The organism is Candidatus Litorirhabdus singularis (genome assembly GCF_026262625.1).
GTDB classification, from domain to species: Bacteria; Pseudomonadota; Gammaproteobacteria; order Pseudomonadales; family Halieaceae; genus Litorirhabdus; species Litorirhabdus singularis.
Window position 1 is genome coordinate 288,357 of sequence record NZ_SHNN01000002.1, and the last position, 56,144, is coordinate 344,500.

Here is a 56,144-nt window from a genome sequence, read left to right on the forward strand (position 1 = left end):
AGTCAAATCAGCCGGTAATACTCTGTCCAAAGCATCAATCTACCTGGGAAACATTTGCGTTTCCGACCATCATGCCGCATCCACTGGCCTTCGTTTTCAAAAAAGAATTGCTGCGGATACCCTTCTTTGGCTGGTGTATTGGCCGCCTTGATATGGTGCATATAGACCGCAGCAAGCGTGCCGAGGCCTGGAATAAAGTGGCCGAGCAGGGTGTACAGCTAATGGAGAAGGGAGTGTGGATTATTATGTTCCCTGAAGGTACGCGCTCTGAGCGCGGTGGCAAAGGCGGCTACAAAACCGGTGCTACAAGGCTTGCCGTGACGACTGGCGCGCAGATTGTCCCGATTGCCGTCAGCTCCGGCCAATGCTGGCCCCGGCGCAGCTTTGTGCTGCGACCAGGAGTCATAGACGTGTCTATAGGCAAGCCTATTGATCCAGCCGGCCGCGAACCCGACGAACTGATGCGCGAGATAGAGACGTGGATAGAGGCGGAAATGCGCCGCATTGACCCACAAGCCTATTCTTCGGCCTAGGTCTGGATTTATGAAAAAAACCTTCAAAATACTATTGGCTTTGGTGCTCGTGCTGATCGTTGCAGCAGTGATATTCAGCAGCGGTCGCCAGCCGCAGCCGTTTGCTGCCGGCACCCGCAGTGCTGCTTTGCTGCAACCCGGTCCCTTTGGCGCGATTAGCTATACTGAAGACTATGTCGATGAATCCCGCCCGACCATGGCGAATGGAGACTACAGCGGTTCACCCCGGCGCGAGCTGGAAGGTTCCGTATGGCTGCCAGATGATGTGTCCGGTGGCCCTTATCCGTTGCTCGTTTATAGCCACGGTTTTTCTTCAACGCGAGAGGGCGGTGAGTATCTGGGGCGCCATTTGGCCAGTCTGGGCTATGTCACCGTGGCTGTGGATTACCCGCTAACCAATTTGAGCGCGCCCGGTTCGCCTAATGTAAAGGATGTGGTTAACCAGCCTGCCGACGTAAGCTTTATACTGGATACGCTGATTGCCCAATCGAAGCAGAACGACCACAGACTATATGGGATGATCGATCCCCACCGAATCGGGTCTATGGGTATTTCGCTGGGCGGTATGACTACCACGCTGGCGGCCTTTCACCCGACTATGGCCGACTCCCGCATAAAGGCAGCATTATCGATAGCCGGGCCCACGGCACAGCTCACCCCCGTGTTTTTCAGCTTTCGACAGCTGCCTTTTCTGATGCTGGCGGCCGATATTGATGCTCTAGTACCGTATGCAAGCAATGCTGAGCGCGTGCCAGAAGTTGTGCCAGGCTCTCAGTTGGTCACGATTGCGGGTGGGTCACATACGGGCTTTTCTGGTCTGGCTACAGCGCTGCGCTGGATGCATAACCCGGATAGATTGGGCTGCTACACAGTGGCAAAAAATCTGGAGACGTCCATGACCGAACCCTGGTTTGATCTGTTGGGGACCCCTGAACAGGGTATCAACTACAATGCTAAATTTGACCTGTGCCAATTGAACCCGTTGCCAGTAGCTATGAATCCATTGCGTCAGCAGATGATCAGCAAGCTGGTTGTCGCCGCATTTTTCCAAAGCCAGTTCGCCGACGATGTCAGTGAGCGCGCTGCCGCCGCCCTGTTTCTTGGACAGACACTGTCCAGCGAGCTGGATGAGGTGACTTTCCGCAGCAGTCAGCTTTAGCAGGCATAGCCTGGGAGTGGGTGTATGGACAAGGTGGGATGGTTAAAACTGGGCATCTGTGCACTCTATAGTTTGCTGATATGGGTGTGTCTGGCGCTGCCCCTGACCTGGCAGGCTAATGTTAGCCTCGGCTTGCTCGTAGCCATTGCCGCTACCCATGCCTACGAGTGCATTATGTATCGTGATATGGTGGAAGAGGCTCCAGGGGCTAATGCTTGGAATTACCTGAACGTTTTTTTGTTCGGGGTGATACATAAACTAGTAATGAAGCACGCTATCAGGGACGCGAGACGATGATTACAAGAATTTTTCTGGGCCTGCAGGCCATGATGTTTATGGGTTACGGCATTTACTGTCTGGTAGAGCCGGAGGCACTGGCTGGAGCTGCAGGTGTGGCGGCTACTTCGCAGACCGGAACCATCGAACTGCAAGCCATGTACGGGGGCTTGCAAACAGCGGTGGGGGCGCTGTGTGCACTGGGCGCGGCGGTGGCGATGTACCGACGTTACGCGTTAGTCACCCTAATATTTGTGATTGGCGGACTGGCGGTGGTGCGGGTAACTCTAGGGCTGATGAACGCTGAGTTCTCTGGTTACAATGTGTTTGCAATGACTTATGAAACGCTAACGGTATTGGCCGTTTTCTGGCTGCTGCGACGTGAACCGCAACTGGTGCCCGCTATTTAGGAAGGTATGCCCGAATGAGTCTTGCACGGCGCCCTGCTGTGGGAAGCGACGCATAAGCTTAATTTCAAGCTGGTCGGAGACTACAGCAATGATGAGTCCAAGCCTGGTGCTCCCAACCGTGTAGCGATCGAAGAAGCCGGTACTAATACGTCAGCTCAGTCGGCTTTATCAAACTGGCCGCTAAGCCAGACTAGATTTTTAGCACAGTTTGGCGACCAGGGTTGGAACTGCGGTTTCAACCCGCAGTATGCGCGGACCCAGGCTTATCGGTGCGAAGCCGGCCGCTTGCAGCATATCGATTTCATAGGGAATGAATCCGCCTTCCGGGCCTATTGCCAGCACGGTGTGCTGCAGTGGCGCAGCTGGACCAGGGCAGGGCGGATAATCTCCTGGATGCGCTACCAGCGCTCTTTTCCCTGACACCAGATCAGGTAAATCATCTTCTACGAAAGGCTTGAAGCGGCGTTGCAGGTTCACGCTGGGCAAACAGGTGTCTCTGGCCTGCTCCAGTCCTTGCATGAAGTAGTTTTCGATACTGGCGTCTTCCAGTATCGGGGTTTGCCAATAGCTCTTTTGCACCCGGTAGCTATTGATGAGGTGAAGTTCGCCTACGCCTAACTCGGCAACCATGCGCAGGATGCGACGCAGCATTTTGGGACGTGGCAGGGCCAGCAGTAATGTCAGCGCTAGTTTTGGAGGAGGTGATTGGTCCAGTGTTACATCGATTACAGCGCGCCGCTCGTCAATCTCGATAACACGTCCTGTGCCCATTGATCCATTAACCTTGCCGACGCGAATCGTATCTCCAATGCTGGAGCGAAGAACATTTCGAAGGTGTTGAAGCTGAACTCCGCTGACCTGCAGTATGCCCTCAGTCGAGAGCGCCTGCTCTGGAAACAGCAGCAGATTCATTCGGGCTTGGCAGGCTCTGGGCCGGGGCCGGCCCACAGATCATACTCATCGGCGCTTTCTACCACAGCTTCCACGAAGTCACCGGGCTGCAGATCTACAACGCCGTCCAGATAAACCTTGCCGTCAATCTCGGGGGCATCGGCAGTGGAGCGTCCAACAGCGCCTTCTTCATCAACGGTGTCGATAAGTATCTCAATGGTTTTACCAATCTTGGCCTGCAATTTGGCCGTACTGATCTGCTGCTGTAGAGCCATGAAACGATCCCAGCGCTCCTGCTTTAATGCCTCTGGCACATGATTGGGCAGATCATTTGCGCGGGCACCATCTACGGGTGAATACTGAAAACAACCCACCCGGTCAAGCTGTGCCTCATCCAGAAAGTCCAACAGTACCTCAAAATCATCGTCGGTTTCGCCAGGAAAGCCAACAATGAAGGTGGAGCGCAGCGTGATATCGGGACAAATTGCGCGCCAGGCGGCTATTCGTTCCAGTGACTTTTCTGCAGCCGCCGGACGTTTCATAGCTTTAAGAATACTGGGGCTGCCATGCTGAAACGGAATGTCCAGATAGGGCAGCAGTTTGCCTTCCGCCATCAGCGGTATCACGTTGTCTACGTGTGGGTAGGGGTAAACGTAATGTAATCTGACCCAGATACCGAACTCTGCCAGAGTCTCGCAGAGCTCCTGCATACGTGCCTTCACTGGCCGACCATTCCAAAAGCCAGTGCGGTACTTGGTATCGACACCGTAGGCGCTGGTATCCTGAGAAATGACCAGTAATTCGCGAACACCTGCTTTGACCAGCCGCTCGGCCTCTTCAAGTACATCGCCAATCGGTCGGCTTACCAGCTTGCCGCGCAGGTCGGGAATGATGCAGAAGCTGCAGGAGTGATTGCAGCCCTCTGAAATCTTCAGGTAAGCATAATGGCGAGGCGTAAGCTTGACGCCCTGTGGCGGCACCAGGTCGATTAGGGGATTGTGGTTAGTGGGTGCGGGAACGAACTCGTGCACGGCACCGACAACTTCCTCGTAGGCCTGCGGACCGCTGACAGCTAGAACCCCAGGATGGATTTTGGTGATCTCCTCAGAGTCCTTGCCCATACAACCGGTTACGATGACCTTGCCGTTTTCGTTCAAGGCTTCACCTATGGCGTCTAGTGACTCCTGCTTGGCACTGTCGATGAAACCGCAGGTGTTGACCACAACCACGTCGGCATCCTCGTAAGAGGGCACGATGTCGTACCCATCTATTTTCAGCTGAGTGAGGATGCGCTCTGAATCTACCAGTGCTTTGGGGCAGCCGAGGCTGACAAAACCGACTTTATGGGTGGAGTTGCTCATTTTACTACACGATTATGTGGAAAGGGACGGAGTATACCCGAGCACGTCCGTGCTTTCAGTGCGAACTTCGTACTGAAGAAAAGATGGGAGCCGGAGAAGTTGGGTTTAGCGCTTGGAACAGGATGGCCCGCGCTCAAGGATAACGACACTGCAGTTCTCGGCAGCGCGGGTGGGCCCGCGACAAAGCCCAGTGGGATCGTCAGGGCCCGTTATAACTCGGTCAATGTGCAATTGGGACCGCCTTCTCATTGACCTGTCCGGAGAGTAAACTGGATTTTAAAGATACGATGAATCGGAACGGTAGAGCTTTGACGCGTTACCCAATATCCATTCACTTTTCGGGTAGCAACTGGACAACGAGACCATATGAACTCCCTCCTGAATGAACAGCAACTAATAGAACGCATTTTTAGTCATATTGACAACAAGACCACGGATCTTGGGGATACAGTCTGGCAAGAGCCCGTCGCGAGTTATCTGTCTGAGGAACGTTTCGAGTCTGAAATTGCACTATTGCGGCGCAAGCCCGTTGCCTTTTGCCCTTCTGCGATGCTGTTGGAGAACGGTAGTTATGTCGCGAGGAAGGCGGCGGGCACCCCGCTATTGGTAGTGAGAGGGGAAGATGGAGAAGTTCGTGCGTTTATCAATGGATGCCGACATCGAGGAATGCCTGTTGCCAGCGACAGTGGTTGTGCGCGCTCTTTCGTCTGCCCATACCACGCTTGGACTTATGGTCTTGATGGGCAGCTCAGGCATATACCTGGTCACTCTGGCTTCCCAGGAGTCGAACTGCAGAATAACGGCTTGGTGGAGGTCGGTGCGCTAGAAAAAGGCGGACTGGTCTATGTCAATCAGAGTGGGCCGATAGATCCGTCAATGCTTGAAAATACCCCAGACTTTTTTACTGGCGGACAACAGTTTTTCGATCAAAGCGAGTATAACGATGAGGCGAACTGGAAGTTGCTCGCCGAAACTACGATGGAGGGATACCACATTAAGTCTCTCCACAAGCAAAGCTTCTACCCGTATGGGCTCGACAACATTACCGTTGTAGAGAATTTCGGGTCCAATTCTCGAGTCATTTTTCCTTTTAGGCGCATTGATAAGCTTCGCGATGTTGAGCCTCAGTCGCGGCGTCTTGATGGAATGGTGACGTCGGTTTACCAGCTTTTTCCAAACGTCACTATTTCCGTTTTGTCCAAGCATTCAACCATGACCGTCTTCGAACCGCTGAGTCCATCGCTTACTCAAATGTTGATTTACAGAGTCACAAACAATACTTCTGATGGGTCTTCAATTGATGTGGAGGAAGCAAAGCGAGACGCTGTTTTTGTCAAAGCGGCTGGCTTTGATGAAGACCGTGAGGCTGCCTGCGGAATTCAGGGAACCCTGGGTACCAATGCTAATAGTCATCTTACGTTCGGGTATTTCGAAAAAGCGATTGTGCATTTTCATAAAAATCTCGCGGAGCACTTAGCGATTCAATAACGTTTTTTTCTGCGCCGCGCGAAGTTTGTGCGTTCGCCCCTTAAGGGCAGATGCAGTTCTGGACCTTTTAATAACGGCAGCTGCCTGTGCCTGTTCTTAGGACACTGGGCAGCAGGCTGCTGCAAGAGCGCAGCAACCGCTATTTGCTAAAGCTTCTAGTTGGCGTTTGGCACAATAAGAACCTTGCCATTGCGACCACGTTGCGCGGCACGGGTTACAGCTTGTTTGATCTCACTGACGGTAAAACGTGAATCGACATCGGCCTTGAGCGCTCCGCTAGCGATCATAGGAATTATTCCTCCAAAGGCGGCCTGTTTTTCTTCCATCGTCGACGTCTCAAACCACTTTGATAGCCAGAAGCCACGGATTCGAATGTCATTGAATATGGTCATTGCCGGGTTCAGCGTTACGGGCTGCCCCGACAGCACACCGTAAGATACCATCGTGCCACCATTAGCGAGACTTTGTGCCAGGCGAGTAAATGTTGCACCGCCAACCGCATCGATTCCCAGTGAGATTGGAGCATTGCCGGTCGCGTTGCCGATTTGCTGGGCAAGATCTGGACCATCGATCAAAACCACATCACCACCCTTGGCCATTAGGTCTTTAGCCAGGCCTTCACGACGAACAATATTGACCGTCTTTACACCACGTTGTTTTGCGAGCTGGATAATATATCCGCCGACGCTAGAATTTGCAGCACTGTGCACGATCCAGTCGCCTTCTTTCAGTTCAACGAAAGAAGTCAGCATGAGCAGCGCGGAAAGAGGGTTAACGGCAGTCATAGACAGTTGTTCAATGACCTCACTGCTCGGGTTGCCAAGGTCTGGTAGGGGAAGAAAGCCAGCCGCAGGTGCGACGATCTCGTCACGCCAGGTGCCACCACCGACGAGAAGTACCAGTTGACCCTTTTTCAGATGCGTCACTTCGGCGGATGTCTCGATCACTCGCCCAACTCCTTCGCTGCCTGGGGTAGACGGTAGTGTTGGGTCAACGCCATAGTTGCCAGAAATCTGTAGCAGATTTGAAGGGTGAATCGGCGTCGCCAATACCTTTACCCTGACCTCACCGCTTTGCAAAGAACGGGCACTTTCGGTTTTTACCTTTAGTACTTCCGCAGGGTTTCCAAGCTGGGAAAACTCTACGTAATGAAGCTTGGCATCATTGCTATTGCCGGCTAGAGACACCGTCGTCAGCCCTAGTAGCATTGTCAAAATTGAAACGAAAGAGAGTGTTTTCATTGTGATTCCCTGAGTAGTGTTAAAGAAATTTGAGGCTGAATGTGAAGGTTAGATTAGTCTGGTTTTGACAGTTGTTCATCGCGCTCAAACCAGCGGCCGAGGACGATCCCTACGACTGCCCACGCGGCTGCTATACACGCACCAACGATAGCTACTGCGGCTAAGCCTAGTCCCAGGCCCTGTGTGAGACCTGTGAATAACCAGGCCATGAGCGTGTCGCCGCCTCTGTAGGCAACGATATCAATCACAGGTTTGGCCTTAAAGCGGGTTTCGCGGTCAACTTTTGTAAAGAGCATTTCGCGCGCTGGCCTGGTAATGGCATAGTTTCCAGCGCGCCTTACTATCTGTAGGCCCACGACCACAGCCATAACAGGTGAGATCGCTATGACTAATAAGCCGACGCAAATCAATAGGGGAACCAGTGCAATAGTCATGGGCATTCCGAATTTGCTCATTATGCGGCCAGTTGCAAATAACCCGGTCGCTATCGACAGAACATTGACGGCCAGATCCATTTGCGCCCAGACGGCCGTTCGCTCCGCGCGAGTTAATTCAGCCAGTAGGTTCTTGAGTTCAAAGTAAATAAACGAACTGATGCCTGTATACAGAAAGATGAACAGGGCGATGCCCAGTAAATAGGGGTTTGAAAAGAACAACCTAAAGCCCGCAAAGGGGTTCCCGCCAATTTTGGCGGCGCTGCTATTTGAAACAAAATCTTCATTGTGTAAATCAGAAGACTTCAGCGATTGTAAATGAAAGATGATCGGTATCGGGAGCAATAGCATGCCGCTGGCGATGAGCATCAAATTATCGGTACCTAGGGATTCCGAGAAGAAGGAAGGTATAGAAGGACCAATCAAACCGCCAACACTCGCACCCGCAGCAATAATGCTAAAGAGCCTTCCAGCCTGCTCCTTGTTGAACAAGTCCGACATAAAACTCCAGAATATTGAAATATGAAACAGACTGAAGACGCTAACCCATACATAAAACGCCTTGTCTATAAGCGTCCGATCAACAACCCCTGACGAAGCTACATAAAAGGCCACAAAGGTGAGGGCGAAGAATGCGTACATAGCGGGCACTAGAAGTTGGAAGCGAAACCGCGAAACCGCTATGCCATATATGGCAACGACAGCGGTACTGATAAAGAAGTTGAGAGTCCATAACCAACTGACCTCTGCATCTGACCAATCACTCGCCATAGCGTCACGCACTGGACGCAGGATGTAGTAAGCAGACATCAAGATGACGACAAACAAAAATGAGCTCAGGGTAGCATTGAGCTCCCGCGGTTCTATCTTCGAGGTCATTTTTAGAAATTTGCTAATAGGGTTGTTGCTTATCTCAGGCACAGAGATCTCCACTAGTTAATTGGACGACGAGCCTGTGCACTATAGTTTCATGATTAGTTCGCCGCCCGTTGCGTAAGGCGTGAACGTGTCCAGCAGAGCGGGTGGCGTGATTGATGCCGAGATAGCTGCTCATGGTGTTCCCCTGAGAATAGTTTGGAGTGCGATGCGCATTATTCCTATATATTTCACGGCTATAAATAGGTGAAAATGGGGTACATTATTGTCTAAACGACAATAATGTACCGACAAGCTCAGGAGCCAGCAACGTCATGGATCAATTGAGAGCACTGCGCTACTTCTCTAAGGTGGTTGAAACCGGGAGCTTTACACGGGCGGCGGAGGCCTTTTCAGTGCCCCCGTCTTCTCTGTCCAGGCGTATTGCCGACCTTGAGAAGAGCCTGGGTGCCAATCTACTGAAGCGCAGCACCCGGGTGGTTCAGGTTACAGAGATCGGACAAGTCTATTACCGGCAGGTGCAGGGCATCTTGTTTCAACTGGAGCAAAGTGATGAGACTGTGCGCAGTTATCAGGCCAACCCAACGGGCCAATTGCGTATCAGTTCCCTGGCGGGCTTTGGAGAGCGTTTGTTACTTCCGCTACTGAATGAATTTAAGGTGCTGTACCCCGACATCATTCTAGACGTTAACCTCAGCGATGAGCTGTCGACGCTGGGGAGCGATGATGTAGACGTCGCGATACGCGGGGGATATGCGCCCAATGAGTGGGTGCAAGCGGTTCGCTTAATGAATAACGAATTTATTCCAGTAGCGGCACCTGAATACTTGAAGAAGATGGGCACCCCAAAAAATGCCTTCGAGCTGAGGCAACACAAGGGACTATATTTCCGAACCCCAGCGGGGCCGAATCCCTGGTTGTGTGAAATTGAAGGGGAGTGGCATGACGTATCCGCGCCAGCGGTGGCGGTATCAAATAGCAGCAAGTGGCTGGGCGAGCAAGCAGTTGCCGGACTCGGAATCATGATGGCTCCGCGCTGGTCGCTGGCCGATTACCTGGATAGTGGTGAGCTAGAGCAGCTATTCTTCGATCCCGCGCTGAGCGTGAGTCAGAATCCTGATATGGCGATTTATCTTTTATATCAGAAACAGCGCTACCTCGTTCCCAAGGTTAAGGCCGTGGTAGATTTTCTGGTAGCCCGTATTAAGAACGTTTAGATAGCGCACCTTCGGGTCGCTCAGGGCGATGGGGCATCAACAGACGTAGGCAGTACTATCTGGCAACTATCCGGATTGTTTTTAGCCGAGCGTTAGGCGCACGCTAGCTGCTGCGTCTTAATGTGAAACTGGGAAGCTCACCAAACAGACGATGGTAATCAAGAGCGAACTGACTCATATGCCAGTAGCCCCGCATCGCCGCTAGCTGGCTAACGCTAGACTTCTGCGGGACGGCAGCCCAGCATACGCATCGCTTTTAAATACTGCTTGGGCGAGACGCCCAGATGCTTTCTAAAAGACAGCTCGAGCGTTCGTTCTCCAGCGCCCAAAGCATCACAAAGAAGCTGCGTTGCCTGACCCGCTCTGGCTTCAGCAAGGCGCATATGGTCTGTCCCTGCTTTTGGAATTCAGCCATAATGTAACGAGTCTTCGCCGCTGAGTACATCGCTTATGTTGCAATCTATGTCCAACGGATACCGGGTTACGCTGGCTGTCATCCCAATGCCTGGTGTCTTGACGCTACTGGTATTGGTGTTGCTGTTGGGCAGCCCTAAGGGCTTAGCGGTGGAAGTCCTCTCGATTCATGAATTGGCGTCTCATTGTGAACGACTTGAAGCCGAGCCAATGAGCGCTGATGGTCAGTACTGTGTGCGCTATATTCAAGGCTTTATTGATGGCGCGGTCGCCACCGATGCGCGCGTGATGATGAATGTAGAGGGAGCGCAGGAGACCGAAGAGACGTTTTCAGATCGAGCCAAGCGTACCCGTGTTCCCAACAATGCGGATCGTTTCCGAGCCGCCCGGCTCGCCGGTTTCTGTTTGGGTGACCCCTTGCCCTTGCGTAACGTAGTAGGCGCAATAGTAGCGGATCTGGCGAAACTTGATCACGGTACGGCGGCAGATACTCCAGCGCGGGAAGCTGTATATAAGTCGCTGATGGAGCACTATCCTTGTCCAGCTTAAGTTCTGCACCGGTTGCAGCTGGCGCGGTTTGGTTGACGGTATAGAGCACTCATAAAAATAATACTATTGTAGCGGGAGTTACCATGACACAACTGAGTGATCAGCAGGCAAAAGCCTACTGGCGTCGTAATTTGGGGTTGGCCGCTCGTTTGCTGGTGATCTGGTTTATTGTCAGCTTTGGTTTTGGCATTCTACTGGTTGAGGAGTTGAATCAGTTTCGCCTTGGCGGCTATAAGTTAGGATTTTGGTTTGCCCAGCAAGGCTCGATCTACGTTTTTGTCGTATTGATTTTCTATTACTCTCACAAAATGACCAAGCTCGATCGTGAGTTTGGTATCGAAGAAGACTAGGCGTTCGTTATGGATTTACGGACCCTCAGCTATCTTGTAGTGGGAGCTACTTTTGCGCTTTACATAGCTATCGCTTTTTGGACCCGCGCCACTTCGACAAAGGATTTCTACGTGGCCGGTGGTGGGGTGCACCCCATCGCCAATGGCATGGCTACTGCTGCTGACTGGATGTCAGCAGCCTCGTTCATCTCTATGGCCGGAATGATCGCCTTTATGGGTTATGGCGGCTCTGTGTTCCTGATGGGCTGGACAGGAGGGTATGTGATTCTGGCCATGCTATTGGCGCCGTACCTGCGCAAATACGGCAAATTCACCGTCCCAGAGTTCATTGGCGATCGCTTTTACTCCAAGACTGCTCGTGGCGTTGCCGTGATCTGTTTGATCATTTGCTCTGTCACTTATGTGATAGGCCAGATGAAAGGTGTGGGCGTTGCGTTCTCCAGGTTCCTGGAGGTTGAGTATACAACCGGGCTGCTGGTGGGCATGTGTATCGTTTTCTTCTATGCCGTTATGGGAGGCATGAAGGGGATCACGTATACCCAGATTGCTCAGTACTGCGTGTTAATCATGGCCTACACAATTCCTGCGATCTTCATCAGCTTGCAACTGACCGGTAATCCGCTGCCGCAGTTGGGGTTGGGCAGTACCCTGACCGGTTCTGATGTTTACCTATTGGACCGGCTCGATCAGGTGGTCACCGATCTGGGGTTTCGTGAATACACTACGGATACCAGACTGAGCGGTCTGAACATGTTTGCTTTTACAGCTTCTCTGATGATTGGTACCGCCGGGTTGCCGCACGTCATTATTCGCTTCTTTACGGTTCCCAGAGTTCGTGACGCACGGTCTTCAGCAGGATGGGCGCTGGTTTTTATCGCGATCTTGTATACCACTGCACCTGCAGTAGCGGTTATGGCGCGCCTTAATTTGATCGAAACTATAGAACCCTCGCCGGGCGAGTATCTCGTTTATGAAGAGCGCCCTCAGTGGTTCAAGAACTGGGAGAAAACAGGCTTACTCGCGTTTGAGGATAAAAATAATGACGGCCTGATGTTGTACAACGCGAATCCAGCGGAGAATGAGCTGGTAAAAGTGGATAACGACATAATGGTGCTGGCGAACCCTGAAATCGCGCGCTTACCGAACTGGGTAATTGCTTTGATTGCTGCCGGAGGACTGGCCGCCGCACTGTCTACGGCGGCAGGACTACTTTTGGCCATAGCGTCGGCAATTTCCCATGATTTGCTCAAAGGCATGTTGATGCCCGACATTAGCGAAAAGCGCGAGCTACTAGCCAGTCGTTGCGCTATGGCGGTGGCTATATTGGGGGCGGGATATCTGGGGCTCAACCCACCCGGATTTGCCGCAGGCACAGTTGCGCTGGCCTTCGGACTGGCGGCCTCGTCGCTGTTCCCGGCGTTGATGATGGGAATTTTTTCGGACCGGGTCACTAAAGAGGGAGCCATTTACGGCATGCTCGCTGGCATTGGAGTGACGCTGGCCTATGTGTTTCAGCATAAAGGCATCATGTTCATAGCTGACACAGCATTTCTCGGCAGTCTGCCGCCGAACTGGTTTCTGGGTATTGAACCCAATGCCTTTGGTGTGGTGGGAGCTATGGTCAACTTTACTGTGGCGTTGACGGTGTCTCGCTTCACTGCTGCGCCGCCGCCGGAGGTACAAGACCTGGTCGCCAATATCCGAGTACCCACGGGCGAGCCGGCTCATCACGCTTTATCAAAACGGCGGTAGTCGAGGGTTCGACATCTGCCTGAAATTCACGCCGATAAGTTCATGCCAATAGCAACACGATCACTACGCTGGCAATGATGGTCAGCATGCCCAGCAGCTCGCGTGCTGTTATGCGCTCCTTAAACACAAAGACACTGATGGCCAATGTCAGCAGAAACTCTACCTGTCCCAGCGATTTTACTAGAGCCGGATTGTTGTACGTCATGGCGGTATACCAGCCCACTGAACCCATGGCGCTTGCGGCGCCTATGAATATAGCGATGGGCAGCCTATGCCTTAATTGCAAAAGTTCATCCGGCTGCCGGATTAAGGTATAAAGCAGGCAGATAACCGTTTGCAGGCTAACCATTGCTGCAAGTGTCAGCGCGGCATTTTGCACAAAGCTGTAGGGAAGACTGAGGCTGGCTTCTCGCAGCCATAGTGAGGTGACCGCGAAGCCTGTTCCGGCGAGGATACCGTAGGCGGCGCAGGGCAATTCTGCGGGCTTACCGGGCTGCGGTAGGCTGACGACGAGAGTGCCTGCCACGCCCAGCATTACCGCGATCCAGCCAAAAGGTGAGAGCGAAGCGGCAAAAAATACGGCACCAAACACCGCGGTTTGTAGCGCTTCGGTCTTGGCGAAGCTTGTGCCTACGGCAAAGTTGCGGTAACCGAGTGCCTTGATCAACCACACTGTCGCTAGTATCTGCGCTACGCTGCCCAACGTTGCATAGATTATAAAGGTCGAGTTTTCGCTTAGCTGCGAAACCGCCGCGGCAGTATCTGCTGGTCCTACCAGGCGGAGATAAGCCAGCACAAACGGCAAACCAAACAGGTAGCGAACCAGCGTAGCGGTCATCGGGCTGATATGTGCTGCCAGGGTCTTTTGGGCAGCGGTGCGCACCGCTTGCATGGTAGCAGCGAGCAGGGTGAACCAGATCCAGGCTTCCATCAGCTGTACTCCGAGTTTAAGTCGGTATTGTGCAGCAGTTAATCCTATAAAATAACTGAATAGTTTTTATAAAAACCTATTCCCCGTGGGAATGCAGATCTGCTCAGAGTAGATCGTTCATCGTAAAACCAATCCCGATACGATTCGTTTTAACGTTGTAGTCGATCAAGCTTTCGCCATAGCCGTGAAAATACTGAATATACCAGCGGAAGCGATTATTTAGCGGTAGGGTCCAATCGAGCTGGATGGCACCATTATTGTCGCCCTTGCCGCGCAAATTATTGCGCAACAAGGTGCTGAATTCCTGATCGTGCCATTTGTAGACCATGCGTAAATCGCCGTAACCGTAGTACTTATCCATATCCGGATTATCGTCGTCTTCTTCATCCTCAGGGACGCGGTACCAGGCACGGACGCGGGTAGAGAAATTCTCACGGTCAAAGGTGGCTGCGACAACTATCCGGTTCCAACTGCGCGATAGCAGATTACCGCGGCCGTTAGATTGATGGTTCAAACCCACGCCAAACTTGGTGTTGGTCAGACCCAATACCTGTTGGTCACGGTCCCACACCATCATGATCTGAGGTTCGTAATTGGTTTCACGAAACGGTGCCGAGGCCGAACTATTGTAGACTTGCCACCAGTTTTGCTGCGTATAGGCTGCCCAGAGATCGCCACCCAGCAGCAGGTCTTCCTTTAATCTCGATTTAAAGCTGATCTGGAATTTGGCTTCGATATCATCCATATTCAAGTTGGGTTCTATACTTCTCCAAGGTGTCTCGTTGATAGAGCTGTTGTAGGTTACGGGCAGAATATAGTTGCGATCATGAGGGATTATCACAAAAGGATTGTTGAGCATCGCTTCTTCCTTGGCCAGCCGTTTTGCCATGGCTGACTGGGTCGGTGGCGTTGCAGTGGTCGCAGCCGTATCCAAAGCGGCCGGGACTGTCTCCTCCATCAAGGCTTCTTCAATCTGTAATTCTTCCACTTCGACAGCGTCGTAGCAGGCGAGACGCGCGTTGTCGTCGAAGACATTCTTGCAGGCGGCATAGTGTGGGGCAATATTGTAGGGGTCGTTGTCCGCAGCTGCCGTGAGTGGCAACAGCGCAATAGCTAGCGCCAGCAATCGCGTCTGTAATAGCGATCTTTCAAGCGTAAATGACTTCATAGATTGTCCTGCTAACGGTATTGCTGGTAAATACATCCGGATTTGCCTTGACGCGTTTGTCGGCGTGGCGAGCTAGTGCTTTACACAGGCGACAATGTGAGGCTGGTCTGACTACAATAGTGCTCTATAAAACTTCAGCCAAAAAAGATGGGAATAGTACATGATTAGTCCACAGGATATGTCACTCTCAGGAAAAACAGCGCTGGTAACCGGAGCGGGCAGTGGTATTGGGTTCAGTATTGCTGAAACTCTGCTGCGGTTTGGTGCGCGGGTGATTGTTGTTGAGCGTGATGAAAAGCTGGCTGCAGGCGCCCAGCAGAGATTGGAGACACTGGGGGGAGACGTGCAGGTAGAGGTCGCAGATGTCACCGTGAAGGCACAGATGACGGCGCTAGCTGAACAGGTAGCGGCCACAGGGCGCCTGGATATCCTGATCAATAACGTGGGCGATCATCTGAACTTGATCAAGCCTTTTCTCGACAGTGACGAGGATGAGTGGGATGCGCTTTTTGACATTAATCTCAAACAGATACTCCGCATGGTTCACCTGTTTGCGCCGATTATGCGTGACGCAGGTAACGGCGGCAGCATCGTCAATATTTCATCCATCGAGGGCTTTCGTGCGATTCCGACTTGTGCGACTTATGGTGCAATGAAGACAGCCATCTCAGGTTTTGTGCGGAGTATGGCCATCGAACTGGCGCCCTACCACATTCGCATCAATGCAGTAGCACCGGAAACAACCCAGACGGCGCAGGTTGATCCGCGACAATTCACGAAACCCGAACACCTCGCCCAGTGGGATATCTGGAATCCGCTGGGGCGCTGGGGGCAGCCCGATGACACGGCTGGTGCCGTGTTGTTTCTAGCCAGTCCACTGTCTAGCTGGGTCACGGGCACTACGGTTCATGTCGATGGTGGGGCGCTGGCAGCCGGCGGCTGGTATCGTATGCCCGGTGAGCAGCAGCATTGGACGTTGGCCCCGGTTATTGCAGAGTCCGGCTTTATTTTTTGAGTGACACTGCCGCCAGTCGGCGTTATCGATTAGATCTGAAGGGAGTATGCGCTTGAGTAAGATAAGAGTGGAAAAAGCGGGCAGAGTGACGACGGTTATCATTGACCGACCAGAAGTGCGCAATGCGGTAGATGCGGAAACCGCTGCGTTGTTGTCCCGTGCGTTTCGCGATTTTGATGCCGACCCCAAGGCAGATGTTGCCGTACTCTATGGCGAGCATGGTTTTTTCTGCGCCGGCGCTGACTTAAAAGCGGTCGCCAGCCAGGACAGTGCCAACAAGCTCAGCCGCAGTGGCGATGGACCCATGGGCCCCAGTCGTATGCAACTCACTAAACCGGTTATTGCCGCGGTTGCTGGCCCCGCAGTCGCCGGCGGACTGGAACTAGCGCTGTGGTGCGACCTGAGGGTAGTGGAGACCACTGCCGTATTTGGTGTGTATTGTCGACGCTGGGGTGTGCCGTTGATTGATGGAGGCACTGTACGCTTGCCCCGGCTGATTGGTCATAGCCGCGCTATGGATATGATTCTTACGGGCCGCGCAGTAGCCGCAGAGGAGGCGCTGGTGATGGGGCTGGCGAATCGTGTGGTGGATCCCGGAACAGCTCGCGCAGAAGCTGAAAAACTCGCTCTGCAAATCAGCGCCTTCCCGCAGGCTTGCATGCGCAGTGACCGCAGAAGCGCTCATGAACAGTGGGACATGAGTTTCGATAAAGCCATCGTTAACGAATATGACTACGGTTATGAAGTGGTAAAGTCGGGTGAAACACTCAGTGGCGCCACTCGCTTTGCCGAGGGCGCGGGGAGGCATGGTTCCTTTGAAGAGTGATGGGGTGACCGGCCTGTGATTGCACGTTCACCGCTGATTGGGGCAGCGGAACTGTGCTCGAAGTTGGGGGAAGTGGTAGTTGTAGACTGCCGTTTCTCGTTGGCGGAGCCTGACCTGGGTGTGGCGCACTATACAACTGAGCACATAGTGGGCGCGCACTATTGTCATTTGGAGCATGATTTATCAGCACCTGTTGCCGGCGGCGCTGCCATTAATAGAGGCCGTCATCCGTTGCCTGAAGCTGCCACATTCTGCGGCGTTATGGCTGCGCTCGGCATAGGCAGAGATACACCGGTGGTGGCCTACGATGATTCTGGATTGGCCTTCGCCAGTCGACTCTGGTGGATGTTGAATGCACTGGGTTACACACAAGTCCAGGTGTTGGATGGCGGTTGGAGCGCCTGGCAGGAATTGGGCCTGGCAACAACCGCCGTCAAACCGGAGATTCGACCCGTAACGGCTCACAGCGCCGTGAAATATGCTGGTATCGTAGAGTTTCCTGAACTCAGCGACCTGCAAGCGGCAGGTGCGCGGTTGATTGATGCCCGTGAGCCTGCTCGTTACCGCGGTGAGTTGGAGCCGATAGATCCGGTCGCTGGGCATATACCCGGGGCGGTTAACTACCCCTGGCAAGAGGCAACCGATGCAACCGGAAGAGCGCTTCCTATTGCGGAGCAGCGCGAGCGCTGGCAGCAACTAGAAGCCAGTGAAAAACTGATTGTGTATTGCGGCTCTGGCGTTACCGCCTGCGTCAATATTCTGTCTCTTGTGCTGGCCGGACGTGATGATGCGTTACTCTATCCCGGCAGCTGGAGTGATTGGTGCGCGCGGTTGCCTAACGGCTAAATACCAGTCTAGTCAGGCCGGCAGTGCACTCAATGTCTGCCGCAATGGCGGTACTGAGGAAAGCACGCTGAACGCATCATGCCGCACGTGGTTCTGTGCCATCTCATGTTTAACCATTGCTTCACTGACTTCGCCTTTTTCCAGACACTCTTGCAACAGGCCGAAAAACAGGTTTTCCTGATTGCTGTCTGGGTGCGATTTGTACTTGCCCAGCAGTGCATAATCGCCAAACAGCTTGCGGCGCAGGTGCATTATCCAGCCCAAAGGCGGAAACCATTTTGATTTGTCAGCCGGTACAAAGTCTATTGGCAAACCCGCTTTCCAGGGTTGAGTCCAGCGCTTGGTGGTATGCAGCATCTTGGTTTGCTGATTGAGTACGTCGAGATCATTCCAGTTTTTTTCCAGTAGTCCGATGGTATCGCGGGCTTCATATTCCAGCGTGATCCACTTTTTGTAATCGCGCTTGCTCTCGAACATTTCGTTGAACTGCGTTTCGGCATCCCAGTGGCGCAGTTTGGCGCAATCCAACAGCATCACGCTGCTGGCCATGGGTCCATTGGTATCGTTGCTGATACGGCTGCGCGGGCGGCACAGAATTGCTTTGCCGCCCATGTCGCGATTCAGCAGTTCCCATACATCGCTTACCGCGAAAACGTCGGGGTCAATAATCAATGCGCGGCCTTCAAAACCCATTAACTTAGGTGGCATAAAGCGCAACGGGGTAAAGGATTGCAGGTCGTCAATCAGCCATTCACGCATAACGCCGTTACGCAGGAATTCCTGACCTTCCCGAGCCTCAAGGAAAGGGTGGTCGCGGGTATCGATAAAGCGGACGTCGAATTTGTCATTGTTAGCGGAAAAATGACGCAGTGCGCGCTCGCCCACATGGGCGCCAAGAATCTGCTTGTGATTCACGTGAATAAATACGCAAGGTTTATTGGCCATGTGTACTCCTCGAATAAATGCTATCTAAATCATAGGCTTATAATTTTAGCCTATGTCTGTTTCGGTTGCGGATAGTTTATATAGATTGTCGTAGCGCAGGTGAAGTGAATTAGTACCAAAGCGAAATATTGCCGCGCTAAAACTGCCTTGGATCATTGGGCCGGTTGGCTGTGCCCTGAGCGTCAGTTCAAAACTGTTGTGGACTCTCGCCTTCAAGCCAAACTCCGGTTGCAGGATGTTCAAACCCTAATGTGGCTGCATGGAGCATTAACCGCGGCGCCATGGCTAACGCATCAGCGTGAGCGTACATATCACAGCCAAGAATAGGGTGGTCAATTTCCGCCAGGTGAATACGCAGCTGATGTGAGCGCCCGGTCACCGGCTTTAGCAACAGCCGGGTGCAGTTGGCGGCGGTATCGCGCTCTATCACCTCGTAACGCGTCAGCGCGTTTTTACCCCGTTCAGCGCAGATTTTTTGCCGAGGTCGGTTGCTCCAGTCGGGTGCGATAGGCAAGGTGATTTCACCACTGTCTTGGGCTAACAGTCCGAAGACGATGGCCTGGTAGGTTTTTTCAACCCGGCGTTCCTGAAACTGGCGGCTGATATGACTGTGCACGGCTTTAGTTAGCGGCACTACCATAATACCGGAGGTGTCCAGATCAAGTCGGTGCACAACGCTGGCACTGGGGAAGTCAACGCGGATACGGCTGATCATGCAGTCCTGGTTGAGCGGGTGGCGCCCAGGAATGCTTAGTAGCAGGTCAGGTTTCTCAATGAGCAGCAGGTGTTCATCCTGATACAGAATGTTCACTGGCCGATCGCAGGGCGGTACTATATAGATCTCTTGCATAGGGCGGGAACTGTAACCACTTGGCTGAGAAAGTAAACCATCACGTACAACTACTGGAGGACCGGTTGGCAGCCCACATACCCGGCGCGAGGGTAGTGCCCACGGCTTTGCCGCAGTGTCCTGAACTCTCACTGTATCTGCTTAACGCTGACTACCCGCAGCATCAACTCGATGCCCAGGCCATGCAGGGGATATTGAATTATCCGGCCTACTGGGCGTTTTGCTGGGCCAGTGGTCAAGTACTGGCACGCTACCTACTTGACCATCCAGTGCTAGTGTCGGGTAAGACTGTGTTGGATTTTGGCTGCGGCTCCGGTGTCGCTGCATTGGCGGCGCGACTCGCCGGTGCTGCGCGTGTCATTGCGTGCGACATCGACCCGGATGCACGTTTAGCAACGCGCTGTAATGCGAGACTGAATCATCTGGAGGTTGAGGTGTGCGGAGATTTTTCCACCGTCACAGCGCGAGCTGACCTAATTCTGGCGGCAGACGTACTCTATGATCGTGAAAATCTAATTTGGCTCGAGCGTTTCTTACGGCGGTCGCCGCGGGTGCTGGTCGCTGACTCCCGGGTCCGCAACTTCGATTATGCGGGCTACCGGAGCGTGGCGCAGGTTAGCAGCGGCACGATACCAGATTTGGAGGAGTCGGCTGAATTTGCCAGGGTTTCTCTGTATGAGGGACAGGCGGACTAATTGCCAAGCGCCCGCTGGTAAGCAGCGATGGCGGCGGGCATGCCCATACGAATAGAATCAACCGTGAGTGCATGGCCAATCGAGACTTCGAGCAGGCCGGGTATGGTGGCGAAGCGCGGCAGGTTGTTCAAATCAAGGTCATGCCCGGCGTTAACGCCCAGCCCCAGTTCGGTAGCCTGCTGCGTGGCGTCATGATAGCTGTGCCAGCTGGCATCTACACCAGCACCAGCCTTACAGGCATCTGCGTAGGGTTCGGTATACAGCTCGATACGGTCGGTCCCTATCTGCGCCGCCAGTTCAATCTGGTGCGCAACAGGGTCCATGAATAGGCTGACCCGTACGCCCATAGCTTGTAGCTGCTGAATGATCGGCGCCAGAATGTCCCCATCACGGGTCAGATCAAAGCCATGGTCGGAGGTCAATTGTTCATCACCATCGGGTACCAGTGTGCACTGGGCTGGCCTGATCGTCTCAACCAGCTCTATAAATCCCGGATAGTCACTAACACCTGGCCTGGAGCTGACTCTGGCGTCGGCAAAGGGGTTGCCCTCTATGTTGAATTCTACATCTGCATAGTCCGAACCAGCCAACAGTGTGGCTAGGTCGAAGCAATCGCTAGCGCGAATGTGGCGCTGATCGGGCCGCGGATGCACAGTAATACCATCGGCTCCAGCTTCCAGTGCCATACGCGCGTGCTCCGGTAAGTCTGGGTTGCTGGTATCCCTGGAATTACGGATCAGGGCGATCTTATTGAGATTGACGCTGAGGGCTATCATTCGCTGGCAACAAGTTCCATCGAGAGAATTTTTATCGGCTGCAGCGGTACGTTTTGGTGACCCATGAAATTACCTGTGGGTTCGATGGCAATTGCATCTACCGTAGACATCCCATCAAGGACCTCGCCGAAGACGGTATAGCCCGCCTTGCCCGGCGTCCAATCAAGGCGCAGGTTGGTGCGTACATTGATGAAAAATTGGCTGGTCGCGCTATCGGGGTCATTCGTTCTGGCCATAGCCAAAGTGCCACGTTCATTATGCAAGCGGTTCTTGGCCTCGTTGACGATAGGGTCTAGCGTGGGTTTTTCCTGCATGCGCTCATTAAAGCCCCCCGTTTGAATCATGAAGCGGGGTATGACTCGATGAAAGATGGTGCCGACATAAAAGTCCTGCTCTACATAGGCCAGGAAATTAGCAACCGAAATAGGTGCCTTTTCTGCAAACAGGCGGATAGTGACGTCACCATGGGTGGTACGCATGATGACTTCAGGGTCTTTGGCCCAGACAGCGGGAGTCAGTGCGATTATCAGGCAAAGTGCTAGTAGTTTTTTCATTGAGCCTCCTCGGCTAGTTGTGGGCTCAGGCCCAGCTGGAGCTGGATTTTCGGCGTGGCCTCAGGCGTGGCACGACCAGCGTAATAATGACGCCTAGCAATACTGCCAGAGCGCCATTGATAAAGGCTTCGCCGTCGGCGCTGTCCAGCAACCGCTGGTTATCAGCCTCGAGTACTTGAATACGCGAGTTTAGTACTTCCGCTCCTTGAACCAGCTCCCGGTTCTGGCTATCAATGGCAATCGCATTGGCCGACAGGCGTTTGATCTCAGTCAGTTCACTGGTGGTTTGCGCCAGCGTCTCTTCGCGTTCGGCCAGCATGGCGCTAGTCTCGGCAAATTGTCGCTGCAATTCACCGCCGGTGCTTTCGATAGTCTCCACTTGCGCTTGCAGGCGGTCACGCGTGGCTTGCAACGCCTTAAGCTGCTGTCGTGCCGGGACTTCTTGCATCAGGTATTGAGTGCGAATCCAGCCCTCGGTACCGCGCTCTGTGGTGATACGACTGTATTCGTCTTGCACTTCTTCTACCACCAGTTTGGTACCACTGGGTATGCCGCGATGGACGATACGGTTCTGATTACTGGGACCGCTGCGCAGGGGCACAAATTGCTGGTCAGTGACATATTGCGTGTCCTGTGCCAGTGCTGATAGAGGTGTCATTCCGGCGATGGCTAGCAGCGCTAAAAGAGTGGTCTTGGGCATTAAATTCACGATAAATCCTTGCTGATAACAGGGCTCAGGGTAAAACTATTTTATAGGGTTTAACGACAACAGACGCATACACGCCGGCCGCTAGATAGGGGTCTGCATCGGCCCAGCTGCGGGCGTCATCGAGGCTCGCAAACTCGGCTATAACCAGGCTCCCGCTGAAACCCGCGGGCCCCGGGTCCTCGGCATCGATAGCCGGATTAGGTCCAGCCGCAAACAGCCGTCCTTGCTCCTTTAGATCGACCAGGCGCTCCAGGTGGGCAGGACGTGTCTGCTGGCGCAGCTCGCTACTGTCGGCCACGTCTTCACTGATAATTGCGTAATACATCGAGATATTCCAGATTACAGGGGTTTATCGGCTTCCGCGTCTACTGTTTCATTGCTCAGATGCGGTGCTACCATCAGTGCAGTGATTAGTGTCAGCAGCAAAGTGAAGCCTATCGCAGAGTACAGTTTATAGCTGACCCAGAATTCTTCGCCCATTTCATAGGCCACAATGATATTAAGGGTGCCGACCACCGTAAAGTTGGCTATCCAGAGCCATAGCAAGCGAGTCCAGATCGGTTTGGGCAGCTCAATCTGACCGCCCAGCGTGCGCTCCATCAAATTGCGTTCGCCGATGAAATGACTGCCAGCAAATACCAGCGCCAGCGCCCAGTTGAATACGGTGGGTTTCCAGAAGATAAACGTTTGGTCTCTGAAAATCAGAGTAGCGCCACCAAACACACTGACCGCGGCCAACATCCAGAGCAGGCGTTTTTCCAGTTTACGGGTAATGACCCAGGTCAACAGCACTTGCAAAAAAGTGGCGCAGATAAGGACAGCTGTGGCTGAAAAAATGCCGTCCAGCGTATGGTTCCAGGATCCCAGTACCAGTTCGGTGCCTTTCATCTGATACGTGATGAAAAACAGGACTAGAGGGACGAGTTCGGCGATCTGCTTCATAAATAATTGAAATCTCTTACTGGTACACAACGGGGACAGTCAGCATAATGCGGCCATGATAATTGATTTTCATTGCCATAGTAATGCCTCTGACGGCGCCCTCAGCCCGCTGGAGCTGTGGGAGGCTGCCGCTGACGCTGGTGTAGAGCAGTTTGCGGTCACGGATCACGATACTCTGGCAGGCTATTTACAGTTGCGGGAGCAGGCGCCAGCAAGCTCTATGCAGTTGCGCTCAGGTGCGGAGTTGTCCTGCGTTTGGAGTAAAACCACGGTGCATATAGTGGGGCTCGACTTTGACGCTGAGCACGCGGCCATGCAGGAGGCGATGCAGTTGTTACAGCAGGCGCGTGTGAGCCGGGCTGAGGCGATAGCAGAACGCTTGCAGAAATGCGGATTTAGCGGCGCCCTGGAAGGTGCTCAGCGACACGCGGGTTCCAGTCAACTGGGCCGGCCACACTTTGCTGCCTGGATGGTCGAGCAGGGTCACAGTAAGGATATGGGCAGTGCTTTTGACAAATATCTGGGTGCTGGCAAGGTCGGTGATGTGAAAGCGTTCTGGCCCAATCTGGAGCAAGCGGTGCAGTGGATAGTGGCGGCTGGAGGAGTGGCGATTTTGGCGCATCCACTCAAGTATCGGTTTACCAATATGAAGCTGCGGCGACTGCTGGAGGCATTCTGTGCCAGCGGAGGCAGTGCCATTGAGGTGTATAGCGGCCGACAAAGTGAAGACCGTACCCGTTATCTGGGTAAACTCGCGACAGATTTTGAACTACTGATGTCCGCTGGCAGTGACTTTCACCGGACGTTTGAGTATGGTCCGCGACTGGGCGTCGATGTGGAGCGCCTGCCCCCCGGCATTGGCCTCTGGAGTCAGGCATGAGTCAGTTTTTTCAGGTGCACCCCGATAATCCGCAGGCGCGGCTTATTCGCCAAGCGGCAGATATTGTGCGCTCCGGTGGTGTGGTGGTTTATCCGACAGATTCGGCCTATGCGCTGGGTTGCCAGATTGGTGACAAAAACGCTTTGGACCGTATTCGTGCCATCCGCAAATTGGATGCCAAACACAATTTCACCCTGGTCTGCCGCGATCTTTCCGAGCTGGCAGCTTACGCCAAGGTCGATAACAGCGCTTATCGACTGCTTAAACACCATACGCCGGATGCGTTTACGTTCATTTTGGAGGCGACGTCTGAGGTGCCGCGGCGCTTGAAGCACCCGAAACGCAAGACCATTGGCCTGCGCGTGCCGGACAACCGCATCTCACTGGCTCTGCTAGAAGACTTGAATGAACCGTTGATGAGCGTAACCCTGATTATGCCCGGCGATGAATATCCGATGATTGATCCCTACGAAATTCGCCAGACCCTCGAGCATGAGGTCGACCTGGTTATAGACGGAGGTTACTGTGGAATGGAGCCGACAACGGTGATTGACATGTCGCAGTCGACGCCTGAATTATTGCGTCAGGGCAAGGGTGATGCGACAGCCTTTCTTGCTGGCTAGCGGGTCGACTGCAGGGTTATAATGCGCATTCTATTGCCAGTCGGCCACAACATTGAATAATCAGGATTCCGCAAACGAAGGGCAGACCACAGCAAATGTGGGCGATGAGCCCGTCAGCAGCGCTGCTGCTGAGCTTAACGCTGTGGATGAAACTGCCAAGTTAATCGTATCGCCGCGTCTGGAGCAGTTACGCAAACAGCCCCAGCAGGGTGAAATGCCGTTTGCGGTAGTGCTGGGTAAGGCTGTCACGGAACTGCCGAAAGACCTCTATATCCCCCCGCGGGCGCTGGAAGTCTTTCTGGAGGCCTTTGAGGGTCCACTGGACTTGCTGTTGTATCTGATTCGACGGCAGAATCTTGATGTGCTGGCTATCGACGTGTCAGAGATTACTACTCAATACATGCATTACGTCGACTTGATGGATGCCATGCAGTTTGAACTGGCGGCAGAATATCTGGTCATGGCGGCGATGCTCGCAGAGATTAAGTCGCGTATGTTGTTGCCCCGTTCCAGTGAGATTGAAGACGACGAGGAAGATCCTCGTGCGCAGCTTATTCGTCGCCTGCAAGAGTATGAACGCTTTAAAAAGGCCGCTGAAGAAATCGAAGAGTTGCCGCGGATGGAACGTGAGAACTACCCGGTGCAGGCGGATCCACCGGACATCGACCGCTCACGACCGGACCCGGATGTTGATATGCGTGAGTTGCTGGTGGCGCTAGCCGAGGTCATGCGGCGAGCAGATATGTATGAGCACCATCAAATTCAACGCGAAGCACTCTCCACGCGTGAGCGTATGACTGATGTCCTTGATCGACTGCGCGGTCAGCAGTTTGTGCCGTTTGTCACGTTGTTCCGTTTGGACGAAGGCCGCTTGGGAGTGGTGGTGACGTTCCTGGCCATCATGGAATTAATTAAAGAGGCATTGGTAGAGATTGTGCAAACCGAGAATTTTGGCGCGATACACGTGAAGGCGAGAATAGAAGCCGCCGTGGAGGGCGATAGTGACTGACTTCGGATTGGTTCAGATTGTTGAAGGGGCGATTCTGGCCGCTGGCAAGCCGTTGACGGTGCAAAATCTTGCCGACTTGTTTGAAGAGCATGAGCGGCCGGATACTGCGGCAATTCGCGAGGCACTGGCAGAAGTGGCTGAGCGCTGTGAGGATCGCGGCTATATGTTGCAGGAAGTGGCCAGCGGGTTTCGCTTTCAGGTGCGTCAGGAGTTGAGTCAGTGGATTGGAAGACTGTGGCATGAGCGGCCGCAGAAGTATTCGCGAGCGTTGCTGGAAACACTTTCGCTCATAGCCTATCGGCAACCGATTACTCGCGGCGAGATTGAAGAAATACGCGGCGTGGCGGTGAGTAGTCAAATTATCAAGACCTTGCATGAACGTGAGTGGGTGCGGGTTGTTGGCCATCGAGACGTGCCTGGGCGCCCGGCTATGTATGCCACCACGCGGCAGTTTCTGGACTATTTTAATCTCAAGAGCCTTGATCAGCTGCCAGCATTGGCTGAGATCAGAGATTTCGAAACCTTGACGGCGGAACTTGGGTTCGAGAATCTGGTTGATGAAACGGCTTTAGACGCTGAAGCAGCCCCGTTAGATGACGCTGTGGCGACAGCGGATGCCGAGCAAGGCACCGATGCAGAAGCCGCTACTGCTGATGTTGATGTAGATGTAGAAACTTTGCCTGACGCAGCGGTTGGTGCTGAAGAAAACCCGCGTACTGAAGAAGAAATGACGGCCGAAGAAGAACCAGTTGCAAACATGGCCGCCGAGGTAGCAGAGATAGCTGTTGATGGTGAAGCTGTTTCTGAACCGGAAGCCGATGTGTCAGTTGACGCAGCCGCAGTTACCTCTGCGCTGCCTGTCGATGAGGACATCACGCCAGCAAGCACCACAGCGAATACAACAATCAATACAACAACCAATACAACAACGAATATACCAACGGAGAATAAATTGTCAGCAGATGTGGTTTCGATAGCGTCGGCCCGTGATGCCAACCGCGATGGATGAAGTCGACGAGAAACTGCAGAAGGTTCTGGCTCGGGCTGGTATTGGTTCGCGGCGCGAGATGGAGCGTTGGATAGAGCAGGGCCGGATTACGGTCAATGGCAAACCTGCCAAGCTAGGGGATCGCGTTGGCGCTGAAGCGCGTATTGGCGTCGATGGCAAGCAGCTCGAGCTGGCTGAAGAGACCGCCACTCGTGTCATTCTCTACCATAAGCCCCCTGGAGAGGTAACAACACGTAAGGATCCTGAGGGCCGGCCTACCGTTTTTGAACGCTTGCCCAAGGTCAAGGGCGGCCGTTGGATATCTATAGGCAGGCTCGATTTCAATACCAGTGGCTTGCTGCTGTTTAGCACTGATGGTGAGTTGGCGAACGGACTGATGCATCCTTCAGCTAACATAGAACGTGAGTACATGGTGCGGGTAAAGGGCGATGTTACTGATGAGGTCCTGCAGAATTTGCGCGATGGCGTCATGCTTGAAGACGGTATGGCGCGCTTCACCGATATTCAGGATGGTGGTGGCGAGGGTGTCAATCATTGGTACTACGTGGTCATCATGGAAGGACGAACACGTGAGGTACGTCGGCTATGGGAGTCTCAGGATTGCGTAGTATCGCGCCTGAAGCGCACCCGTTACGGCAATGTGTTTATTCCTTCAAAGGTTAAGCAGGCGCAGTGGGTTGAATTGGGGCCTAAAGAAATCAGCGGGCTTTATCGTATGGCGGGCCTCAAAGCCAAGCGTGTTACCAGTGCGTCACGCAACGACACTTCCAGCATGAAGCGACAGTTCAATAAGCGCTCGCGGTCACGTTAAACAATAGAAATCCCTAGCGCACACTGAGGGCTTGGCCATTAATGCCCTTGCTATCGTCACCCATGAGATACAAGTAGGCAGGCATAATAGATGCTGCCGTGGGCAGTGTTGCCGGGTCTTCTGCAGGATAAGCCGCAGCCCGCATTGCGGTTCTGGTGCCACCCGGATTCAATGAATTGACGCGTGTCGAGCTGGTGTTTTCAAGCTCATCGGCAAGTACTTGCATGAGCCCTTCTGTAGCGAATTTAGACACGGCGTAAGCGCCCCAGTAGGCTTTGCCCTTGCGGCCCACGCCGCTGGAGGTGAATACCACCGAAGCACTGTCAGCATTTTCCAACACCGGTAGCATGGCCCGAGTCAGTAACATTTGCGCGGTAACGTTCACCTGCATCACGCGCTGCCACTGAGCGGGGTCGCTATCGGCAATCGGTGTGCGCTGTCCTAGCAGGCTGGCGTTGTGCAGTAGACCATGCAGAGCACCTAGTTCGGTTTCTATCGAGTCTCGCAGCAGCTGGTAATGGGCTAGCTCAGCCAGCTCCAGATCGAGCGGGTAGAGTATGGGTACCGGGTGTCCGGCAGCGACAATGCCGTCATAGACCGCTTCAAGTTTTTCCTGAGTGCGTCCGAGTAAAATAACAGTCGCACCATGCGCGGCAAAAGACTGTGCTGCCACTTTTCCGATGCCATCGCCGGCTCCGGTAACCAAAATGTTGCGCCCGCTCAATAGCGTTGCAGATGGCTGGTAATGCGTTGGGATAGGGCTGGAATTCATGACTGGCTCCAGGTCAGAAACTAAATTGCTTGAGAAGCGGTGCGATCTGATCTGCGCTAGCGGCTATTACACTGGCGCCCCAAGCAGCTGCGTCGTCATCTGCCTCAATGTAGCCGTAGCTGGCAGCAATCGTCTGCATGCCTGCATTGCGACCGGCTTCAATATCGCGCACATGGTCACCTACAAAGACCACCTGCCGAGGCAGGCAGTTCAGGTGCTCGCAGTTCAGGTATAGCGCTTCAGGGTCGGGCTTGGCGCTGCTGACTTGATCTGCACAAACCAGACTGCCCATGGCTGGAAGGTTTATTGTCGCCATAAGCGGAATGGCAAAGGCGCTAGGTTTGTTGGTGCAGATACCCCATTGAATATTGTTTTCGCCAAGGTCTGCCAGTAATTCTGCAATGCCAGGATATGGCTTTGCGTAACTGCCCAGCACTTCACCATAGATATCCAGCAAGCGTAACCGCTGACTCTCGAATTCTGCGTTATCCGGTTGCAGGCCAAGCGCGAGCGTCACCAGCGCGCGGGCGCCGTTCGACACATTGGCGCTGATAATAGCTGCAGGAAGCGGTTCCAGCCCATGTTCAGCGCGTAATTGCTGCACGACCAGCACGAACTCAGGCGCGGTATCAATCAGCGTGCCATCCAGGTCAAACAAAACCGCTTTGAGCTCTGCGGGGTACTCATTACTCACGCAGGCTTTACCGCACTAACCATATAATTGACGCTGACATCTCGAGGATCCAGCCGATAATGTTTGGTTATTGGGTTGTACAGCAGCCCGGTCATGCTCTCGAGCTGCAGGCCTGCAGCGCGCACCCAGGCACCCAGCTCGGAAGGACGAATAAACTTGCCGTAGTCGTGCGTACCTTTGGGTAGCAGATTAAGGATATGCTCTGCACCTACAATAGCGAACAGGTAGGACTTGGGATTGCGGTTCAGGGTTGAGAAGTAAAGGTTACCGCCAGGTTTACAGAGTTCGCCACAGGCAGCGATCACGGCCGCCGGGTCGGGCACGTGTTCAAGCATTTCCAGGCAGCAGACAATATCGTAGCTGGCGGGCTCTTTTGCGGCCATTTGCTCCGCCGTAGCTTGTTGATAATTGACCTCGACGCCAGACTCCAGCTGGTGAATACGCGCCACTGAAAGCGGAGCTTCACCCATATCCACGCCGGTAACATCAGCGCCACGCAGTGCCATGGCTTCAGCGAGTATGCCGCCGCCGCAACCAATATCAATCAGGCGTTTGCCTGCCACGGGTGATCGCTCATCTATATAGTTGGCGCGCAGCGGGTTAATCTCATGCAACGGCTTGAATTCGCTCTGTTTGTCCCACCAGCGCGATGCCAGCTCTTCGAACTTGGCAATTTCCTGTGGATCTACGTTCAGTTCGGGACTAGTCATGATTTTCCGCGCCTGCTATGCGATGACGCCATTTCGCGGCGTTGCTCTTAATGGTGTTCAGGTTGAGTGTCTGCAGCTGACGTTCGCTCATCAGGCACTGGCCGTTGACCCAGCTGTGGGTGACCTGAGAGCTACTGACAGCATAGACCAGCTGTGAAATGACGTTGTGTACGGGCTGTGTTTCCGGCGTATTAAGGTCAATCGCAATAAGGTCGGCGTATTTGCCGATTTCCAGCGTGCCAAGTTCGTCCTGCTTGCCGAGCGCAGTGGCGCCGTCGAGTGTTGCCATACGCAGCGCCTTGGCAGCCGGCAACGCTGCGGCATCGCCGCTTTCTGTTTTGGCCAGTAATGCTGCGCTGCGCATTTCTGTCATCAGATCAAGCCGGTTGTTGGAGGCAGCACTGTCGGTGCCTAGCGCTACGTTGACCCCGGCCTCATGCAGAGCGGTGACCGGGCAGATGCCTGAGGCCAATTTCATATTGCTGCTGGGGCAATGCACCACATGTGCGCCGGCGGCGGCCAGCAAAGTAATGTCTTCTGTACTCAACTCGGTCATATGCACGCACTGAGTGCGCGGGCCAATAAGCCCCAGTTCATTCAGGTTGTGCAGCGGCCGCTGGCCAGTAACAGCCAGAGCATCGTTAACTTCCTGGCGAGTTTCGTGAAGATGTATATGTACTGGCAAATCTAACTCGGCAGAGAGGGTGGAAATCGATTGCAGTGCGGACTCTGCCACGGTGTAGGGAGCGTGCGGCCCGAACACCACGCTAATTAATTCGCTGTGTTTGTAGTCATCCCGCAGGGCCAGCCCTTTTGAAATATAGTCGTCGGCGTCCTTGCCCCAAGCACTGGGAAAATCAAACACGGGGAAACTGAGCTGGCTACGCATGCCTGCCTCGACACAGCAATTGGCCGTCACATCAGGGAAAAAGTACATGTCGCTGAAGCAGGTAGTGCCAGAGCGAAGCATTTCTGCCAGCGCGAGATTAACGCCATCGCGGACAAACTCAGGGCCCACATGTTCGCTTTCAGTCGGCCAGATGTGGTTTTCAAGCCAGGGCTGTAGTGGGAGATCGTCGGCAAACCCGCGCAGCAGGCTCATGGCAGCGTGACCGTGACAATTGATAAGTCCGGGCATTAGCGTGTGGTCGGGCAGCTCCACGGTTTCTGCAGCGGTTATTTTACGAGCTTCGGATGCAGGCAGCACGGCGCTAATGCGCCCGTTGCTGATAACCACGGCGTGATTTTCCAGCACCTGGCCCTCCGGCAGTACCGGTACTATCCAGCCCGCGAATATCAAGGTATCGGCGATTTCCATAATGGCGGGCAGTATAACCAGAAATACGGGTGAAGACGGCAAAAAAATAGCTAAAAATCCGCGACTTCCGTATAATTCGGGGTTTTATTCTTCCAAGCGAAAAACAGGGTTCAGATGGTCGATTCAACCCAAGAAATATTACCAGTCAGCATCGAAGACGAGCTAAAGCAGTCTTATCTGGATTACGCGATGAGCGTAATTGTCGGTAGGGCCTTGCCGGACGTTCGGGACGGACTCAAACCGGTGCATCGGCGTGTGCTGTTCGCCATGACCGAGCTCAATAACGACTGGAATAAGCCGTATAAGAAGTCAGCACGTATTGTTGGCGATGTCATCGGTAAGTATCACCCACACGGTGACTCGGCGGTGTATGACACCATCGTGCGCATGGCGCAGCCGTTTTCGCTGCGCTATATGTTGGTTGATGGGCAGGGTAATTTTGGCTCTATCGATGGTGATTCTGCCGCAGCCATGCGCTATACCGAAATTCGTATGCGCAAAATTGCTCATGACCTGCTGGCGGATCTGGATAAGGAAACCGTCGATTTTGTGCCTAACTACGACGGCACCGAAATGATTCCAGCGGTGCTGCCGACTCGAGTTCCTAATCTTCTGATCAATGGTTCCTCAGGTATTGCCGTGGGCATGGCCACCAATATCCCGCCGCACAATCTGACCGAAGTGGTTAGCGCCTGTTTGGCCTTGATTGATAACCCCGAGATGGACGTGGATGAGCTGATGCAGCATATCCCCGGCCCGGACTTTCCGACGGGAGCCATTATTAATGGTCGTGCTGGGATTGTGCAGGCCTACCGCACCGGTCGCGGGCGTATTTATGTGCGCGCCAAGACTGAAATTATCAGCAACGAGAAAACCGGCAAAGACACGATTCTGATTCATGAAGTGCCTTATCAGGTGAACAAGGCCAGAATGATCGAAAAGATCGCCGAGCTGGTCAAAGATAAGAAGATAGAAGGCATTACTGAACTGCGTGATGAGTCTGATAAAGATGGACTGCGCGTTGTTATAGAGCTGCGCCGTGGCGAGTTGGGTGAAGTAGTGCTCAATAATCTGTATGCGCAGACGCAGCTGCAGTCCGTGTTTGGTATCAATATGGTTGCTCTGGTTGATGGGCAGCCGAAAATTCTCAACCTCAAGCAGATTATTGAGGCCTTTGTTCGCCACCGCCGCGAGGTTGTCACTCGGCGCACGGTTTATTTGCTGCGTAAAGCCCGTGAGCGTGGTCATGTATTGGAAGGTCTGGCGATAGCGCTGGCAAATATTGACCCGGTTATTGAGCTCATTAAAGCTTCACCAAATTCGGCTGCGGCTCGTGAACAACTGGTTGCACGCTCCTGGGCTCCGGGCGAAGTCACCTCGATGCTGGAACGGGCCGGTAGCGATGCTTGCCGACCTGACGAGCTGGAAGAGGAGTATGGCCTGCGCGACGGTCAATACTACCTGTCACCGGTTCAGGCGCAGGCCATTCTGGAACTTCGCCTGCACCGATTAACCGGACTCGAGCATGAAAAGCTGATTCAGGAATATCAGGAAAAGCTGGTAGAAATAGCGGCCTATCTGGAGATTCTGTCGGATTCAGATCGTCTTAAGCAGGTTATTCGTGAAGAGCTACAATCCATCGTTGAAGAATATGGCGATGAGCGGCGTACCGAGATTACCGATTCTGCTCACGATCTTACGGTTGAGGATCTGATTACCGAAGAAGACCGCGTGGTGACTATATCCCACGGCGGCTATGCCAAAACCCAGCCTCTGTCCGACTACCAGGCGCAGCGGCGCGGTGGTATGGGCAAGTCGGCAACGGCAGTGAAAGATGAGGATTTTGTTGAGCATCTGTTGATTGCCAGCACCCACGACACCATTTTGTGCTTTACCAATGTTGGTAAGGTCTACTGGCTGAAGGTATTTCAGATTCCCGTTGCAGGGCGTGGGTCACGCGGCCGGCCGATGGTCAATTTGCTGCCGTTGGATGAGGGCGAACGTGTTACCTCGATCCTGCCGGTTGCGGAGTATACCGAAGGGCATTTCATCTTCATGGCGACAGCCAACGGCACCGTTAAGAAGACAGCCCTAACCGACTTCAAGCGCCAACGTAGCGTGGGTCTGCGGGCTCTGGAGCTTGACGAGGGCGATGTGTTGGTTGGTACGGCGACTACCGACGGTGAGCAGGATGTCATGTTATTTAGCAGCTCTGGTAAAGCGGTTCGTTTTAAGGAGTCTGATGTTCGGGCAATGGGGCGCACCGCGCGCGGCGTTCGCGGGATCCGCATGTCTGAGGAGCACAGCATGATTTCGCTGATTATCCCAGGCGCAGATGGCAAGGTGCTCACGGTCAGTGAAAATGGCTACGGCAAGCGCACGGAAGTCAGCGACTTTCCCACCAAAGGCCGCGGCAATCAGGGCGTTATTGCCATGCAAGCCAGCGACCGCAATGGAACATTAGTGGGCGCCGTACAGGTTTTCAGTGGTGATGAGCTAATGCTGATCTCAGATCAGGGCACAATGGTGCGTACCCGGGCTGAGGAAATTTCGATTCTCAGTAGGAACACTCAGGGCGTGCGTGTGATCAAACTCAAGACTGGCGAAAATCTGGTGGGGCTTGAACGTATTGAAGAGCCGGAAGATGAGCCTGACTTTGACGATGACGGATCAACTGCTGACGCCGAGTAGTAACTCGGCAAAACCCGAAATACAGTTATAAACACTTAAGAAAGGAGACGGTTACATGGCGCGTTGCTATAACTTCTGCGCGGGCCCAGCTGCATTGCCGGAAGCGGTACTGGAGCAAGCCCGGGACGAAATGCTCGATTGGGGTGGGAAGGGTCTTTCCGTGATGGAAATGAGCCACCGCTCGGCAGAGGTGGTTGGAATCACCGAGCGCGCAGAAGCGACTCTGCGTGAGCTATTGGGTATTAGCGATGACTATGCAGTACTGTTTGTGCAAGGTGGTGCCAGCACACAGTTTTCGGCGGTGCCGCTGAATCTTGGGTACGCCAATGCGACCGCAGATTACGTGAATACCGGTCAGTGGTCGAAGAAGGCAATTGCCGAAGCATCACGATTTCTTGACGTCAACGTCGTGGCCAGTTCTGCGGATAGCAACTTCTCGTCGATTCCGCCGCAGTCTGAATGGCAAACCAATGATGGCGCTGCCTATCTGCACTACACACCAAACGAGACTATCGGTGGAGTGGAGTTCTTCTGGACACCTGAAGGCTCAGTGCCGTTGGTGGCGGATATGTCCTCTACGATTTTGTCGCGTCCGACTGATGTCAGCCGCTTTGGTGTGATTTATGCTGGCGCGCAGAAAAACATCGGCCCTGCTGGTTTGACGCTGGTCATCGTGCGCCGTGATTTGTTGGGCAATGCCAATCCGCTGACTCCGTCCATGCTGGACTGGAAGCTCGCTGCCGATAATGAATCCATGTATAACACGCCGCCAACTTATTCTATCTACTTAGCGGGTCTGGTTTTTGAATGGTTGCGCAAGCAGGGTGGTTTGGACGCTATGGAACGCGTTAATAGGCGCAAGGCAGAGAAGCTGTATGCGGCTATCGACGACAGCGAGTTTTATAGCAGTCCGGTAGAAGTGCCCAGTCGTTCACTGATGAACGTAGCCTTTACTCTGGCCGATGCTGAACTGGATAAGCCTTTCCTGGTAGAGGCGGACGCTGCTGGCCTGCTCAACCTGAAGGGGCACCGCTCTGTGGGCGGCATGCGGGCAAGTATTTACAACGCGGTTACCGAAGCTGCAGTGGACGCCCTGATTGGCTTCATGCAGGACTTTGCGAAACGCAACGGCTAAGCCATGACTGATTCGAAAGACCTCGATCAGGTCCGCTCAGAAATCGACACCCTTGATCAGCAACTTCAAGAACTGATCAATCGCCGCGCTGGCTTGGCGCAGGAAGTAGCCGATATAAAGATGGCGGAAGCACAGCAGGCTCGTGCTGACGGCGCCGAGTCGGCTGAGGTTGTATTTTATCGCCCTGAGCGCGAGGCCCAGGTACTGGCCCGGATTATGGAGCGCAATCAGGGGCCGTTACCGGCGAAGAATGTAGCCGCCATATTCCGTGAAATTATGTCCGCCTGTCTGGCGCTCGAGCGGCCTATGCAGGTTGCCTATTTAGGTCCTGAGGGGACGTTCACGCAGGCCGCGGCTATTAAGCACTTTGGCCATGCCGTGCTGGATGTCTCGCAGGACACGATTGCCGGTGTGTTCAATCAGGTTGAATCGGGGCAATGTAATTACGGTGTCGTTCCGGTCGAGAATTCTACCGAGGGCATGGTCAACCATACGCTCGATAATTTTATGGATTCTGGCCTGCAGATATGTGGGGAAGTGGAACTGCGTATTCATCATCACTTGTTGGCGGCAGCGCACACTTCTGCGGCGGATATCGTAAAAATCTACACGCACCAACAAACGCTGGCGCAATGCCGAGACTGGCTTGAAGCGCACTGGCCGCAAGTAGAAAAGATTGCGGTCTCCAGTAATGCTATGGGCGCGCGGCTGGCGGCATCTGAACCAGGTGCGGCAGCCATAGGGGGCGATATGGCCGCCACACAGTATGAGTTACAAAGACTGGCTGAAAATATTGAGGACAATCCCGATAACACGACACGCTTCCTTATTATCGGGAGCGAGGAAGTTCTTCCAAGTGGTAATGACAAGACGTCGATTATAGTGGCCAGCCGTAATCGTCCTGGGGCCCTGTTCGCGCTGCTGGAGCCGTTCAGGCAAGCTGGCGTAAGTCTGACGCGGTTGGATACCAGACCTTCGCGCACAGAAAAATGGGCTTATGTGTTCTTTATCGAATTCGAGGGACATCTGCGCGACCCTAATGTGGCGGCGATTGTGGCACAACTGGAAGAACAGTCGATTTTACTAAAGCCTCTAGGTTCCTACCCCAAGGCGGTTATTTAGCAGTTATGGCTGCGGTACTGGGTAAAGTTGTGATTATGGGGCTGGGTCTGATGGGCGGCTCACTGGCCCGTTCGCTGAAACAGACGGGTTTTTGTGATCATATAACCGGCCACGGTCATCGCGATGTTTCCCTAAAAAAGGGCGTGTCGCTTGGCATTATTGATAGCTACAGTCTGGATATTGATGAAGCCTTGGCTGGTGCTGATATGGTCGTGATTGCCACTCCCGTGTTGCGAGCTATTGAAGCGGTGGCAGAGGTGTTACCGAAGGTCTCCAGGTCGACCATTGTTACCGATGTGGCCAGCGTCAAAGGCAGCTTGCTGCAGGCAGGAATAGCCGCCTGCGCGGGTCAAGTGCCGCCCAATTTGGTGCTGGGGCATCCCATCGCCGGTTCCCACAATAGCGGGGTCGACGCATCGGATGCCGACCTGTACCGTAATCACAGAGTTATTCTGACGCCTTTGCCGGAAACCGACACTGAAGCCTTAGCGGTAGTGCGGCAGATGTGGCTGAGTACTGGCGCCAATGTCGCTGAGATGAACGTCGCTGAGCATGACGCAGTGCTGGCTGCTACCAGTCATTTACCGCATATGCTTGCCTATGCGTTGGTGGATGCGCTGGCCAGCAGCGCCATAACCGACGATATCTTTGCTTTTGCAGCCGGTGGGTTTCGTGATTTCTCGCGAATTGCCTCCAGCGACCCGACCATGTGGCGAGATATTGCGCTGAGTAATCGCGACAGCCTGCTTGAGGCGATTGATATGTACACGGCAAATCTCGCACAACTGCGTGAGTCCATCGCCAGCGCGGATAGTGACGCCTTGCATGATACTTTTTCCCGCTCCAAGGCTGTGCGCGATGCCTTTGTGGCAGGGTCTGCGGATTCCTGATATGGCCTCCAGTCTGCCGGTTATAACAGTTGATGGACCGAGTGGGGTGGGTAAGGGCACTGTTGCCTATCAACTAGCGGCAGCGTTGGGTTGGCATTTGCTGGATAGTGGTGCTCTATACCGCGTTACTGCTTATGCCTGCAACCAACAGAATGTTGCTCTGGAGGATCACGATAACGTGGCAGCGGTGGCGCGAAGTCTTGAAGTAGAGTTTAAGGGTGCCGATAGCGGTGAAGTCCTGGTTTTTTATCGTGGCGAAGATGCCAGCTCAGCCATTAGGACTGAAGAGGGAGGCCGCGGCGCCTCTACCGTAGCGGCAATTCCCGCCGTGCGCGCTGCTCTGTTGCAGCGTCAGCGCGACTTTCTGGTCGCACCAGGATTGGTCGCTGACGGTCGTGACATGGGCACTTCAGTGTTTCCCAATGCGCCACTCAAATTCTTCCTGGTGGCGAGCGCGGAAGAGCGTGCTGAGCGGCGTTACCGTCAGTTGCTAGAAAAGGGCGAAAGTGTTAGTCTGCCGCGCCTTTTAGGGGATATACAAGAACGGGACGAGCGAGATCGCTCACGTTCAGTATCTCCTTTGGTGGCGGCTGACGATGCCATAGTGATCGACAGCACAAAACAAAGCATCGACGCAGTGTTCGCAATGATTATGCGTGATGTACACAAGGTCTTCCCCGAGCTGCAACCAGCATAGGTCCGGGGCAGGCATTATTAATAGAGCCGTGTCGGCTGGTGGCACGGTACAAAGCCAGGAAAGTCTTATGAGCGAAAGCTTCGCTGAACTATTTGAAGAATCCCTTAAAACCGTCGATATGCAGCCCGGGTCTATTGTGACCGGCGTGGTCATGGATATTGATAGTGAGTGGGTTACCGTGCACGCCGGCCTGAAGTCGGAAGGTGTCATTCCCCGCGTACAGTTTTTAGATGCCAATGGCGAATGCGCCCTGCAAATTGGCGACGAGGTGCAAGTAGCACTGGAGGCCGTTGAAGACGGTTTCGGTGAGACCCGCCTGTCACGCGAGAAAGCCAAGCGCTCCGAGAGCTGGAAAGAGCTTGAAGCAGCACACGAAGCTGACGCGGTCGTTAAAGGTGTTATCAACGGCAAGGTCAAAGGTGGCTTTACCGTCGACATCAGCACTATCCGTGCATTCCTGCCTGGTTCACTGATCGACGTGCGCCCAGTACGTGAGACAACTCACCTGGAAGGTAAAGAGCTCGAGTTTAAGGTAATCAAGCTTGATCAAAAGCGTAACAACGTTGTTGTTTCACGCCGCGCAGTTATGGAAGATGCCAACAGCGCTGAGCGCGATGAGCTGCTCGCCAACCTGCAAGAAGGTATGTCTGTTAACGGTGTGGTCAAAAACCTCACTGATTACGGCGCGTTTGTTGACCTGGGTGGTGTTGATGGTCTGCTGCACATTACCGATATGGCCTGGAAGCGTATCAAGCATCCTGGTGAAATCGTTGAAGTCGGTCAGGAAATTGAAGTCAAGATCCTCAAGTTTGACCGTGAGCGCAACCGCGTATCACTGGGTCTGAAGCAACTGGGTGAAGATCCCTGGGTTGAGATCAAGGGTCGTTACCCTGAGAACACCCGCGTTAAGGCTCGTATTACTAACCTTACTGACTACGGTTGCTTTGCTGAGTTGGAAGAGGGTGTAGAAGGTCTGGTTCACGTTTCAGAAATGGATTGGACTAACAAGAACGTACATCCTTCCAAGATTGTCCAGCTGGGTGACGAAGTAGAAGTGATGGTTCTGGATATCGACGAAGAGCGTCGTCGTATCTCACTGGGTATCAAGCAGTGCCAGCAGAATCCATGGGATGCTTTCGGTTCGCAGTACACCAAGGGCGACAAGATCAAGGGCAATATCAAGTCTATCACCGACTTCGGTATCTTTATCGGTCTGGAAGGGAACATCGATGGACTGGTTCACTTGTCCGACATCTCCTGGAACGAGACCGGCGAAGAAGCTGTGCGTAGCTACAACAAGGGCGACGAGATAGAGACAATCATTCTGTCGGTCGATGCCGAGCGTGAGCGTATTTCTCTGGGCATCAAGCAGATGGAAGACGACCCGTTCAATAACTACGTGGCAGAAAATGACCGCGGCGCTATTGTGGTTGGTAAAGTCACTGAAGTTGACGCCAAGGGAGCTCTTATCGAGCTGGCCGAAGAAGTTGTCGGTTACCTGAAGGCTTCTGAGCTTAGCCGCGATAAAGTTGAAGATGCTCGTAACGTGCTTAAAGTCGGCGAAGAAGTTGAAGCCAAGATTGTCAGTGTAGACCGCAAGAACCGCGGTTTGGCTCTGTCTGTTAAGGCGAAAGACTACGATGACGAGAAGGATGCTGTTAAGAGCCTGAAGGAGACTGTTACTGAAGCAGCTTCGCCAGGCACTATCGGTGACCTGATCAAGGCGCAGATGGAAGATAAATAATCGCCTTGCGCGATTAATCTGGCGCTACGGCGCCATCAGAAGACCCGCAACGCGCAAGCGCTGCGGGTTTTTTTATGCCTGCACTGCCGCCCATAGGGCATGATTCATGCTGCCTCTCGTCGCGGTTGGCCGTGCACATTGCAGAATAAATTCTGCCCTACAGGGTTTTGATTCCTTGCGTTTGGCTGTGATTGATCTCCCACATTAGCAATTACCGCTTGCGCGCCTATCGACTTACGGGCAAAATGATCTTATTAATCAGAGGGTTAGCAAAAACCCCAGAAGGAAGTTGTAGATGACCAAATCTGAGCTGATCGAGTTGATCTCATCTCGCCAAACACAGTTGTCGGCCAAGGACGTGGAGCTGGCTGTTAAAACGATACTGGAACACATGTCGCAGACCCTCTCGTCGGGGGAGCGTATTGAGATCAGGGGCTTTGGCAGTTTCTCGCTGCACTATCGTGAGCCCCGGCGCGGTCGCAACCCGAAAACGGGAGATGCGGTTGAGCTTACCGGGAAATATGTACCGCATTTCAAGCCGGGTAAGGAGCTCCGTGAGCGAGTCAACCTGGGGTTGCAGGCGGGTCATTGAAGCAGAAAATAGATACAATAAGGGCACTGCGTGAGCACTAGCCCTTTTTTAATGCCTGGAGATTATGAGACTACTTGTTAAAATTTTGATGTTCTTACTGCTCTGCCTGGTGCTTATGGTGGGGGTATTGTTTGCCGTGCAAAACCCCGAGCCGGTGCCTCTCAATCTATTGCTGGTGGAGTTACCAGAGCGCTCGGTAGCGTTATGGGTATTACTCGGCTTCGCCTGTGGCGGTATTATCGGCATGCTGACCTCTCTGGGTATGATTCTGCGACTGCGTACCTCACTACTGCGAGCCAACCGTCGGCTGAGCGTTGCTGGAAAGGAACTGGAGTTGGGTCAAACAGACCCCTCAATCGCGTTAGAAAAAACCGAGGTATAGATGCAATCACCGATTATCGTGGCACTGGATTACGACAACCAGGAGGCCGCGTTGGCTCTGGCTGACCGCCTGGAGCCGTCTTTATGTCGCCTTAAAGTAGGCAAGGAATTATTCACCCGTTTTGGACCAGCACTAGTGGAGCAACTCCAGCATCGCGGATTCGATGTTTTTCTGGATCTCAAATATCACGACATTCCAAACACCGTTGCGTCGGCCGTGCGTGCAGCGTCAGATCTCGGTGTATGGATGGTCAATGTGCACGCTGGCGGAGGCAGGCGCATGATGGAGGCAGCAGGGGAGGTACTGGTGGGTTATTCTCAACCGCCAATACTGATTGCAGTAACAGTCCTGACCAGTCTCTCAGCTGAGGATTTATCGGAATTGGGTTATGCGCAAAGCGCTGCAGAACGCGTTTCGATGCTGGCCGCTTTGGCAGCGGATAGTGGCATGAGTGGTGTTGTCTGTTCTGCCGAGGAGGCCGGTAACTTGCGAGCACAGCGCGGCGGCGGTTTTGCGCTGGTGACTCCAGGTATTCGAATGGCAGGGGATAGCAGCGATGATCAGCGCCGCGTGGTAACACCGCAGGCTGCGATTGCCGCAGGCAGTGACTACCTGGTCATTGGTCGCTCGATTACCCAGGCTGCGGACCCGGTAGATCGTCTGCAAGCTATCTTGAACGAATTGGATAGCAAATAGTCCGGCAGGCGTTTACTGACCGACTAGACTGATACTCGATACGGATAATTGCAGGATGCATTATCAGATATGGAGATCTCTATTATGCTGAAAAGACTTACTTTGGCTCTATTGCTGGGATTGTTCCCGGCTTTCACCCCTCTTACCCTGCACGCGGCTGAATTAGCAGTCGCGAGCCAGGCACAAGTGGTTAATATCAATAACGCGGATGCTGCCACCTTGGCGGAGAAGCTCAATGGTGTGGGTCTGTCTCGCGCCGCAGAAATAGTACGTTATCGTGAAAATTATGGTCCCTTCCTGCATATAGACGATTTATTGCAGGTCAGGGGTATTGGTCAGGCGACGATCGACAAGAACCGCGATCGTATAAGCTTGGATTAACTTTGACTCATCCGTATCATGGAGGGGAGCTTAGGCTCCCCTTTTTTGTTGACAAGAATCCTGTTTATGAAGTGTCTGGTTACCGGTGCCACTGGTTTTATTGGCGCAGCGCTGAGTAAGGAGCTGGATGCCAGAGGCTACGAGTTGGTGCTTGTTACTCACCATACAGCGACCAGCCCGCTAGCTAACGTGCCAGTGTACGCGATCGACCTGGGTCGAGATGCCATCCCGGGCGAGCTCCTGACAGGGGTGGAGTGGGTTTTTCACTGCGCAGGCATTGCCCACCAACAAGCCAGCGATGATGATTACCGTCGCGTTAACCACCAGGCCAGTCTAGATCTAGCCGCGCAGGCATTGGCCGCAGGGGTCGCCAGCTTTATTTTCCTTAGCAGTGTGAAAGCGGAAGCTGCTGCGGCCAGTGCCTATGGGCAGTGGAAGTGGAAGACTGAGCAGGCGCTGGAACAGTTGTCAGTTGGATCAGGTATGGCCATTCAGTGTTTGCGTCCGGCATTGGTTTACGGGCCGGGGGTAGGGGGTAATCTTGGGCAGTTGATTACGGCAGTGCGAGGGCATATGCCTATGCCGCCAAGTGCTGGAGCGCGCTCCTTGGTGAGCATATCAGACCTGGTTGAGGCCTTGTGCACTATGGCTGAGCAACAGCCTGCAACTTTTCGGTGCCTCACTGCAACAGATGGCCAGGAGTATTCTACCAGGCGTCTGTATCAGGCCATTCGCGCGGGTCTGGGGTGGAATCCAGGCAGCGCTTGGCTGCCGACGTCTGGCTGGCGGCTGGCGTGTATGGGACTTGATTTAGTGACACAGCGAGTGCGCGGCGACACCTGGTCACGAATGTTTGGTGAAGAGCTTTATTCAAGTGAGGCTTTACGGAGCGAGTTGGGTTGGCAGCCGCAGCTGACTTTTGAGCAAGCAACCAGCACTATGCTAAAAGCGACGAATTAGATGATGGTGGTGCTGCTCGTAGCTACGCTCATGCTCAGCATGCTGCTGTGTTTTGTCTATCTGCAGCTGGCGCGACGCTGGCAAATCATAGATTTACCCAACGCCCGCAGCGCTCATGAGAAGCCCATCCCTCGCGGTGGCGGAATTGCCATTATTTTGACCTGGAACGCTACATTGCTGGCGGGATATTACTGGTTAGGGGCAGGTGATATGCCGTTGGTGATGTTGGTCACGGCTTCGCTGGCAGTGGCAGTGGCGGGGTTTTGGGATGATGTTGCGGCGTTACCTGCATTTAATCGGTTGCTGGTGTATGCGTTGGTATGCGCTGCCGTTATTACATATTTGCCATTAGACTCTGTCTGGCTTTGGCCCCTGGCCTGGTTATATCTATTGTGGTTATGCAATCTGTATAACTTTATGGATGGCATTGACGGTATCGCAGGGGTGCAGACCGTTTTTATCGGTGTCGCGGCAGCGGCGCTGGGTAGCTTCACGGGTGCCCCTTTGTGGCAGCTAGTGGCAGCGCTGGGGCTTGCTGCTGCCGCCTGCGGTTTTCTGGTCTTCAATTGGCCGCGGGCGACGCTGTTCATGGGCGATAGCGGCAGCGTATCCTTAGGTTTGATAGTGGGCGTATTGTCTCTGGCTACTGATGCTGGTGTTGGCCTGCCGCTGGTTAGTTGGTTGATACTGTTGGCGGCTTTTGCGACTGACACCACCTACACTCTGGTGCGTAGGGCTTTAGCAGGAGAGTCGGTGATGCAAGCACATAACCAACACCTCTATCAGCGACTGTCCAGGCATTGGCACAGTCATGAAAGGGTGCTTTTAGCCCTTATGCTGCTCAATATGCTCTGGTTGCTGCCATTGGCTGCCGCTGCGGCTTACTGGCCGCGTGCGGGGCTAGCCATAGTCATTCTGGCTTACCTGCCGCTCATTATTTTCATGCGGAAAACGGTCAAAATAACGTAAAATTTAATATCAGAAACAGCTAGAATGGTCGTCTGTTTACTCAGCAGGAAAACCTCCGTGGCCTTTTTTCGTCGCATCAGCAAAAGAACCATGCGCAGTATGAGCAGCAGCCTTGTGCTGGCCTTTGAAAAAATGCTCGAGCTACCGCGTAATATCAAGCAGATCCTGCTGCTCCTGCTGGACATGTTTTTCGTCTGTGCTGCAATGTGGGCAGCGATTGCTATGCGTTTGGGTACCGTTGATTTCAATATCGGGGTTATCGAGATTGTTTGCGCTGCGGCAACTGTAGTCATCAGCGCTATCATATTTTTGCGGCTTGGATTATATCGAGCTGTCATTCGCTTTATGGGCCAGCAAGCAGCCTGGGCGATTGTGCGGGGCGTCAGCTACTCGACCATGGTTTTGGGCGCTTGTATCTTCTTCAGTCAGGCGCATGTGCCGCGCTCGCTGCCTTTTGTTTATTGGGCATTAGCGTTGTTGTTTATCGGTGGCGGCAGAATGGTGGTGCGCGCCTACTATCAAGATAAAGTCCTGTTTGCGACAGACAAAGTGATTATCTATGGCGCGGGTGAATCGGGCCGACAATTGCTGACTGCGCTTAGCCATGGAGATCAGTTTCGTCCGGTTTTTTTCGTCGACGACAACGCAAAATTACAGCATAGCGTTATCAATGGTGTTCAGGTGGTTAAGCCGCAGGACGTAGAAAAACTCATTGCTGAGCACGATATTTCCCAGGTGTTGTTAGCAATGCCTAGCGTTAGCGGCGAGAGGCGGCGTGAGATAATCAATTCGCTGGTGGGACTGCCCGTCTACGTTCGAACCGTACCCAAATTTTCCGATCTGTTATTGGGTAAAGCGAATGTCACCCAGATACAGGATATTGAGCTGGAGGATCTGTTGGGTCGTGACCCAGTGCCACCGCACCCTGAACTCATTGACCGTTGTATTACAGGCAAGGTGGTGATGGTAACTGGCGCGGGGGGCTCCATCGGCTCCGAGCTGTGTCGACAGATTCTACTATCCAAGCCGCGCGAGTTACTGCTATTGGATATTTCTGAGTACGCGCTTTACAAAATCGAACGTGAATTACGCGACTTACTGCGCAGCTCCGGCCTCGAGATAGAGCTGATACCGCTATTGGGCTCCGTGCAGGATAAGCGCCGAATTGAGCGACTGTTCACTACGTTTGAGGTGCAAACGGTGTACCACGCCGCTGCCTACAAGCATGTGCCTCTGGTGGAATATAATATCGCCGAGGGTGTAGCAAATAATGTATTCGGAACCGTGTACGCTGCCGAGGCTGCTATTGATGCCGGGGTCGAGACCTTCGTGCTGGTCTCAACGGATAAAGCGGTGCGTCCTACCAATATCATGGGTGCCTCCAAACGGCTTGCTGAGATGGTGTGCCAAGGCCTGACGGGGACAGAGAACAACACCCGCTTTTGTATGGTGCGGTTTGGTAATGTACTGGGCTCCTCTGGCTCGGTAGTGCCACTGTTTCGCGAACAGATTCGTGCTCACGGTCCCCTCACCGTTACTCACTCTGAAGTTACCCGTTACTTCATGACCATACCCGAAGCGGCACAGTTGGTGCTGCAGGCCAGTGCCCTGGGCATTGGGGGCGATGTGTTTGTGCTTGATATGGGCGACCCGGTTAGAATTCTTGATCTGGCCAAGCGCATGATCCATTTAAGCGGTTATTCGGTTCGCGATGAAGATAACCCGCAAGGTGATATTAGTATCCAATTCACGGGCCTCCGGCCTGGCGAAAAGCTCTTTGAAGAGTTGTTACTCGGCACCAATGTGACTGGGACAGGCCATCCGATGATTATGCGCGCGGTAGAAGAATATCCGCCCATGGAAGAGATTCGTGGCTGGCTGGATAATCTTAAATCGAACTGCGACGAGATGGATTGTGAGAGTATCAAAGCCATACTGTTAAAAGCGGTGAGTGGGTTTGAGGGTCATCAGGGCATGCATGACCATGTTTGGAAAAAGCAGATGATGGGCAGTCAAAGCGAATCGTCCAATGTGCAAATGCTATTCCCGATGCGTTCCGCAGATAACTAGAATCACTAAAACCTGAAGGATAACTATGACCGCTTTCGATGTATTCAATGGCGATGCAGACGGCATTTGCGCGCTTACCCAGCTACGTAATGCCGAGCCACGTGATGCGCAACTGATCACTGGAGTCAAACGAGATATAGCACTCTTGCAGCAGGTACAGGCCGTCTCAGGTGACCAAATCACAGTGCTGGACGTCTCTTTGGACAAGAATCGGGAGGCGCTGGAAGGTGCTCTGGAAGCCGGAGCTGAAGTGTTTTACTGCGACCATCATTTTGCCGGTGATATTCCCCAGGACAAAAAGCTACATGCTTTGATTAACACAGCGCCCGATGTGTGCACTAGCATTCTGGTCAACGCACACCTCAAAAGTGCCTTTCTTGAGTGGGCCGTCGTCGGCGCTTTTGGCGATAATTTGTTTGCTAGTGCAACGACCCTGGCAAAGCCTCTCGATCTCGATCCTGCGGCGCTAGAGCAGCTGAAGAACCTGGGGACTTACATCAACTACAACGGCTACGGTTCCAGCCTGGAGGATCTGCATTTTACGCCTACAGATCTTTATATAAGTGTTAGCGCGCATGCCAGTCCGTTTGATTTTATACAACAAGCTAGCGCCGACTTTGAAAAGCTGGAGGGCGGGTATCAAGCTGATATGGGGGCTGCACAGTCGCTGCAACCTGCTCATGTAAGCGACTCTACCGCCGTGTATGTGCTGCCTAATGAGGCCTGGGCGCGCAGGGTGAGTGGTGTGTATAGCAATGACTTGGCCAATGCCAGCCCTGCTCGCGGACATGCCGTTCTCACAGAAAAAGCCAACGGTAATTATCTGGTAAGCGTACGCGCGCCGCTGGATAACAAAACCGGTGCCGATGAGTTGTGTATGGAGTTCCCCACCGGTGGTGGACGCAAAGCGGCGGCTGGGATTAATGATCTGCCAGCGGCAATGCTGGATCAATTCATCGAGCGTTTTTCAGGCTTTTATCAGCAAGGGTGAGGGCAATGCAGCGAGCACTATGTGGTTTGTTCTTGAGTTTTCTGGTTATGGCTGCCAACGCGGAGCAAGCATTACTCGAAATGGCTCGAGCTGATATTAGCGGTGCGCGCAACGATATTGTGCTGCTGGCTATGGACCTGACGCCAGCGCAGCAAAAAGTGTTTTGGCCGATTTATCAAGATTATGCCAAGGAACAAGACACTCTCTTGGTGCAGAGAATGACAATGCTAGAGGAGTTCTCCGCGAATTTTGGCAATATGACAGCGGATCATGCTAACCGTATTGCCGATCAATCTTTTGCAATACAGCGGGCGCGGCTGCAGCGGCGTGAGAATTATTTTGCACGTATCTCCAAAGCGCTGGACCCGATTTTGGCGGCGCGCTTTATTCAGGTTGATAGTCAGGTGTCCACCTTGCTGGACTTTGAGCTGATGAAGTCGACCCCGCTTATTGCACCGCCACCTCCGGTAGATAACGTAGAGGTGGTTAACTAGCCTCACCTAGTCAGCCGGGTAACTATTGATCTCAATTTTGATGCCTACCGGATCCATAAACTGAACCTGTTCTAGTTTGAAATCCGGTAAATCTAGATGGCCATAGGGTATTGCTCGTGCCTCAAGTTTAGCCCGCACCGCGCCAAGATCATCGGTTTGAAACGCCACATGATCGAGGTGGTTCATATCCGAAAAAGTGTGGTTATCGCTCTCGATAATGTGGACGATTGCGCGGCTGGCGTCGGTGCCATAGAGCCAGTAGCCGGCAATGCCGAATTCCGGTCTAGGACCTTTGCTCAGGCCAAGTACGTCACAGTAAAAGTCCCTGATCGTATCTAGCAGGGGAGCCGGCACACTAATGTTCATATGATCAAGTTGCATAGCTTTAGCTCGTTGGATTGGGTTTGCCTAGTATAGGGCGGTTGAAGCTAGAGTGGCGATAAATACCGGATCTCACGGGGCACGGTCTGGCACGGCTGCTCCGTAGCTGTGACTGTGAACCCCTGTTCGACATTGCGGTGCACTATTACTGGTAACAATCCCATTGTCGCCGTCAGCGTTTGTAATGGCTGCGACCATTGACTAGAATGCGCGCCCTTGGCGTTGCCTCCTAACAGCGACGCTAGCCGATAATCCCTCATCGATTTCCGCCTGTGTCATGTATGACACGGAGCCGGATGTTTTTGGTTAAGAGAGTGATATGTTTGAAATCAAACCCAGCCGCGTAGCATCGGTTAAAAATGACTTGTTGTCCGGCCTTACCGTAGCGCTGGCGCTTGTGCCAGAAGCCGTCGCGTTTGCGTTTGTTGCGGGCGTAGAACCGCTGGTTGGGCTCTACGCTGCCTTTATGGTTGGCCTCATTACGGCCTGCATCGGTGGGCGTCCGGGTATGATCTCCGGCGCTACAGGTGCGTTAGCGGTGGTGATGGTGGCGCTGGTGGCGGATCACGGCGTTGAATACCTGTTCGCCACTGTGGTGCTTATGGGCGTCTTGCAGATTAGCGCAGGCCTGTTCAAGTTGGGTAAGTTTATCCGTATGGTGCCGCACCCAGTCATGCTCGGTTTTGTTAATGGTTTGGCAATCGTTATCTTTCTCGCCCAACTGGGACAGTTTGGCGTGGACGGAGAGCCGGGCTGGCTGGAAGGCACTTTCATGCAGGGCTCCATTGTCGATGTCGCCTGGCTGTCGGGGAGTGCGCTCTACATGCTGGTAGCGTTGGTTGCCTTAACCATGTTCATCATTCACATGCTCCCTCGCTTAACCACAGCAGTGCCGTCATCGCTAGTAGCTATCGTGGTCGTCAGCCTGCTGGTACTAGGGCTTGATCTGGATACACGGGTTGTTGGTGATATTGCGTCGATTAAAGGCGGCTTACCTAGCTTTCACATTCCCAGCGTACCGTTCAATTGGGACACCTTGGTCATAATCTTGCCCTACGCCTGTATTCTGGCAGCCATTGGCCTGATTGAGTCATTGCTGACATTGCGACTGGTCGATGAGATCACTGAAACTCGCGGTCGTGGTAATCGCGAGTGTGTGGCGCAGGGCGTAGCGAATACCGCTACAGGTCTATTTGGCGGTATGGGCGGTTGTGCCATGATTGGGCAGAGCATGATCAACGTCAATTCGGGCGGTCGTGGCCGGCTCTCTGGAATTACCGCAGCTCTGAGTCTGTTGTTCTTTATCCTGTTTGCTTCGCATTTGATCGAACAGATTCCGCTTGCCGCGCTGATTGGTGTGATGTTTATCGTGGTTATCGGTACGTTTGAATGGAGTAGCTTTCGTGTGTTACGCAAAGTTCCGCGCAGTGATGCGTTGGTGTTGGTCGTGGTCTCTGGTGTTACGGTTGCCACCGATCTGGCAGTGGCTGTGGTGGTGGGGGTTATTATGTCTGCCCTGGTATTTGCTTGGGAGCACGCCAAGCATGTTAACGTTGAGACTCGCGAAGACCATAAAGGCCGTACCGTCTATGGCGTCAGTGGGCCGTTATTTTTCGGTTCAGTAACATCCTTTCTCGAACAATTTGATCCCCAGCAGGCCAAGGATGACGTGGTCATCGATTTTGCCGGCTCGCGAGTCTGCGATCACTCTGGCCTGGATGCTATCGACACACTTGCAGATCGTTATCTTAATGCAGGCAAAACACTGCACCTGGTTCACCTCAGCGCAGAGTGCCGTAAGTTGTTGCGCAAAGCTGGCAGCCTGGTTGAAGTAAACGTTATCGAGGACCCACAGTATTTTATCGCCGAAGATACGCTTGGGTAGAGCGCTGAAACTATAAGGGCCGCAGGATCTGCGACTATTGTAGTGAAATTTGGCTCCGTAGCGGGTATTCGCAGCTCGTGTCCCGGCTGCCCTCCATTTCATATATCTAGGCTGCCCACTTTGAATCTGAAGTGTCAATTTACGCGCAGACTGCTGGGGAAATCTACAATAGTTTAATCTGCGTGCGACTACGGCCAATAACTGTCAGTTCTAAGTCATTCTCCAATGAGTATCGTCTCGTCCGGGAGGCGTGTGAGAACCCGCATAATCAACACGCCTTGGCGTATGCTCCGTGTTAGCTTACATCAGAATTCGAGTCATAGAAGTTGAAGTCGTGAAGTTGCGAGAAATGGATAGCAGAGCAAAAAGTTTTTACGGGGCCAATCTTGGACAGAGAAGGCTACAGAACGGGTTACACAGCGGTCATATCCGATCCAATAAAAAAGGCCTACATTTCTGTAAGCCTTTGATATAACGAGCTAAATTTGGCTCCGCCTGCTGGGCTCGAACCAGCGACCCAATGATTAACAGTCATTTGCTCTACCAACTGAGCTAAGGCGGAATGGTACTCTCTCGAGGCCGCGTATATTAATGTTCACCCCCCTGTCGGTCAATAGCTATTTGGTCAATAATAGGCGTTTAATTGAAAAGTCATGAGTCATGGTCAAAGCATTTCAAGTAGTCTCTGAATTTGAACCGGCAGGAGACCAGCCGCAAGCTATTAGTGGTTTGATCGAAGGCGTCAAGGCGGGGCTGGCATCGCAGGTTCTGCTGGGTGTCACGGGCTCTGGTAAAACCTTCTCCATTGCCAACGTGATACAGGAGCTGCAACGGCCAACCATTATTATGGCGCCGAACAAGACCCTGGCGGCGCAGCTTTATGGCGAGTTCAAAGAGTTTTTCCCCAATAACTCTGTGGAATACTTTGTATCTTACTATGACTACTATCAGCCAGAAGCTTATGTGCCTTCCTCAGACACGTTTATCGAGAAAGACGCCTCCGTCAATGACCACATAGAGCAAATGCGCCTGTCGGCAACTAAGGCCCTGCTGGAGCGAGAGGACACCATAGTCGTGGCAACCGTGTCGGCTATATACGGACTAGGTGACCCTGAGTCCTATTTCAAAATGGTTATGCACCTGACGCGCGGCGAAATCATAGATCAGCGCGCGCTGCTGCGGCAGCTAGCTGAACTTCAGTATGTGCGCAATGACACGGATTTCCATCGGGCGACGTATAGGGTGCGTGGAGATGTCATTGACATTTATCCGGCTGAGTCAGAGCGTGAAGCGGTCAGAATCGAATTGTTTGATGAGGAAATCGAAAGCATCAGTCTTTTTGATCCGCTGACCGGCGCCATTGAGAAAAATCTGCAGCGCATTACGATTTTCCCTAAAAGCCACTATGTCACAACACGCGACGTACTAATGAACGCGGTAGTGCAGATTGAAGCAGAGTTGGTGGTGCGCCTGGAGCAACTGCGCAGTAACAACAAACTCGTAGAAGCGCAGCGCTTGGAACAACGAACCAAGTACGATATGGAGATGATTCGAGAGCTGGGTTACTGCACCGGCGTGGAAAACTATTCCAGATACCTCTCTGGCAGAGCTCCGGGCGATCCGCCGCCTACACTGTTTGATTACCTGCCATCAGATGCCCTGGTCGTGGTCGACGAGTCTCACGTGGGTATTCCGCAATTAGGTGCGATGTACAAAGGCGACCGCTCGCGTAAAGAAACTCTTGTGGAATATGGCTTTCGTTTACCGTCGGCCTTGGACAATCGGCCTTTGCGTTTTGACGAATGGGAAGGTCTGGTTCCGCAGGCAATATTCGTATCGGCAACGCCTGGTCGTTATGAATTGGAGCATGCGGGTCGCATTGTGGATCAGGTGGTGCGCCCAACGGGCCTGATTGACCCTGAAGTGGAGATACGACCGGCGACTACTCAGGTTGATGACTTGCTGTCGCAGATTGGCGCTACCGTGGCTAAAGGCGAGAGAGTGTTGGTAACCACGCTGACAAAGCGGATGTCGGAGGATTTAAGTGAGTATCTGGCTGAGAACGGCGTCAAGGTCCGCTACCTGCACTCGGATATAGAGACGGTAGAGCGGGTAGAGATTATTCGCGATTTGCGCCTTGGTGTGTTTGACGTATTGGTAGGTATTAACTTGCTGCGAGAAGGCTTGGATATGCCAGAAGTCTCTCTGGTAGCGATTCTGGATGCTGATAAAGAAGGCTTTTTGCGCAGTGATCGTTCTTTGATTCAGACCATTGGCCGCTGTGCACGGAATATTAACGGCCGTGCAATCTTATACGCTGACCGTATGACCGGGTCTATGGAGCGTGCAATCGCAGAAACCGATCGCCGTCGCGAGAAGCAGGTAGCGCACAACAAGGAACACAATATTACCCCCAAGGGGATTCAGAAGTCTGTCACCGATATTCTAGAGGGCGCCTACAGCGCTCCGGGACGCGGGCGTAAGTCCCGTGACAAGAAAGTCGCTGACCGCACCGGCGCATATGCGGCCGAAGTGGTCAATCTGACGCCAGCGGCATTGGCGCGTAAGCTCAAGCAGATGGAAGAAACTATGTACGAGCATGCGAAGAATCTTGAATTTGAAGATGCCGCTCGACTGCGGGACGAGTTAACAGAACTCAAACAACAGGCTTTCATTAACTGAAGTCTGTCTATATAATCGCCCCTGATTTTTAGGACCATAGCTCAGTTGGTTAGAGCGCTACCTTGACATGGTAGAGGTCGGCAGTTCGAATCTGCCTGGTCCTACCAAACGTAAAAGGGTCACCCACAGGGTGGCCCTTTTACGTTTGGCATGATCATTCGGTGAGAACGCGCCTAACCCTCCCGCTTATCAAACCCAATCACCATGCGCTTAAACCCATCCATGAAGTTGGACCGGAAATGCACGGGCTCTTCGATCAGCCTTAGATTAGTCATTCGCGCTGCTATTTCCGCGGTGATCAGCTCCAGCATCATGCGCGCCTGATGCACCCCAATACAGAAGTGTGGCCCGGCACCAAAAGTTCGGTACTGGCGGCGGGTATGGATAGGGTCACGGGTAATATCGAACCGATCGGGGCTATCAAAGAACTCTTCGCTCCGACTTGGTGAGCCCAGCACGCAGACCAACTTGTCGCCGCTTTTAACTGATTCGCCAGCAAATTCCATGTCGTGAGTTGCGGTGCGACGCAGATAAACCACCGTATTGCGATAGCGCAGTATCTCTTCGACCGCATGGGTTACCAAGCCAGGATCGGCCTGGAGCAGAGCGTACTGGTCTGGATATCTAATAAATTCATATATTAGCCAGGCCGTGGTATTTCGTGTGGTCTCCATGCCGCCCACTATAAGATTGACGAAGAAACCGGCGTATTCCGAGTTGCTTAAGCTGCGTCCATTTTTGTCAGCTTGAAGCATATCCATGGTCATACTGTCTCTAGGATTATCGCGATGATCTTGGGCCAGCTTTTCGCCAAACAGGTAAGCCTCCATTGAAGCGGCGAATCCGGCATCGCGATCTACGGCATACTCGGGGTCATTTGCCAGCGCAAGAGTATTGGTGATATCGGCGACATATTGGTAGTCCTCCGGCTTCACGCCCAGGAGTCCGTAAATGGCTTTCATCGGTAATTGCATAGCGACTTCTTCTACAAACTCACACTCGCCCTTATCAATGACAGCGTCAATTACTTGGGTTGCCATTTGCTGCATTAAGTCGGCACGTGCTCTCAGAGCCTTCGGGCGAAACGCAAAATCCGCCATGGAACGGTATTCACCGTGCCGCGGCGGGTCCATGAATGTCAGGCTTTCCTGCTGTATAGCAAGCACATCGGGTGGAAAGTCTTCCAGTAGCGGGCTGAAATTATTGGTGAAATCCGCAGGTGTTTTTAACACGGTATCTATGTCATTCCGTTGCAGGACCAGCCAGTGACCGCCACGTTCATATTCATCTTCTTGCCAAACCAGACGGTGATTTTTGCGTAGGCGGGCAATCTCTTGTCTGGGCGTGCCTTGCTCAAAATTAGCCAAGTTGAGAAGTGTGGCATGTGGGCATTGCATGTCTCTTGTGCGTCCTTGTACCGATTGAGGAAAGCCTATCATCGCACCGACGATTCAAGACTGGCAAGTAACCAGCGCGTTGCTTACTCTGGATAGTGTTCGTACTATGTGCGCCGCATCTACAGTTCAGGAGAACTTTCATGGCTAGTCACGAAATTGATTACACACTGATCGGCGGCGATATGCAGATTGTCGAGATTACCTTGGACCCGGGTGAGACTGTGATTGCCGAAGCAGGGGCCATGAATTACATGGAAGAGGGCATCAGTTTTGAGGCCCGTTTAGGGGATGGCTCCGAAGCCGAATCGGGTATGTTTGGTAAATTGGTTGGCATCGGCAAGCGCGCCTTGTCGGGCGAATCCATGTTCATGACCCATTTCACTAACGAGGGTGACGCGCCGAGCCGAGTGGGCTTCGCGGCAGCTTATCCTGGGCGCATTGTAGCGGTAGACCTGGCGCAGGTTGGCGGCGAACTTTTGTGTCAAAAAGATGCGTTTCTGTGTGCCGCGCGCGGGACTCGAGTCAGTATCGCTTTCAGTAAGAGGCTCGGCGCTGGCTTTTTTGGCGGAGAGGGTTTCATACTGCAAAAGCTCGAGGGCGATGGTCTGGCATTCTTTCACGTTGGTGGGACCGTGGTCGAGAAGCAGTTAGCTGGGCAGACTTTGCGGGTCGATACGGGCTGTCTTGCGGCATTCTCTACCGGCGTTGACTACAGTATAGATAGCGCCGGTGGGCTTAAATCAATGTTTTTCGGAGGTGAGGGCATGTTCTTGGCCACGCTGTCGGGCACAGGAACAGTTTACTTACAGAGCCTGCCGTTTTCTCGGCTCGCAGACCGCATTCTGGCGCATGCGCCTAGTGCTGGGGGCGAAGAGAAGGGCGAGGACTGATCAGTCTTTGCGGCGATTACGCACCAAATAAACGGTGCCGACAATCAGGATGATGAACGCGAGTTGAGCTAAAGACATCAATGTTTCCGTTTTTTTCCGTACGGCACTATGCCTGATACGTTCCCTTGAGGGCAACCGCCCGCGCCAAATGGATGTGTTTTTGGCGCAGGCTTTGAGCGATCTCACGCGGTCGGGAGAACAATCCCTTTACAGTTGGGGAATTTCCTGCAGATCTATAGGCAGTTCCGCTCTACCATAACGCTCTGCGCGAGCGGTCAATGTGGCCTGAGCTTCTTCGACACGAATCATAATGACGAAGTTTTTGGCTTTGATGCCATCCAGACAATAGCGCGCCAATTCGTCCAGATCCTGCATTGGCAGTTCCATGCCAGCGGCTTCAGCAGCTACCTTGAAATCCTGCACCGTGGGTACGGGGTCGTAAGGCTTCTCGCGGGCCAGGTCAGTGGGCCGGTTGCGATCGGTGGTCCATATACCGGTATCAAGCAGTCCACCTGAGGGGTAGAAAACCGATGCTCCTAACTGGGTGTTCTCGCTTTCCAGTTGAGCTGCCAGACATTCACTGATGCATGAGACAGCAGCTTTACTTGAGGCGTAGACAGATTGATAGGGTAGTGGAGAGATACCGCCGTCACCGGATGAGGTATTGATAACGTGACCTTCCTCACCGGAGGCTAGCATCCGTGGAACGAACGATTGAATGCCATGGATAACGCCCATTACGTTAACGCCGTGAACCCACTTCCAGTCATTGACGGTAGTTTCCCAAACGTTTGCTGAGGGTGCAGCGACTCCCGCATTGTTGAACAATAGGTGGCAGGCACCATGATGCCCAAAGACGTGTTCGGCGAATGCCTCAACAGAGGCCTCATTGGAGACGTCAACTACCGCGCCGGATACTTCCCCGGCAGAATCAAACTCCGCTAAAACCCGGTCGAGAGCGGATTGCTCCACGTCGCCAATGATGACTTTGGCGCCTTCGGCTAAAAGTTCTTTGACTAATGAGCGACCGATGCCGCTTGCGCCGCCGGTAACCACTGCTACTTTACCCGTAAAATCTTGCATTATTGCTTCCCAAGTCTGTTAAAAAACTGAAGCAGATTATTTCCCACCACATGGGTCTTGGCAATCGGGAATAGGCTAACAATGCGCACTAGACAGGCCGTAATCCAAATTAGCAGCGAATCAGTATTAACTGCTATATACTCCCGCTGATAAGTATCTAATTACAGGAAATTTCAAATGCGCGTTTTACTCACTTTAGGTCTGTTGGTGTGCTCTCAGCTGGCGCTGGCAGCAGAGAAGCCCAATATTTTGGTCATTTGGGGCGACGACATTGGTCGCTCTAATATCTCTGCTTATACCATGGGCATGATGGGCTACAGTACGCCCAATATTGATCGTATCGCCAACGAGGGTATGATCTTCACGGATTACTACGGTGAGCAGAGCTGCACGGCAGGTCGGTCTTCTTTTATCATGGGGCAGTCAGTGTTCCGCACCGGTCTGAGTAAGGTAGGTTTACCGGGTTCCCCGCTAGGTATGCGTGAGGAAGACCCCACCATTGCCGGCTTGCTGAAAAACCACGGCTACGCTACCGGGCAGTTTGGCAAGAATCACTTGGGTGATCGCGACGACATGCTGCCAACCAATCACGGATTCGATGAGTTTCTGGGCAATCTTTACCACCTCAACGCTGAGGAAGAGCCTGAGCTGCCTGATTACCCGACCAATCCAGAGTTCCGCAAAAAGTATGGCCCGCGCGGGGTTATCAAGTCTTCTGCCGATGGTCAGATTGAGGATACGGGTCCGCTGACCAAGAAGCGCATGGAGACGGTCGATGACGAAACCGTCGCAGCAGCGCAAAAGTTTATCGAGACTCAGGCTAAGGCAGACAAGCCGTTTTTCGTCTGGTGGAGCGGTACCCGCATGCACTTTCGCACTCACGTCAAGCCAGAGCTCCGTGGCATCAGTGGCCAGAACGAATATAGCGATGGCATGATGGAGCACGACATGCATATAGGCATGTTCCTCCAGCAGCTT

The 56,144-nt window shown here is 53.3% G+C and carries 57 protein-coding genes and 2 tRNA genes (2 of these 59 cut by a window edge); 38 read left to right on the top strand and 21 right to left on the bottom strand.

Translation table 11 applies throughout. The annotated features are described in order from the left end of the window. The 4 genes in view from EYC98_RS09665 to EYC98_RS09680 are tightly spaced (at most 24 nt apart) and all read left to right on the top strand, a layout consistent with a single transcriptional unit that may run on beyond the window. Positions 1–533, top strand: partial view of a lysophospholipid acyltransferase family protein gene (locus EYC98_RS09665; RefSeq protein ID WP_279246061.1) — the 3' portion only. The gene continues 175 nt to the left of window position 1, outside the view; only the last 533 of its 708 coding nucleotides appear in the window; its start codon lies beyond the left edge, outside the window; its stop codon occupies positions 531–533. A 10-nt stretch (positions 534–543) separates the two neighbouring features. Then, positions 544–1,692, top strand: coding sequence for an alpha/beta hydrolase family protein (locus EYC98_RS09670; protein ID WP_279245144.1), 1,149 nt, complete (start codon positions 544–546; stop codon positions 1,690–1,692). 24 nt (positions 1,693–1,716) lie between these two features. Beyond that, on the top strand, positions 1,717–1,989 hold the full coding sequence (locus tag EYC98_RS09675) for a hypothetical protein (protein ID WP_279245145.1): 273 nt from the start codon (positions 1,717–1,719) through the stop codon (positions 1,987–1,989). Next, the gene (locus EYC98_RS09680) at positions 1,986–2,378 is read left to right on the top strand and encodes a DUF4345 family protein (protein WP_279245146.1); all 393 of its coding nucleotides are present in this window, start codon (positions 1,986–1,988) and stop codon (positions 2,376–2,378) included. The genes EYC98_RS09675 and EYC98_RS09680 overlap by 4 nt, the downstream gene beginning before the upstream one ends. Positions 2,379–2,576: 198 nt before the next feature. On the opposite strand, the gene EYC98_RS09685 is transcribed toward EYC98_RS09680, so the two are convergent. Both EYC98_RS09685 and rimO read right to left on the bottom strand, forming a co-directional pair. Beyond that, entirely contained in the window at positions 2,577–3,290 is a 714-nt protein-coding gene (locus tag EYC98_RS09685) for a 16S rRNA (uracil(1498)-N(3))-methyltransferase (RefSeq protein ID WP_279245147.1), read from the bottom strand. Further along, entirely contained in the window at positions 3,287–4,630 is a 1,344-nt protein-coding gene (gene rimO / locus EYC98_RS09690; protein WP_279245148.1) for a 30S ribosomal protein S12 methylthiotransferase RimO, read from the bottom strand. The genes EYC98_RS09685 and rimO overlap by 4 nt, the downstream gene beginning before the upstream one ends. Before the next feature lie 366 nt (positions 4,631–4,996). Here rimO and EYC98_RS09695 point away from each other — a divergent pair, with 366 nt between their 5' ends. Next, the gene (locus EYC98_RS09695) at positions 4,997–6,118 is read left to right on the top strand and encodes an aromatic ring-hydroxylating oxygenase subunit alpha (protein WP_279245149.1); all 1,122 of its coding nucleotides are present in this window, start codon (positions 4,997–4,999) and stop codon (positions 6,116–6,118) included. 155 nt (positions 6,119–6,273) lie between these two features. Here the strand turns inward: EYC98_RS09695 and EYC98_RS09700 are convergent, their stop codons facing one another. Further along, positions 6,274–7,359 carry a zinc-dependent alcohol dehydrogenase family protein gene (locus EYC98_RS09700; protein ID WP_279245150.1) on the bottom strand — a complete coding sequence of 362 codons (1,086 nt, stop codon included), beginning with the start codon at positions 7,357–7,359 and terminating at the stop codon, positions 6,274–6,276. 53 nt (positions 7,360–7,412) lie between these two features. Further along, on the bottom strand, positions 7,413–8,672 hold the full coding sequence (locus EYC98_RS09705; RefSeq protein WP_279246062.1) for an NTP/NDP exchange transporter: 1,260 nt from the start codon (positions 8,670–8,672) through the stop codon (positions 7,413–7,415). 311 nt (positions 8,673–8,983) lie between these two features. Here EYC98_RS09705 and EYC98_RS09710 point away from each other — a divergent pair, with 311 nt between their 5' ends. The 4 genes from EYC98_RS09710 (at position 8,984) to EYC98_RS09725 (ending at position 12,951) form a co-directional block, all read left to right on the top strand. Continuing rightward, complete coding sequence (locus EYC98_RS09710) at positions 8,984–9,886, top strand: LysR family transcriptional regulator (protein ID WP_279245151.1); 903 nt, start codon at positions 8,984–8,986, stop codon at positions 9,884–9,886. Between the two features lie 450 nt (positions 9,887–10,336). Continuing rightward, complete coding sequence (locus EYC98_RS09715; RefSeq protein WP_279245152.1) at positions 10,337–10,849, top strand: Rap1a/Tai family immunity protein; 513 nt, start codon at positions 10,337–10,339, stop codon at positions 10,847–10,849. A gap of 83 nt (positions 10,850–10,932) precedes the next feature. Next, the gene (locus EYC98_RS09720) at positions 10,933–11,199 is read left to right on the top strand and encodes a DUF4212 domain-containing protein (protein ID WP_279245153.1); all 267 of its coding nucleotides are present in this window, start codon (positions 10,933–10,935) and stop codon (positions 11,197–11,199) included. Between the two features lie 9 nt (positions 11,200–11,208). Then, a complete protein-coding gene (locus EYC98_RS09725; RefSeq protein WP_279245154.1) occupies positions 11,209–12,951 on the top strand; it encodes a sodium:solute symporter family protein in 1,743 nt (580 codons plus the stop codon). Between the two features lie 40 nt (positions 12,952–12,991). Here EYC98_RS09725 and EYC98_RS09730 read toward each other — a convergent pair whose 3' ends face one another. Then, a complete protein-coding gene (locus EYC98_RS09730) occupies positions 12,992–13,882 on the bottom strand; it encodes a DMT family transporter (RefSeq protein WP_279245155.1) in 891 nt (296 codons plus the stop codon). A 103-nt stretch (positions 13,883–13,985) separates the two neighbouring features. Then, positions 13,986–15,050: a phospholipase A gene (locus tag EYC98_RS09735; protein ID WP_279245156.1), complete on the bottom strand. Its 1,065-nt coding sequence runs from the start codon at positions 15,048–15,050 to the stop codon at positions 13,986–13,988. Positions 15,051–15,210: 160 nt separating this feature from the next. Between EYC98_RS09735 and EYC98_RS09740 the strand changes: the two genes are divergently transcribed. From EYC98_RS09740 to EYC98_RS09750, 3 genes are read left to right on the top strand one after another with little or no spacing between them, the layout of a single operon-like run. Beyond that, positions 15,211–16,065 (top strand): SDR family NAD(P)-dependent oxidoreductase, encoded by an 855-nt coding sequence (locus tag EYC98_RS09740; RefSeq protein ID WP_279245157.1) that lies wholly within the window; start codon positions 15,211–15,213, stop codon positions 16,063–16,065. 52 nt (positions 16,066–16,117) lie between these two features. After that, on the top strand, positions 16,118–16,891 hold the full coding sequence (locus EYC98_RS09745; RefSeq protein WP_279245158.1) for a crotonase/enoyl-CoA hydratase family protein: 774 nt from the start codon (positions 16,118–16,120) through the stop codon (positions 16,889–16,891). 15 nt (positions 16,892–16,906) lie between these two features. Then, entirely contained in the window at positions 16,907–17,737 is an 831-nt protein-coding gene (locus tag EYC98_RS09750) for a sulfurtransferase (protein WP_279245159.1), read from the top strand. Positions 17,738–17,749: 12 nt separating this feature from the next. Here EYC98_RS09750 and EYC98_RS09755 read toward each other — a convergent pair whose 3' ends face one another. Further along, positions 17,750–18,682, bottom strand: coding sequence for a hypothetical protein (locus EYC98_RS09755; RefSeq protein ID WP_279245160.1), 933 nt, complete (start codon positions 18,680–18,682; stop codon positions 17,750–17,752). A 187-nt stretch (positions 18,683–18,869) separates the two neighbouring features. Then, complete coding sequence (locus EYC98_RS09760; RefSeq protein WP_279245161.1) at positions 18,870–19,532, bottom strand: pseudouridine synthase; 663 nt, start codon at positions 19,530–19,532, stop codon at positions 18,870–18,872. A 20-nt stretch (positions 19,533–19,552) separates the two neighbouring features. Between EYC98_RS09760 and EYC98_RS09765 the strand changes: the two genes are divergently transcribed. Beyond that, positions 19,553–20,227, top strand: a complete 675-nt coding sequence (locus EYC98_RS09765) for a class I SAM-dependent methyltransferase (RefSeq protein WP_279245162.1) — start codon at positions 19,553–19,555, stop codon at positions 20,225–20,227. Here the strand turns inward: EYC98_RS09765 and EYC98_RS09770 are convergent. From EYC98_RS09770 to EYC98_RS09790, 5 genes are read right to left on the bottom strand one after another with little or no spacing between them, the layout of a single operon-like run. After that, entirely contained in the window at positions 20,224–21,003 is a 780-nt protein-coding gene (locus EYC98_RS09770; protein WP_279245163.1) for a pyridoxine 5'-phosphate synthase, read from the bottom strand. The two genes, EYC98_RS09765 and EYC98_RS09770, sit on opposite strands and share 4 nt — an antisense overlap. After that, positions 21,000–21,557, bottom strand: coding sequence for a peptidylprolyl isomerase (locus tag EYC98_RS09775; RefSeq protein ID WP_279245164.1), 558 nt, complete (start codon positions 21,555–21,557; stop codon positions 21,000–21,002). The genes EYC98_RS09770 and EYC98_RS09775 overlap by 4 nt, the downstream gene beginning before the upstream one ends. A gap of 25 nt (positions 21,558–21,582) precedes the next feature. After that, positions 21,583–22,257: a TIGR04211 family SH3 domain-containing protein gene (locus EYC98_RS09780; protein WP_279246063.1), complete on the bottom strand. Its 675-nt coding sequence runs from the start codon at positions 22,255–22,257 to the stop codon at positions 21,583–21,585. A 34-nt stretch (positions 22,258–22,291) separates the two neighbouring features. Beyond that, entirely contained in the window at positions 22,292–22,591 is a 300-nt protein-coding gene (locus EYC98_RS09785; protein ID WP_279245165.1) for a YciI family protein, read from the bottom strand. A gap of 14 nt (positions 22,592–22,605) precedes the next feature. Continuing rightward, a complete protein-coding gene (locus tag EYC98_RS09790) occupies positions 22,606–23,208 on the bottom strand; it encodes an inner membrane-spanning protein YciB (RefSeq protein ID WP_279245166.1) in 603 nt (200 codons plus the stop codon). Positions 23,209–23,263: 55 nt separating this feature from the next. Between EYC98_RS09790 and EYC98_RS09795 the strand changes: the two genes are divergently transcribed. The 5 genes from EYC98_RS09795 to rluB all read left to right on the top strand — a co-directional run bounded on the left by EYC98_RS09795 (position 23,264) and on the right by rluB (position 27,540). Next, positions 23,264–24,088 carry a PHP domain-containing protein gene (locus EYC98_RS09795; protein WP_279245167.1) on the top strand — a complete coding sequence of 275 codons (825 nt, stop codon included), beginning with the start codon at positions 23,264–23,266 and terminating at the stop codon, positions 24,086–24,088. Then, entirely contained in the window at positions 24,085–24,711 is a 627-nt protein-coding gene (locus tag EYC98_RS09800) for an L-threonylcarbamoyladenylate synthase (RefSeq protein WP_279245168.1), read from the top strand. The genes EYC98_RS09795 and EYC98_RS09800 overlap by 4 nt, the downstream gene beginning before the upstream one ends. A gap of 142 nt (positions 24,712–24,853) precedes the next feature. Continuing rightward, positions 24,854–25,720, top strand: coding sequence for a segregation and condensation protein A (locus EYC98_RS09805; RefSeq protein ID WP_420887177.1), 867 nt, complete (start codon positions 24,854–24,856; stop codon positions 25,718–25,720). Further along, complete coding sequence (scpB, locus tag EYC98_RS09810; RefSeq protein ID WP_279245169.1) at positions 25,713–26,729, top strand: SMC-Scp complex subunit ScpB; 1,017 nt, start codon at positions 25,713–25,715, stop codon at positions 26,727–26,729. The genes EYC98_RS09805 and scpB overlap by 8 nt, the downstream gene beginning before the upstream one ends. Continuing rightward, positions 26,710–27,540, top strand: coding sequence for a 23S rRNA pseudouridine(2605) synthase RluB (gene rluB / locus EYC98_RS09815; protein ID WP_279246065.1), 831 nt, complete (start codon positions 26,710–26,712; stop codon positions 27,538–27,540). Before scpB ends, rluB begins: the two co-directional genes overlap by 20 nt. Before the next feature lie 13 nt (positions 27,541–27,553). Here the strand turns inward: rluB and EYC98_RS09820 are convergent, their stop codons facing one another. Genes EYC98_RS09820 through EYC98_RS09835 form a run of 4 tightly spaced genes read right to left on the bottom strand, consistent with a single transcriptional unit; the run spans position 27,554 to position 31,034 of the window. After that, on the bottom strand, positions 27,554–28,312 hold the full coding sequence (locus EYC98_RS09820) for a YciK family oxidoreductase (RefSeq protein ID WP_279245170.1): 759 nt from the start codon (positions 28,310–28,312) through the stop codon (positions 27,554–27,556). A gap of 13 nt (positions 28,313–28,325) precedes the next feature. Continuing rightward, positions 28,326–29,006: an HAD-IA family hydrolase gene (locus EYC98_RS09825; protein ID WP_279245171.1), complete on the bottom strand. Its 681-nt coding sequence runs from the start codon at positions 29,004–29,006 to the stop codon at positions 28,326–28,328. Then, positions 29,003–29,716 carry a bifunctional 2-polyprenyl-6-hydroxyphenol methylase/3-demethylubiquinol 3-O-methyltransferase UbiG gene (ubiG, locus tag EYC98_RS09830; protein WP_279245172.1) on the bottom strand — a complete coding sequence of 238 codons (714 nt, stop codon included), beginning with the start codon at positions 29,714–29,716 and terminating at the stop codon, positions 29,003–29,005. The genes EYC98_RS09825 and ubiG overlap by 4 nt, the downstream gene beginning before the upstream one ends. Then, positions 29,709–31,034, bottom strand: a complete 1,326-nt coding sequence (locus EYC98_RS09835; protein ID WP_279246066.1) for a TRZ/ATZ family hydrolase — start codon at positions 31,032–31,034, stop codon at positions 29,709–29,711. Before EYC98_RS09835 ends, ubiG begins: the two co-directional genes overlap by 8 nt. 114 nt (positions 31,035–31,148) lie before the next feature. Here EYC98_RS09835 and gyrA point away from each other — a divergent pair, with 114 nt between their 5' ends. The 15 genes from gyrA to EYC98_RS09910 all read left to right on the top strand — a co-directional run bounded on the left by gyrA (position 31,149) and on the right by EYC98_RS09910 (position 46,848). Next, the gene (gene gyrA / locus EYC98_RS09840) at positions 31,149–33,725 is read left to right on the top strand and encodes a DNA gyrase subunit A (RefSeq protein WP_279245173.1); all 2,577 of its coding nucleotides are present in this window, start codon (positions 31,149–31,151) and stop codon (positions 33,723–33,725) included. Positions 33,726–33,780: 55 nt separating this feature from the next. Beyond that, positions 33,781–34,860, top strand: coding sequence for a 3-phosphoserine/phosphohydroxythreonine transaminase (serC, locus tag EYC98_RS09845; RefSeq protein WP_279245174.1), 1,080 nt, complete (start codon positions 33,781–33,783; stop codon positions 34,858–34,860). Between the two features lie 3 nt (positions 34,861–34,863). Further along, positions 34,864–35,982 (top strand): prephenate dehydratase, encoded by a 1,119-nt coding sequence (pheA, locus tag EYC98_RS09850; RefSeq protein ID WP_279245175.1) that lies wholly within the window; start codon positions 34,864–34,866, stop codon positions 35,980–35,982. Positions 35,983–35,987: 5 nt separating this feature from the next. Next, positions 35,988–36,872 (top strand): prephenate dehydrogenase, encoded by an 885-nt coding sequence (locus EYC98_RS09855; RefSeq protein ID WP_279245176.1) that lies wholly within the window; start codon positions 35,988–35,990, stop codon positions 36,870–36,872. Position 36,873: 1 nt separating this feature from the next. Then, positions 36,874–37,569, top strand: coding sequence for a (d)CMP kinase (cmk, locus tag EYC98_RS09860; RefSeq protein ID WP_279245177.1), 696 nt, complete (start codon positions 36,874–36,876; stop codon positions 37,567–37,569). Between the two features lie 67 nt (positions 37,570–37,636). Next, a complete protein-coding gene (rpsA, locus tag EYC98_RS09865; RefSeq protein WP_279245178.1) occupies positions 37,637–39,313 on the top strand; it encodes a 30S ribosomal protein S1 in 1,677 nt (558 codons plus the stop codon). A 295-nt stretch (positions 39,314–39,608) separates the two neighbouring features. Beyond that, complete coding sequence (gene ihfB, locus EYC98_RS09870; protein ID WP_279245179.1) at positions 39,609–39,905, top strand: integration host factor subunit beta; 297 nt, start codon at positions 39,609–39,611, stop codon at positions 39,903–39,905. A gap of 64 nt (positions 39,906–39,969) precedes the next feature. Further along, entirely contained in the window at positions 39,970–40,287 is a 318-nt protein-coding gene (locus EYC98_RS09875; protein ID WP_279245180.1) for a LapA family protein, read from the top strand. Then, entirely contained in the window at positions 40,288–40,983 is a 696-nt protein-coding gene (gene pyrF / locus EYC98_RS09880) for an orotidine-5'-phosphate decarboxylase (RefSeq protein ID WP_279245181.1), read from the top strand. Between the two features lie 84 nt (positions 40,984–41,067). Continuing rightward, positions 41,068–41,364, top strand: coding sequence for a ComEA family DNA-binding protein (locus tag EYC98_RS09885; protein WP_279245182.1), 297 nt, complete (start codon positions 41,068–41,070; stop codon positions 41,362–41,364). Positions 41,365–41,430: 66 nt separating this feature from the next. Further along, positions 41,431–42,324, top strand: a complete 894-nt coding sequence (locus tag EYC98_RS09890) for an NAD-dependent epimerase/dehydratase family protein (RefSeq protein WP_279245183.1) — start codon at positions 41,431–41,433, stop codon at positions 42,322–42,324. Next, positions 42,325–43,293, top strand: coding sequence for an MraY family glycosyltransferase (locus tag EYC98_RS09895; protein ID WP_279245184.1), 969 nt, complete (start codon positions 42,325–42,327; stop codon positions 43,291–43,293). It begins immediately after the preceding gene. A gap of 99 nt (positions 43,294–43,392) precedes the next feature. Next, positions 43,393–45,363, top strand: coding sequence for a polysaccharide biosynthesis protein (locus tag EYC98_RS09900; RefSeq protein WP_279245185.1), 1,971 nt, complete (start codon positions 43,393–43,395; stop codon positions 45,361–45,363). Positions 45,364–45,388: 25 nt separating this feature from the next. Further along, on the top strand, positions 45,389–46,354 hold the full coding sequence (locus EYC98_RS09905; protein WP_279245186.1) for a DHH family phosphoesterase: 966 nt from the start codon (positions 45,389–45,391) through the stop codon (positions 46,352–46,354). Between the two features lie 5 nt (positions 46,355–46,359). Next, positions 46,360–46,848: a hypothetical protein gene (locus EYC98_RS09910; protein ID WP_279245187.1), complete on the top strand. Its 489-nt coding sequence runs from the start codon at positions 46,360–46,362 to the stop codon at positions 46,846–46,848. Between the two features lie 6 nt (positions 46,849–46,854). On the opposite strand, the gene EYC98_RS09915 is transcribed toward EYC98_RS09910, so the two are convergent. Further along, positions 46,855–47,229 carry a VOC family protein gene (locus tag EYC98_RS09915; RefSeq protein ID WP_279245188.1) on the bottom strand — a complete coding sequence of 125 codons (375 nt, stop codon included), beginning with the start codon at positions 47,227–47,229 and terminating at the stop codon, positions 46,855–46,857. 319 nt (positions 47,230–47,548) lie between these two features. On the opposite strand from EYC98_RS09915, the gene EYC98_RS09920 reads away from it, so the two are divergent. After that, complete coding sequence (locus EYC98_RS09920) at positions 47,549–49,114, top strand: SulP family inorganic anion transporter (protein ID WP_279245189.1); 1,566 nt, start codon at positions 47,549–47,551, stop codon at positions 49,112–49,114. A 486-nt stretch (positions 49,115–49,600) separates the two neighbouring features. Here EYC98_RS09920 and EYC98_RS09925 read toward each other — a convergent pair. Then, positions 49,601–49,676, bottom strand: a tRNA-Asn gene (locus tag EYC98_RS09925). A 98-nt stretch (positions 49,677–49,774) separates the two neighbouring features. Here EYC98_RS09925 and uvrB point away from each other — a divergent pair. Further along, the gene (gene uvrB / locus EYC98_RS09930) at positions 49,775–51,796 is read left to right on the top strand and encodes an excinuclease ABC subunit UvrB (RefSeq protein WP_279245190.1); all 2,022 of its coding nucleotides are present in this window, start codon (positions 49,775–49,777) and stop codon (positions 51,794–51,796) included. Positions 51,797–51,826: 30 nt separating this feature from the next. Beyond that, positions 51,827–51,903: transfer RNA gene (locus tag EYC98_RS09935), tRNA-Val, on the top strand. 66 nt (positions 51,904–51,969) lie between these two features. Here EYC98_RS09935 and EYC98_RS09940 read toward each other — a convergent pair. After that, positions 51,970–53,193 carry a cytochrome P450 gene (locus EYC98_RS09940; RefSeq protein WP_279245191.1) on the bottom strand — a complete coding sequence of 408 codons (1,224 nt, stop codon included), beginning with the start codon at positions 53,191–53,193 and terminating at the stop codon, positions 51,970–51,972. 140 nt (positions 53,194–53,333) lie between these two features. On the opposite strand from EYC98_RS09940, the gene EYC98_RS09945 reads away from it, so the two are divergent. Then, on the top strand, positions 53,334–54,083 hold the full coding sequence (locus tag EYC98_RS09945; protein WP_279245192.1) for a TIGR00266 family protein: 750 nt from the start codon (positions 53,334–53,336) through the stop codon (positions 54,081–54,083). 207 nt (positions 54,084–54,290) lie between these two features. Here the strand turns inward: EYC98_RS09945 and EYC98_RS09950 are convergent, their stop codons facing one another. Continuing rightward, positions 54,291–55,166, bottom strand: a complete 876-nt coding sequence (locus EYC98_RS09950; protein WP_279245193.1) for an SDR family NAD(P)-dependent oxidoreductase — start codon at positions 55,164–55,166, stop codon at positions 54,291–54,293. 177 nt (positions 55,167–55,343) lie between these two features. Here EYC98_RS09950 and EYC98_RS09955 point away from each other — a divergent pair, with 177 nt between their 5' ends. Then, on the top strand, positions 55,344–56,144 hold the 5' portion of the coding sequence (locus tag EYC98_RS09955; protein ID WP_279245194.1) for an arylsulfatase. Its footprint extends 720 nt past the window's final position; only the first 801 of its 1,521 coding nucleotides appear in the window; the start codon lies at positions 55,344–55,346; its stop codon lies beyond the right edge, outside the window.

Excerpts from the sequence above, each read along its gene's own strand:
- EYC98_RS09900 (WP_279245185.1), top strand. The coding sequence starts at position 43,393 with ATGAGCAGCAGCCTTGTGCTGGCCTTTGAAAAAATGCTCGAGCTACCG.
- EYC98_RS09735 (WP_279245156.1), bottom strand. The coding sequence starts at position 15,050 with ATGAAGTCATTTACGCTTGAAAGATCGCTATTACAGACGCGATTGCTG.
- EYC98_RS09910 (WP_279245187.1), top strand. The coding sequence starts at position 46,360 with ATGCAGCGAGCACTATGTGGTTTGTTCTTGAGTTTTCTGGTTATGGCT.
- EYC98_RS09940 (WP_279245191.1), bottom strand. The coding sequence starts at position 53,193 with ATGCAATGCCCACATGCCACACTTCTCAACTTGGCTAATTTTGAGCAA.
- rluB (WP_279246065.1), top strand. The coding sequence starts at position 26,710 with ATGCCAACCGCGATGGATGAAGTCGACGAGAAACTGCAGAAGGTTCTG.
- EYC98_RS09700 (WP_279245150.1), bottom strand. The coding sequence starts at position 7,359 with ATGAAAACACTCTCTTTCGTTTCAATTTTGACAATGCTACTAGGGCTG.
- EYC98_RS09800 (WP_279245168.1), top strand. The coding sequence starts at position 24,085 with ATGAGTCAGTTTTTTCAGGTGCACCCCGATAATCCGCAGGCGCGGCTT.
- EYC98_RS09875 (WP_279245180.1), top strand. The coding sequence starts at position 39,970 with ATGAGACTACTTGTTAAAATTTTGATGTTCTTACTGCTCTGCCTGGTG.
- EYC98_RS09775 (WP_279245164.1), bottom strand. The coding sequence starts at position 21,557 with ATGAAAAAACTACTAGCACTTTGCCTGATAATCGCACTGACTCCCGCT.
- ihfB (WP_279245179.1), top strand. The coding sequence starts at position 39,609 with ATGACCAAATCTGAGCTGATCGAGTTGATCTCATCTCGCCAAACACAG.
- pheA (WP_279245175.1), top strand. The coding sequence starts at position 34,864 with ATGACTGATTCGAAAGACCTCGATCAGGTCCGCTCAGAAATCGACACC.
- EYC98_RS09915 (WP_279245188.1), bottom strand. The coding sequence starts at position 47,229 with ATGCAACTTGATCATATGAACATTAGTGTGCCGGCTCCCCTGCTAGAT.
- EYC98_RS09720 (WP_279245153.1), top strand. The coding sequence starts at position 10,933 with ATGACACAACTGAGTGATCAGCAGGCAAAAGCCTACTGGCGTCGTAAT.
- EYC98_RS09755 (WP_279245160.1), bottom strand. The coding sequence starts at position 18,682 with ATGGCCAATAAACCTTGCGTATTTATTCACGTGAATCACAAGCAGATT.
- EYC98_RS09670 (WP_279245144.1), top strand. The coding sequence starts at position 544 with ATGAAAAAAACCTTCAAAATACTATTGGCTTTGGTGCTCGTGCTGATC.
- rimO (WP_279245148.1), bottom strand. The coding sequence starts at position 4,630 with ATGAGCAACTCCACCCATAAAGTCGGTTTTGTCAGCCTCGGCTGCCCC.
- uvrB (WP_279245190.1), top strand. The coding sequence starts at position 49,775 with ATGGTCAAAGCATTTCAAGTAGTCTCTGAATTTGAACCGGCAGGAGAC.
- serC (WP_279245174.1), top strand. The coding sequence starts at position 33,781 with ATGGCGCGTTGCTATAACTTCTGCGCGGGCCCAGCTGCATTGCCGGAA.
- EYC98_RS09895 (WP_279245184.1), top strand. The coding sequence starts at position 42,325 with ATGATGGTGGTGCTGCTCGTAGCTACGCTCATGCTCAGCATGCTGCTG.
- EYC98_RS09885 (WP_279245182.1), top strand. The coding sequence starts at position 41,068 with ATGCTGAAAAGACTTACTTTGGCTCTATTGCTGGGATTGTTCCCGGCT.
- ubiG (WP_279245172.1), bottom strand. The coding sequence starts at position 29,716 with ATGACTAGTCCCGAACTGAACGTAGATCCACAGGAAATTGCCAAGTTC.
- EYC98_RS09725 (WP_279245154.1), top strand. The coding sequence starts at position 11,209 with ATGGATTTACGGACCCTCAGCTATCTTGTAGTGGGAGCTACTTTTGCG.
- EYC98_RS09770 (WP_279245163.1), bottom strand. The coding sequence starts at position 21,003 with ATGATAGCCCTCAGCGTCAATCTCAATAAGATCGCCCTGATCCGTAAT.
- EYC98_RS09790 (WP_279245166.1), bottom strand. The coding sequence starts at position 23,208 with ATGAAGCAGATCGCCGAACTCGTCCCTCTAGTCCTGTTTTTCATCACG.
- rpsA (WP_279245178.1), top strand. The coding sequence starts at position 37,637 with ATGAGCGAAAGCTTCGCTGAACTATTTGAAGAATCCCTTAAAACCGTC.
- EYC98_RS09890 (WP_279245183.1), top strand. The coding sequence starts at position 41,431 with ATGAAGTGTCTGGTTACCGGTGCCACTGGTTTTATTGGCGCAGCGCTG.
- EYC98_RS09680 (WP_279245146.1), top strand. The coding sequence starts at position 1,986 with ATGATTACAAGAATTTTTCTGGGCCTGCAGGCCATGATGTTTATGGGT.
- EYC98_RS09855 (WP_279245176.1), top strand. The coding sequence starts at position 35,988 with ATGGCTGCGGTACTGGGTAAAGTTGTGATTATGGGGCTGGGTCTGATG.
- EYC98_RS09835 (WP_279246066.1), bottom strand. The coding sequence starts at position 31,034 with ATGGAAATCGCCGATACCTTGATATTCGCGGGCTGGATAGTACCGGTA.
- EYC98_RS09785 (WP_279245165.1), bottom strand. The coding sequence starts at position 22,591 with ATGTATTACGCAATTATCAGTGAAGACGTGGCCGACAGTAGCGAGCTG.
- cmk (WP_279245177.1), top strand. The coding sequence starts at position 36,874 with ATGGCCTCCAGTCTGCCGGTTATAACAGTTGATGGACCGAGTGGGGTG.
- EYC98_RS09715 (WP_279245152.1), top strand. The coding sequence starts at position 10,337 with ATGTTGCAATCTATGTCCAACGGATACCGGGTTACGCTGGCTGTCATC.
- EYC98_RS09780 (WP_279246063.1), bottom strand. The coding sequence starts at position 22,257 with ATGCCCAAGACCACTCTTTTAGCGCTGCTAGCCATCGCCGGAATGACA.
- EYC98_RS09675 (WP_279245145.1), top strand. The coding sequence starts at position 1,717 with ATGGACAAGGTGGGATGGTTAAAACTGGGCATCTGTGCACTCTATAGT.
- pyrF (WP_279245181.1), top strand. The coding sequence starts at position 40,288 with ATGCAATCACCGATTATCGTGGCACTGGATTACGACAACCAGGAGGCC.
- EYC98_RS09730 (WP_279245155.1), bottom strand. The coding sequence starts at position 13,882 with ATGGAAGCCTGGATCTGGTTCACCCTGCTCGCTGCTACCATGCAAGCG.
- EYC98_RS09760 (WP_279245161.1), bottom strand. The coding sequence starts at position 19,532 with ATGCAAGAGATCTATATAGTACCGCCCTGCGATCGGCCAGTGAACATT.
- EYC98_RS09705 (WP_279246062.1), bottom strand. The coding sequence starts at position 8,672 with ATGACCTCGAAGATAGAACCGCGGGAGCTCAATGCTACCCTGAGCTCA.
- EYC98_RS09710 (WP_279245151.1), top strand. The coding sequence starts at position 8,984 with ATGGATCAATTGAGAGCACTGCGCTACTTCTCTAAGGTGGTTGAAACC.
- EYC98_RS09920 (WP_279245189.1), top strand. The coding sequence starts at position 47,549 with ATGTTTGAAATCAAACCCAGCCGCGTAGCATCGGTTAAAAATGACTTG.
- EYC98_RS09950 (WP_279245193.1), bottom strand. The coding sequence starts at position 55,166 with ATGCAAGATTTTACGGGTAAAGTAGCAGTGGTTACCGGCGGCGCAAGC.
- gyrA (WP_279245173.1), top strand. The coding sequence starts at position 31,149 with ATGGTCGATTCAACCCAAGAAATATTACCAGTCAGCATCGAAGACGAG.
- EYC98_RS09685 (WP_279245147.1), bottom strand. The coding sequence starts at position 3,290 with ATGAATCTGCTGCTGTTTCCAGAGCAGGCGCTCTCGACTGAGGGCATA.
- EYC98_RS09795 (WP_279245167.1), top strand. The coding sequence starts at position 23,264 with ATGATAATTGATTTTCATTGCCATAGTAATGCCTCTGACGGCGCCCTC.
- EYC98_RS09945 (WP_279245192.1), top strand. The coding sequence starts at position 53,334 with ATGGCTAGTCACGAAATTGATTACACACTGATCGGCGGCGATATGCAG.
- EYC98_RS09905 (WP_279245186.1), top strand. The coding sequence starts at position 45,389 with ATGACCGCTTTCGATGTATTCAATGGCGATGCAGACGGCATTTGCGCG.
- EYC98_RS09740 (WP_279245157.1), top strand. The coding sequence starts at position 15,211 with ATGATTAGTCCACAGGATATGTCACTCTCAGGAAAAACAGCGCTGGTA.
- EYC98_RS09820 (WP_279245170.1), bottom strand. The coding sequence starts at position 28,312 with ATGAATTCCAGCCCTATCCCAACGCATTACCAGCCATCTGCAACGCTA.
- EYC98_RS09695 (WP_279245149.1), top strand. The coding sequence starts at position 4,997 with ATGAACTCCCTCCTGAATGAACAGCAACTAATAGAACGCATTTTTAGT.